Source organism: Asticcacaulis sp. P4_H10 (genome assembly GCF_056400965.1).
The window spans coordinates 162,331-217,314 of the sequence record NZ_JBFUKH010000006.1 but is presented as its reverse complement, the minus strand read 5'-3'; the positions used below and the strand labels follow the sequence as shown (position 1 = coordinate 217,314).

The window sequence follows — 54,984 nt, the reverse complement described above, 5'->3', positions numbered from 1 at the left end:
CGGCGCCCAGGGCCGGACATCGACCTCCGGTCCTCAGTCCTTGAATCTCGGCCGCACAGCCTGAAAGCTGCCCAGCGTCACTGGCCCTTGACGCGCGCGTCCTTGGGATTGGAATACGCGCCCTTCGACGGCGGATTACGATCAAACTTGTCCTTGCCAACGGTGTTCACTCGGTTCCAGTAGTCGGCATTGCCCGCTGAACGCTTGTAATCGTCATAAGCTTCCTTCTTGGCGACGATCGGGCCGTAATGTGCCCGGCCGGCCGGATCGCCGGTGCCCAGCCCCTGCATCTGCACCAGTTGCTTCATGTTGCACCCGGCCGGAATCGGCTTGCCCGCCTGTTGCAGGGCGACACAGGATTCGTGGTTGATAAGCGCCTGGCTGACACCGCTGCGCCCGCCCTTCAGGCCGCCACCGGCCACGGCCCCGCCAGCCGGCGGCGCACCACCGCCCGCCGACCGTCCAGGCGTATCGGCCGCCAGGCCCGACGGCGCGATATTGGCGATCGAAGGTGCCGGTGTCTCATGCAGGTTGAGATCACTGGCGCCCCTCGCGGCCAGCGTCTCCTGGCGCAGAGCTTCGACGCGCCCATCCTCATCCTTCTTCTTTATCTTCGCGTTGGCCAGTGGATTGGTCTCCGGCTCCGCAACCGACGGCGCGGATGTGTCGGCGCGCACAGCCTGATCATTCAGCCGCTTTGCCTCCAGCTTCCGCACCGGATCAAAGTCATCGCGCGGCCGGTTCACGGCCTGCGGCAGGGACTTATAGGTTTCCTGCGCCACCTGCGGCGCGGGTTGTGGCTGCGGCACGGGAACCGGTTCCGGCTTGGGCTGGGATTGGGGCTCAGGCTGGACCTGCCGCTCGACGGGCTGTTCGACGACTTCGCGGGGGCGCACGACCGGCACCGGTTCGACCTGCTCTTCCGGCGGCACGAACTCATAAAGCTCGGTGTCGATGGCGGGCTCTGCGTCCAGTTCGCGGTACGGCATGGCCTTGGGGTTAGCGATGATCAACAGCCATAATACAAGTGCGTGCAGGGCAAGAACCGTCGCCGCCGATGCAGCCATCCGCGATCGTGGCGTGCCGGACCCGCCAAGCCACGCCAAAGAGGCTTCGACCTCGTTCGCCGCCCGTTTCAGAACGGCGTGTGTCTGCTGATAGATGTGCATCCCGAGCTCGCACCCTGCCGGCTGATTCCGGCCTTACTGTGTCATGTAATGTGTCGCGCGCAATAGATGTGCTGACAGATACGGGCAAAACCACGGCATATTGTAAAGAATGCCGGCCTCGCGAAAATGTTGCCGAAATGTTCTTGTCACTGCTGGCAAATCTTGGCAAAGGACCTATATACACGGCCTTGTTTGTACCGAGGATATCACGCGTCATGGCGAACCCGCATCACGATCAGGACTTCATCAAGGTGCGCGGTGCGCGCGAGCATAACCTGAAGGGTGTGGACGTCGATATTCCGCGCGGCCAGCTGGTCGTGCTGACCGGCCTGTCGGGCTCGGGGAAGTCGTCGCTGGCGTTCGATACCATCTATGCCGAAGGTCAGCGCCGCTACGTCGAATCGCTGTCGGCCTATGCGCGTCAGTTTCTGGAGCTGATGTCGAAACCCGATGTCGACCTGATCGAAGGCCTGTCGCCGGCCATCTCGATCGAGCAGAAGACGACGTCGAAGAACCCGCGCTCGACAGTCGGCACCGTCACCGAGATCCACGATTATATGCGCCTTCTGTGGGCGCGCGTCGGTATCCCCTATTCCCCCGCGACCGGCCTGCCGATCGAAAGCCAGACCATCTCGCAGATGGTCGACAAGATTGTATCGTTGCCCGAAGGCACGCGCCTGCTGCTGCTGGCGCCTTATGTGCGCGGCCGCAAGGGCGAATACCGCAAGGAAATCGCCGAGTTGCAGAAGCAGGGCTTTCAGCGCCTGAAGATCGATGGCGAATACTACGCTATCGAGGACGCGCCCAAGCTGGAGAAGAACTTCAAGCACGATATCGATGTTGTCGTCGATCGTGTTGTTATCAAAGACGGAATCATGGGCCGTCTCGCCGATTCGCTTGAAACGGCCCTGCGCCTGGCCGACGGCCTGGCGGTCGCCGAGTTCGCTGACATCCCGGAAGGCGAGACAGAGCCGAAGCGCATCCTGTTTTCGGAAAAGTTCGCCTGTCCGGTCTCGGGCTTCACGATCGCGGAGATCGAACCGCGCCTGTTTTCGTTCAATAATCCGTTCGGCGCCTGTCCGACCTGTGACGGGCTTGGGGTCAAGCTGGCCTTTGACCGCGACCTGATCCTTGATCCTAAGAAGTCGCTGAACGACGGCGCCATCGTGCCGTGGTCGAAAGGCCCCTCGCCGCTCTACGCCCAGACCCTGCAGTCGCTGGGAATCCACTATGGATTCAAGATGGACGGACCGTGGGAAAAGCTGCCAGAAAAGATTCGCGACGTCATCCTCAATGGCTCCGGCGCCGAGAAGATCAAGTTCACTTATGAGGACGGATCGCGGCGCTACGATGTTACCAAACCGTTCGAAGGCGTCATTCCGAACATGGACCGGCGCTGGCGCGAAACCGATTCGTCGTGGGTGCGCGAAGACCTGGCGCGTTTCCAGTCCGAGACGCCGTGCGATGCCTGTAAAGGCGCGCGTCTGAAGCCCGAAGCCCTGGCCGTCAAGATTGACGCCCGCACCATAGCCGAAATCTCGACCTTGTCGATCAGGCAAGCGCACCTCTGGTTCAGCGAGATCGAAGACAAGCTGAGCGAAAAGCAGCTCGACATCGCGCGCAGAATTCTCAAGGAAATCAAGGACCGCCTGCGTTTTCTTAACGATGTGGGTCTGGACTATCTCAACATGTCGCGCAATTCCGGCACGCTGTCAGGCGGCGAAAGCCAGCGCATTCGACTGGCATCGCAGATCGGCTCTGGCCTGACCGGTGTGCTCTATGTGCTGGATGAGCCGTCGATCGGCCTGCATCAGCGCGACAATGACCGCCTGCTCGTCTCCCTCAAGGGGCTGCGCGACCTCGGCAATTCGGTGCTGGTCGTTGAGCACGACGAAGACGCCATCATGCAGGCGGACTATGTCATCGACATGGGCCCGGCCGCCGGCGTCCATGGCGGCCAGATCATCGCCCAGGGCACACCCGAACAGGTGCGCAAGAACAAGGACTCGATCACCGGTCAATACTTGACGGGTGTCCGCGAGATCCCCCTCTTCTACGGTGAAGGCCATAATGAACAGCGCCGGCCAATCAACAAGAAGAAGATGCTGAAGGTCATCGGCGCGCGCGGCAACAACCTGAAAAACGTCACCGGCGAAATCCCGGTCGGCGTCATGACCTGCATTACCGGCGTGTCAGGCGGCGGCAAATCAACATTTACGCTTGAGACCCTGTACAAGGCGGCGGCAAGGCGGTTGAACAATGCCTCGGCCCACCCGGCGGCCCACGACAAGATCGAGGGTCTTGAGCACTTCGACAAGATCGTCGAGATCGACCAGTCGCCGATCGGTCGTACGCCGCGGTCGAACCCCGCCACCTATACCGGCGCCTTTGGTCCAATCCGCGACTGGTACTGCGGTCTGCCGGAATCCAAGGCGCGCGGCTATGGCCCCGGCCGCTTCAGCTTCAACGTCAAGGGCGGCCGCTGCGAGGCCTGCCAGGGCGATGGCGTCATTAAGATCGAGATGCACTTCCTGCCCGACGTCTATGTCACCTGCGACGTTTGCAAGGGCAAGCGCTATAACCGTGAAACGCTCGACATCGTCTTCAAGGGCCATTCGATCGCCGACGTGCTGGATATGACCGTTGAAGAAGGCGCCGAGCTATTCAAAGCCGTGCCGTCGATCCGCGACAAGATGAAGACGCTGGAGCGCGTCGGCCTCGGCTATATCAAGATCGGCCAGCAGGCGACGACGCTTTCGGGCGGCGAGGCCCAGAGAGTCAAGCTATCGAAGGAACTGTCCAAGCGCGCCACCGGCAAGACGCTTTACATTCTGGATGAACCAACGACGGGCCTGCATTTCGAGGATACCCGCAAGCTTCTTGAAGTGCTGCATGAACTGACCGACCACGGCAATACGGTCGTCGTCATCGAGCACAATCTCGATGTCATCAAGACGGCCGACTGGCTGCTCGACTTCGGACCCGAAGGCGGCGATGGCGGCGGCGAGATCGTGGCAATCGGCACACCGGAACAGGTGGCGGACAATGCGAAATCGTGGACTGGCAAGTATCTCAAGCAGATGCTGGCCAAGCACCGTGAGCGGTATCTGGAGCCGGCGCAGTGACGCGCAATCCAAAAAGTGGCCACCGGTTTTTGGAGAAATTGCGCGTCTAATGCATGGTTAACGGGCTTTAAAGAGCCTTAACCATTTCGCGCGAAGGTGGCGGCATGAGACTCACATCGTCCTCCCGCCTCGTCCTGTGTCTGGCCGCCGGTATGCTGGCCCTGTCCGGCTGTTCGTCAAAGGAAAAGGCGCACGGGGATAGTCACGGCGGTGAACACGGCGAAGCCGTTCCCGCCACGCTGCACCACTGGAGCTATGGCGGCAAGGACGGCCCGGATCACTGGTCCGAGCTGGGCGGCGACAATGCCATCTGCAGGGGCGGGCATCGCCAGTCGCCGATCGATATCGCCGGCATTACCAAGCAACGCTCGGCGCGAGTCGTCTTTGATTACCAGCCGTCAGCGGCGACGATCCAGAACAATGGCCACACGATCCAGATCGCCCTGACCGACGCCGGCGGCATCAGCGTCGATGGCGTCCGCTACAAGCTGAAGCAGTTCCATTTCCACTCGCCGAGCGAACACGCCATCAATGGCCACCGTGCGGTGCTTGAGACGCATTTCGTCCACGAGAATGACAAGGGCGAACTGCTGGTGATCGGCGTGCTGTCGGATATCGGGGCGGCCGATCCGATGCTGGGTTCGCTGTGGACCTATCTGCCGACCGAGGCCGGCAAGCCGGTGCCTTTGTCCGACCTCCTGATCAATCCGCAGGACCTGATGCCGGGGACCGAGGACTTCTACGTCTATTCGGGCTCGCTGACGACGCCACCGTGCAAGGAGGGCGTCACCTGGATGGTCTATTCGTCACCGCTCAGCGTCAGCGCGGAACAGGCCGACGCCTTTGAACGCCTGGTCGGGCCGAACTCACGCCCCATCCAGGTGCGCAACGAGCGCGACTTCCTGCACGTCACCGGCAACTGATCAGGCTTTAGCGGCAGAGAGTTCGCGATAGGCGGCGATGGGCGCACCATGGACGATAGCTGTCGTCTGCGGCCAGGCAAAACCCAACCATAGCACCAGAATGACGACGCGGGGCGGCGTCAGGAAAGCGGTCAGGCTGGTCAGGTTTAGCGTTACGTTGGCCTGCTGTTGGCCGAAAGCCAGCAAGGTCACGCCATCAGTCGCCGCTTCACACAGGTAGCTGACGATCATCGACAGGCCAAAGGCGAGCAGATAGCCGCCCATCAGGGCGATCGACCGGCCGCGCGTCAGCTGGAAGCTGCCCAAAATGTCGATGCGGCCGGTAGCGAAGCTCTGCACGGCGTTGAGCGACAGCCGCAGGCGCAGCCAGGCCACGGCCACGAAAGCGATGAATAACCCGATGGGCGTCAATTGGACCGGCAGGCCCAGGATAGACCATGCTATCGCCACCGCCCAGAACAAGGCCATCGACAGACCAAATGTGGCCGCCTGAACGATCAGAACGCGCAGCTCCCGCAGCCCAAAACTCAGAAAACCCAGCCGGTCGTCCCCACCCTCAAGACTAGCGCGGCAAAGTGCACATATTAATATGGTCGAGGTAATCAGGTATACCGGTGTGCACGCCGCCAGGGCAGTGAAAATCTTGCCAGCGATCAGCATGGCCAGCGCGACATCATCCTGCTTTGTGTTGAAGGCCAGAATATCGGCGTGATGCGGGCCGACGATGGCCACCAGCAAAAGCGTGCAAATCCCGTAACCAAATAGGCAGATCAGTCCCCAGAACAGCAACAGCTTGGGTCGCTCCCTGAGGATACGAAAGCCTTCCAGGGCAAAACTCAGGCGCAATTCCATGTCCGGCTTAGAACACGTTTTCGGCGCTGACGCCACCGTTGGCGAGACGCTTATAGGCCGCGGCCGGGGCGCCGAAACTGATGGCCATGAGCAGGGGCGCGACGACACCATTGCTGACGAACAGATAGGCGACCGTGACGGGATTGCCGAGCCCCTGAATCCCCTGGCGCGCAGAATCGAGCATACGGGTATAGGCGTGAGTATCACCGCCCGAAGCCGCGATCGCCAGGGCGGCGAAGATGCCCAGGCACAGGACAAATACGATCGTCGCCGTAGCCAGGGCCAGGAAATAGCCCAGCATCATTGTGCCGGCATGGCCTTTGGTGAGCGCCCAGGAGCCGAACAGGTTGATCCGCTTCTGGTCGAAGCTCTGGACGAAGCACAGCGACAGACGCGAACCGATATAGAAGATGGCCAGAAGCGTCGGGATCAGTCCCAGGAACACGCCCACCATGCCCGCCGGTGTCGACGGTCCCCCGAGGATGGCCGAAAAGCTGGCACCGATGATGATGCCCGGCAAAACCGCCGCCAGATAGATCAGAAAGAAGATGATACAGAACAGGATGGTGACGCCGATTTGCCGGACTTCATCCATGCCCAGGCGCAGGCCGCCCAACGACAGCGGCGCATCATGCAGCACCACACGAAAGATGGCGCAGGCAATGACGACCTGGATCAGCATGTTGATCGGAAAGGCCAGCGCATAGGCCGGGCCGATCTTGGCGTATGCGGCAAGCAATGCCGCCTGGTCGTTACCTGTGGCCGCCTGTTCCAGTTCGCCCATGGCCGACCCGGCCAGGGTCCACATGATCAGCGCGCTGGCCGTAAAGCCGAGAAGCGTCAGCAGGCCCCAGGGCAGGAGGCGCGACGGCTTTTCACGGATAATGCGAAACCCTTCGAACGCGAAGTCGAACGGCAGTTTCATGTCAGTCCTCAACTCATACAGCGTGTGGCGCTTATTTAGTGCGTGATGCCACAATCTGCCCGTAAGCCGAAGACAAAAATCCGATCATGACCGGTATCAGCAGAAAAACCGTCACGGCCTGAAGCACGTAGTGCGCAATAAGTGGGGCCGACAGACCGGGGCCGACATCTTCACTTACAACGCCGATACGAACACCGCTGCCTCCGGCGAAAAGATGGCCGAGATCGGCGCCTGCGGTGATGACGATCGCTATAATAACAAAAGGCACGAACAGAACCATCAGGCCAATAAAAAGCTTGCCGACATTGCCCGAGCTCAGGCCCAGCGCATTCAGCGTCACCAGGCGCCGCTCGGCGACATTGGCCGCGCCCATCAATACGAACTTCAGGCTGACGAAGATGAGGAATATCCAAGCGGCGAACAGGTAGCCGATAAACACCCAGTCCTTGCCTTCGTGGCGCACCGCCATGGCCTTGAGTGCTTCAATCGTATCGGCGTGGCCTTCCAACATGCCTGCCGTGTTGAAGGCGATGAAAAAGACGACGATGATAGCTACCAAAATGAGCACAACGAACAGGCCGACGATCAGTTCTGACAGGAAGAGACGCAGTTCTGGCCATCCCAATTGAAGGCCGCCAAGGCCAAGACCTTCCTTACCAGCAGCCCGGCCGAACAGGGCGATGCGGTAAAGCGCGCCATAAGTGGCATATTGGGCGACCAATCCTAGTACGCCCGCGAGGGCGAGTAGTGCGCCCGGCAGGTCCAGCTGCGGCAGGAAAGCCCCGAGAGCGAACCACAGGATGAGAACTGCCCAGGCGCCGCCCCACATCGCCGGCAGCTGCGCAAACGCCGCCGACAGAGCGCGTCCAAGCGAAAACGACGGCCTCGAACTCATTGGGAACCCCACCCCTTTTCCAATCGCAGGACCCTTACAGCATAGAGCCTTAAGCGACAATCGGGTCATTTACCATTTAGAAACAAATCCATTCGCGTGAGAAGGATATTTTTCGTTGCATCGCAAGAATAACAGCATGTTTGGTAATCCGGACACACATGTGAAGGCCGTGGCCCTTTTCACACCCGCGCGCATGCGATAGAGCCGCGTCATGACAACGCAAAACATCAAACCCATCCATGTTATCGGTGGCGGTCTGGCCGGCTCGGAAGCTTGCTGGCAGATCGTCAGCCAGGGCATTCCCGTCGTCCTGCACGAAATGCGCGGCGCCCCGGACGGCGACGGCAAGACCATTACCACCGACGCGCACCACACCGACGACTTCGCCGAACTGGTGTGCTCGAATTCGTTTCGCTCGGACGACTGGCAGTTCAACGCCGTGGGCCTGCTGCACGAGGAAATGCGCCGCTGTGGCAGCCTGATCCTCAAATGCGCCGATGCTCACCAGGTGCCGGCCGGCGGGGCCCTGGCTGTCGACCGTGAAGGCTTTGCTGCCGCTGTGACCGCGTCGCTGGCGGCCCACCCTTTGGTGACCGTTGTGCGCGAAGAAGTCTCAGGCCTCATGGAGACCGATTGGGACAATATCGTCTGCGCCACCGGCCCCCTCACCTCTCAGTCTCTGTCCAACGTGATTCTGGAACTGTCCGGCGAAGGCCATCTGTCCTTCTTCGACGCCATCGCGCCGATCATCCACGCCGACAGTATCGACATGACCAAGGCCTGGCGCCAGTCGCGCTACGACAAGGAAGGCCCGGGCGGCGACGCAGCGGCCTATATCAACTGCCCGATGGACAAGGCACAGTATGAGGCCTTTATCGACGCCTTGCTCGACGGCCCAAAGGCCGAGTTCAAGGAATGGGAGAACGTCCCGTATTTCGATGGTTGCCTTCCGATCGAGGTCATGGCCGAGCGCGGCCGTGAAACCCTGCGTTATGGGCCGATGAAGCCTGTCGGGCTGACCAATCCGCACAATCCGACCGTCAAGGCGCACGCCATCATTCAGTTGCGCCAGGACAATGCGCTTGGCACGCTCTACAACATGGTCGGTTTCCAGACCAAGCTGAAGCATGGCGCTCAGGCGGACGTCTTCCGCATGATTCCGGGCCTGGAAAACGCCCAGTTCGCGCGGCTGGGCGGCCTGCATCGCAACACCTTCATCCAGTCGCCGAAGATCCTCGACCGCCAACTGCGTATGAAGGCGGTTTATCCCGGCAAATCCATCCGTTTCGCCGGACAGATCACCGGTGTCGAAGGCTATGTCGAAAGCGCCGCTATCGGCCTTCTCGCCGGGCGATTCGCCGCTGCTCAGGCGCGCGGCCAGATCCATGAAATCCCGCCTGAAACGACGGCGCTCGGTGCCCTGATCAACCACATCACGGTCGGCCACCTCGAAGGCGGGTCTTTCCAGCCCATGAACGTCAACTACGGCCTGCTGCCCCCCATGGAAGCGCCCAAGGCCGATGAAAACGGCCAGAAGATACCGCTCAAGGAACGCGGCCGCGCCAAGAAGCGTTTGATGAGCATCCGGGCTTTAAATGACCTCAATTCGTGGCTAAATACCGCCTCGGAACCAGCAGTGGCTTGATTTGAGTGAGATGACTATGAAGGGATTGCAGCGGGGGGCCGCGATTCTGGCAGGGTGTGCAACCCTGCTGCTTGGCGCGTGCGCCGAAACGACGACGACGGTCTACATGCCGGTGGCGCCGACCATCAAGCCCAGTTCGCTGACGCCCCAGCCGGTTATCCTGTTCAACAAGATGAAGAACGGCCGCAAGCTGTTCACGCTCAACGAAGAATTTCCCTACTGCGACGCGGCGACCGGCCGGATTATCGTCGTGCCCAAATGGTATGTGACGGATTTCGCCTCGGTGCCGTGGTTCGGCCAGGGCGTGATCGATCCGCAAGGCCCGACGGCGCGCGCCGCCATTATCCACGACTGGCTCTATGCCATCGGCCAGCCCGGCAAGCGCGAGGAGGCCGACGACATCTTCTATCGCGCCATGATCAGCTTTGGCGTCGGTGAAATGCAGGCGCGGACCGCCTATACCGCCGTCCGCACTGGCGGCGAAAAAGGCTATGGCTTGAAAGGCGACTGGACCTTTATCGATCCGACGCGCCCGGATATCTTGCAATCGGCGCCTTTCGCCAAGCCGGGCACGGGCACGGTGCGCGTCCTGTCGAAATGCGCAGGGTTCCACGACCTGGTGATGAGCGGATGGAAGGCCTATCCGGAAAAGGTTATCCTGCCGGCGACACCACCGCCGGTGACGGTCAAGAAGACGCCCTATGATGGCCTGGTCGACGGCATTTTCAAAAAGAAGCCCAAGACTTAAAACTAGATTTTTCCGGTCACAAATGCCCAGAACAGCTTGAGGCGCTTGGCCAGCGGCCCAGACGGGCGGGCGGTCCATATGCCCTCTGCGAGGGCCGCCGGTAGGGCCAGCGGCATCAGCGACGCCGGCAGTTTGCTGGCCCCTTTGACGGCATCGCGGCGCAGATGCGCGCCTTCGGCCTCACCCGCGTCCTTGAGTCGCCGGCTGTGCTGCAACAGCGCCAGACCGTAGAAGCGTGCGGTCGCAGCCAGCAAGCTCGCGTCTCCCTCAGCGTCGAGAATTTTCGCGCTCAGGCCAGCGATAATGCCCTCGCCCGAATCAACGACCTTCAATCCTGTCTTGAGATCGAACGGTGGCTGATCGAGCAGCGGCATCTGGCCTTCGACGCAATCGAGCAGGTCCTGCACGGCCAGGCCGTATTGCGGGATCATGCGCTGCAAGGCTTCGGTCAGGGGGTGATAACGCGGTGTCTTGCCGTCTCTGATCTCTTCCAGCGCCTCATACCACCAGCGCAGGCGAATCTCGCCCATCAAGGGTTCGCTTATCCGCTCGGGTATCTCGCGCAGGCTCTCAAGAAAGGCGTGCAGCGTCAGCACGTCCGCCCGCTTGGCGGGATCGGCAATGAAGGACGCTGCGAGCCGGATATCTTCCGACTTCGGCTCGCATTCCGACGCCGTCACGGCAGGGTTTTCTGCTTCTTGCTGCCTTTGAAGCCGCCCATGTCGACGACTTCGGCGTCCTCGTCATTACGATTGACGCCCCAGACCAGGATGATCGGCAGCGCGACATAGATCGACGAATAGGTGCCGATGACGATACCGAAGACCATGGTCAGGACCAGCGGCTTGAGCGCCGGACCACCCAGGAACAGCATGCCGGCCAGCGCCAGGATGGCGGTCGAACCGGTAATGATGGTCCGCGACAGACGTTCGTTTTCCGACAGGTTGATGATGTCGGCCAAAGGCGTCTTCTTGAATTTGCGCAGGTTTTCGCGCAACCGGTCGAAGGTGATGACCTTTTCGTTCATCGAATAGCCGATGACGGTCAAAAGCGCGGCGATCGTCGTCATGGTGAATTCGATCTGCATCACCGCCAGAAGGCCGGTCGTCAGCACGATGTCGTGCAAGACGGCGACAACGGCGCCGGCGCCGAATTGCAGGCCCGACGGAAAGCGGAACCAGATGTAGATCATCATCAGCAGCAGCGCTGCGCCGAGCGCGAAGATACCCGCGCGCATCAGCTCACCCGAAACCTTGGGGCCGACGACTTCGGTCCGTTTGAAGCTCATGTCGGGGAAGGTCTTGGCCAGTTCCTGCTTGACGGTCTCGACGCGGGCATTGTCGCCGGCTTCGGAGCCTTCTTCCTCGAAGCGGAACTTGACGACGACGTCGCGCGGACTGCCGAACTCATAAACGCTAGCTTCGGTGTGCAACTCACCCATGCGCTGGCGGATCTGCGCCAGGGGGGCTGCGGCCTTGGTTTCGATTTCCAGGACGTTGCCGCCGGCAAAGTCGGTGCCGAAGTTAAGGCCCATGGTGAACAGGGAGACGATCGTGCCCAGGATAGCAATGCCTGAGATGATCGCCGCGACCGGCGCGTACTTGGTGAAACGGAAGTAGAATTCCGTCGGAAGATTGCGGATTAATGGCCATTTCATGGGACGCGACCTTAAATCGGGAGAGTTTTGGGCTTGGTGGCGCGGAACCACCAGCCAAGCAGGACCTGGCTGACCAGGATGGCCGAGAAGACCGAGGTGAACACGCCGATGGCGAGCGTCCAGGCGAAGCCCTTGACCGGGCCTGCGCCGAAGGCGAACATGATCAAGGCGGCGATCAGCGACGTGATATTGGCGTCAAGAATCGACACCAGTGCGCGGGCAAAGCCGACATCCATGGCCGCCAGGGGTTTGTGCCCCGAACGCTCTTCGTCGCGGATACGTTCATAGATCAGAACGTTGGCGTCGACGGCCACGGCAAGCGTCAGGATCAAACCCGCCACCCCCGGAAGCGTCAGCGTGGCCTGGAAGACCGTCATGGCGGCGATGATCAGGATGATATTGATCAGCAGGGCGATGATCGACACGCCGCCGAAGATGAAGCCATAGGCCAGGAACATGAAGGCGACGATGACCAGGAAACCGATCACGGTCGACACCATGCCGGCGTCAACAGCGTCCTTGCCGAGTTCGGCGCCGACGGTGCGTTGCTGGATGACGTTCAGTTCGGCCGGCAGTGCGCCGCCGTTCAGGACATTGACCAGTTCCGAAGCGCTCTGGATGGTGAAGTTGCCGGTGATCTGACCGCTGCCGCCGGTGATGGCGCCCTGGATCGTCGGGGCTGACACGACCTTGCCGTCGAGGATGATGGCGAAACGCTTGCCGATGTTCTGGGCCGTCGCCACGCCGAAGGACTTGGAGCCCTGGCCGTCGAAGCGGAAATCGATAGATGGCTTCTGATACTGGTCGGAACCGACTGTGGCCTTGGTCAGGTTGTTGCCCGACACCAGGATGCGCTTGCGGACCACGATGCTGCCGCCGCCCTCTTCGTAAGGCAGCAGTTCGGCGCCCGGCGGAATGCGGCCGGCCATGATGTCCTGCTGCGAGACGCTTTCGTCGACCATCTGGAAGGTCAGGTGGGCGGTACGGCCGATAACACGCTTGAGCTGCTCGGGGTCACTTTCACCCGGCGCTTCGACGACGATGCGGTTCGTGCCCTGGCGGACGATCGACGGTTCGCGCGTGCCCAGTTCGTCGACGCGGCGGCGGACGACTTCGATCGAGGTATCGACCGCACTGGCCGAGGTCGAGCGAATGCCTTCCTGGGTCAGGCCAAGCGTAATGACCTGGTCGGCGCCACGCTGGACCGAGATGTCAAGGACGCCGGGATTGTTCGCCAGTGGCGTCGCCAGTCCTGACAGCGTCTTATAGGCCTTGTCGATGTCGGCGGCATTGTTGATACGCACCGAAACGGTCGTCTCCTTGGCGCCCAGGCCGCTGAACAGGACGTTCTCGTCACGCAAACGCGCACGGACGTCTTCGACCAGCGACTCGGTCTTATCGTGCATGAGCTTGGTCGTGTTGACTTCCAGCAGCAGGTAGGACCCGCCCTGGAGGTCGAGGCCAAGATTGAGGACCTGCGTTGGCAGGAAGCTCTTCACACTGTCGCGCTGGGCGGGCGTAAGGGCGTTCGGCAGGGAATAGAGAAGACCGAGGAGGGTCGCAATCAGAACCAGTCCGACCTTCCACCGTGACAAGTTTAGCATCGTGGTAAACCCGAATACAGAAAGGGCTCCGGACGGAATCCGGAGCCGTAAATAGCGAAATTACGCCGCTTTGGAATCGTTGGCAGGCGCCGGTTCGCCTTTCGAGCGGACCTCGGTGATCAGCGCCTTGACGACGCGGACGTTCACGCCCGTGGCGATTTCAAGCATGACTTCGGCGTCTTCGATGCGCGTCACCTTGCCGATCAGGCCCGACGACAGGACGACGGTGTCATTGCGCTTGAGGCCGCCCAGCATCGCCTTGTGCTGCTTGGCGCGCTGCGCCTGAGGACGGATCATGAAGAAGTACATGATGGCGACGAAGCCGATAAGCATCGGCAGCATGGACAGAAGATCTCCACCGGGAGCCGGTGCGGCACCAGCGGCCTGGGCGAAAGCGGGCGTAGCGAACAAGAGCGTTCTCCTCAGAACTTTTAGGTCAGGCCAGGCGGTCGCGCGCGATCAAGCGCCCCCCGGCCCTGAAGTGTGAGCCATACATAAGAGCAAGCTCGAAAAGGTCAATGGAATTATCCACGCCCTGCCCGGCGCAAATGTGCCGGGCGCGCTCTTAGCAATGATAAGCTATGGCAGCACCAGGGTTGGATCGACCGGACGGGCAATGTCGGTCGATGGCGTAAAGCGGATTTCAAAGTGCAGTTGTGGACGGTCGATGACGCCGCTTTGGCCCACCTTGCCGATAACCTGGCCCTTGGCGACCTTTTCATTGTTCTTCACGCCCATGGCCTGCAGGTGCGAATAGCCGGTGTACCAGCCGTTCGGATGCTTGATATAGACTGTGTTGCCAAGCTCTTTAACCTGGTCGCCCTGATAGACGACCACGCCATCGGAAGCTGACCGGACTTCGGTCCCGGCTTCGGCGGCGATATTGATGCCGTCGTTGCGAACATTGGGCGCCAACTGGCCGAACGGCACGATGATGCGGCCCTTGACTGGCCAGGCAAACAGCCCCTTGCCCATCTGCGTCAGTTGCGCATTACTGGGGAAGCCACCCGATGTCGCGGGCCTGGCCGGCGTCGTGGGGGCAGTGGTTGCCGTCGTAGTCGTCGTTGTCGTTGCAGGCTTGGTACCCGGAGGCGCCACGGTGGGCTTGGTCGTCGTTGTCGTGGTGGTCGTGGTCATCGCAGGAGGGGTAACCGCAGGCTTGGTCGCTGGTTTTGCGGACGTTGCCGGAGCGGCGGGCGCAGGCGTTGCCGGCTTGGTGGCCAGCGCCTGGTCGAGGCGAACCATGCCTGGGCCGTTGGCGTGCTCTTCCTTGCCCTTGTCGACGGCATTGGCCGGCAGCAAAATCTTCTGGCCGATCCGCAGGGACGCGCTCGGCGCCAGGCCATTCATGTCATACAGCACCTTCACCGGCACGCCGAAACGGCGCGACACGCCATAGAGCGTGTCCTTGGGTTGCAGCACATAGACATAGGCCGCGCGCGTGTCCTTGACCGGCGCGGTTTCGCCACGCACCGGCTCGTCGCGGGTCGCGGGGGGCGGCGGAGGCGGCGGAGGTGGCGGCGCCAGTTCGATCGTCTTGATACCGCCCGAATTGCCCTGGGGCGTCACGGCGGGCTGCGGATCCTGAGGAACGGGCGTATCATCGCCGGCCTGGGCCACGGTCTGGGTAGCCTCGGCGGGTTTGTCCTGCATATAGACCGGATAGCGGGGCTGCGGCATGGTGCCAGTACATGCCTGAAGCATGAGCATGACGGCGCCGATCGCGCCGATGGGCCAGAGTTTACCGTATAGGTGGCGGTCGTTGGGCGTCATATTTCTGGCTCCCCTGCTTCGGTTTTGCGGCACGTAAAGACCGCCGTTCCATGCGGCGACTATGGCTAACGATTCGTTAGTAATGTTCTAAACAAAGCGTGAAAATTGGGCAAAACCGCGTTTGCGCCAAAAATTATCCGCCAAAATTGCCAGACGCTAAAATTTTTTACATCCGCCACATCCAAACGCCGGGCCTGCGGACATTCAGTATCGAAAGCGGTTCATGAGGGCGGCCACGGCAGCCTGGCAGAGATAGAGGAGATACAAATATGGACGCAACCCAATTCATAGCTAACTACTGGTGGCTGGCCTTCCCGATCGGCTTTATGACCATCGGCGTTGTCCGCCTAGTCGTGCGCGGCGATATCGAACGCAAGCGGCTCGACGTAATCAAGTCCTATGTCGACCGGGGCATGGACGTTCCTGACGCGCTGAAGCGCCAGACCTTTTGAGACGAGACCTTTTGAGAGTATAGAACATGGAAGATCTTTTTCGCAGCTATTGGTGGCTCCTGTTCCCCATCTTCTGGATGGTCATGGGGATATTCGGCAGCTTCGGCCAATACCGTCAGCGCAGCGACACGCTAAAGCTGCTCAAGACCTACGCCGACCAGGGCAAGGAGCCGCCCCAGGCCCTGCTCGACATGCTCAAGAGCGATGAGCAGCGCGCCCACGAATACGCCGCCGGCTACACCGGCTATTACAAGGGCCGGCGCGGACGCCATCACGGCTGGTGGCCTCAGGCCGTCGTCTTTACGGCCCTGGCGATCGGCTTTGGCTATTACGGCTATTACGGCGGTGGCCACCAGGTTTTCACGGCCCTCGCCCTCGGCTTTGGCGTTGCCGCCATCTGCCTGACCGTTATCGCCGGCATCCGCATGCTGTTTGGCCCCAAGCGTCAGGATAGCTATCCGGACAAAGACCTGGAATAGGCTTAGGCGTACTGCGGACAGACATCGATCATGGACACCGCTTCCTTACTCCAGCGCGCCCGCCAGGGCTCCGACCAGGCGTTTTCGCGCCTGGTCGCTGAGCACCAGCAGGCGGTGCGGGCCTTTGCCCGCCGGCTGGCAGCGGTGCCGGCCGATGCCGACGACCTGGCGCAGGAAGCCTTTGTCACGGCCTGGTCACGGCTGGATCGTTTGCGGCCCGACGTGTCATTCCGAACCTTCGTTTGCGGCATCGTCTACCGTAAGGCGCTGAACGACCGGCGCGGCGCCAACCGTTCAGCCGCGCGCGACGCGGAATGGCACGACCTGCAACCGCAGAGCGCCTCATCGACGGTGGATACCCGGCTGTCGGTCCAGGCAGCCCTTCAGCAATTACCGATCGATGTCCGCGCGGCCGTCTCCTTATGCGTCGCCGCCGATTACAGCCATAGCGAGGCCGCCGAGATTTTAGGACTTCCTCTCGGCACGGTAAAATCGCATATTCAAAAAGGAAGGGACAGGCTCAACGCCCTTCTGGGAGTGCAGTCATGAGCGATCCGCTAAGAGATTTACTGGCCAACGATGACGCCACCTTCGTGCCGGCGCGCGACTACAGCTTCGAGCTTGAAGTCATGTCCAAGGTCGAACGCCGCCGCTTTCAGGAGCAGGTGCTGGTCTTGAGCGTCATCGGCGTGGCGGCGATCGTCATGCTGGCCATCATCATGCCGCATGTTACCCCGGCCCTGATCGGCCTCGGCCAAGATATCCTGCCCGCAGCCTTCGCGATGACTGCCGGCGCGGTTTTGGTGTTTGGCTTTCAGCAGATGCGCCCCGGCATGCGCGCCATGGGATTGCCGGTCTAAGCGCTCTTAGGAGTCTTTCGCGACGCCGGCGATCAGCGGCACGAACCGCACCTCGCCCAGGTCCTCGATATCGTAATCGCCGTCGGCCGACTTGGTATAGCGCAGCAGGCGCTGGGTCGAGCCCTTGCCCTGCGGTCCGACCATGATCCCCTTGGGTTTCAACTGCCCCAGCAGTTCGGCCGGCGCTTCCGGCAGGGCGGCCGTGACCAGGATGCGATCGAACGGCGCCTGCTCCGGCCAGCCATTCCAGCCATCGCCGAAACGATAGATGATATTTTCCAGCATCAGCCGCTTGTGGCGGATTTCGGCCTCAAGCATCAAAGAACGATAGCGCTCGATCGTGTAAACATAGCGCGCCAGCCGCGCCAGGATTGCCGTCTGATAGCCGCTGCCGGTGCCGATTTCGAGCACGCGATGGCGGCCTTCGATCTTCAACGCCTGGGTCATCAGCCCGACGATATAGGGCTGCGAAATCGTCTGTCCACAGTTGATCGGGATAGCGGAATCTTCCCACGAGCGGTCGAGGAACAGCTCAGGGACAAACAGGTCACGCGGCGTATATTCCAGCGCGTGCAGCAGTTTCTTGTCCTCGATGCCCTGCGCTTTCAGCCCGCGCAACAGACGTTGCAGCCGGCTTTCTTCCTTCGGTTCACTCATTGCGCCGCCTCGACGTCGATCTGCTTGGGGACAGTGCCACCGATGACCTTGCGCATCTTGTGCAGGGTTTCATTGTGCGTCAGGTCGAGATGCAGCGGCGTGATGGAGATCTTGTTGTCGGCCACCGCCCTGAGGTCCGTGCCTTCGACCAGGGTCTGTTGCAGGTTGTGGAAGTCCATCCAGTAATAGGTCCGGCCGCGCGGATCGACGCGCTTGACGGCATGCATCTCGTGCATGTCGCGAAAGCCCTGACGGGTAATCTCGACGCCCGCCACATCGTCGGCGCTGCAATCCGGGAAGTTGACATTCATCACGACGTCATCCGGCCAGCCCTGTTTTAGCAAGGCATTGACGATCGGTGCGCCATGGCGGCACGCTGCCTGCCACTGCGCTTCGATGTCGATATCGAAGTCCAGACATTGCGAGAGGGCGATCGAGGGGATACCCAGCGTCATGCCTTGCAAGGCGCCGGCAACCGTCCCCGACAGGGTTACGTCCTGCGCCAGGTTGAATCCACGGTTGATTCCAGACAGCAGCAAATCGGGCGGTTCCGGCAGGATGTCATTGATGGCGATCTGCACACAGTCGGTGGGCGTGCCCGAGACGGCAAAGCGCTTCTCGTCCAGCCGTTTGACGCGCAACGGGTCGTGCAGGGTCACGCCCCGGCCCTTGCCCGACTGTTCGACAACTGGCGCGCACACCCAGACGTCATCGGTCAGGGTCCGGGCGATGTCATAGAGCACCGCCAGGCCGTAAGCCTCTATGCCGTCATCATTGGTGAGCAGAATACGCATGAGAACCTTCGGTGAACACGCCTGTGTTTTACGATCATTCGCGCGGCAGGATCAAGCGTCCCGGCATAAATATTTGGCCTCCGGCGGGCAGGGTCGCAGACCCTGCACCCGGAAGTCAGACAATATGCGTCAGGCCGCCCATATAGGGCTGCAGCACCGCCGGCACCGCGATCCGGCCGCCTTCGTCCTGATAGTTTTCCATGATCGCCACCAGGGTCCGACCAACCGCCAGGCCTGAGCCGTTCAGGGTATGGACAAAGCGCGTGCCCTTTTCGCCGGCCTTGCGCGTGCGGGCGTCCATACGGCGCGCCTGAAAATCCCCGCAGTTCGAGCACGACGAAATCTCACGATAGGTGTTCTGCGACGGCAGCCAGACTTCGAGATCGTAGGTCTTGCGCGCGCCAAAGCCCATATCGCCCGTGCACAGCAGCATGGTGCGGAAGGAGAGATCGAGCTTTTTCAGGATCGCCTCGGCGCACCCGGTCATGCGGTCGTGCTCGTCGGCCGACTGTTCCGGCGTGGTGATCGAGACCAGCTCGACCTTCTGGAACTGGTGCTGGCGGATCATGCCCTTGGTGTCACGGCCGGCCGATCCGGCTTCGGCGCGGAAGCAGTTGGTCAGGGCCGTCAGGCGCAGCGGCAGCTCTTCCTCGGCCGTGATCGCTTCCCGGACAAGGTTGGTCAGGGTGACTTCGGCGGTCGGGATCAGGTAACGATCGTCCGTCGTCTTGAAAAGGTCCTCTTCAAACTTCGGCAACTGGCCGGTGCCGTACAATGCATCGCCGCGGACCAGAACCGGCGGATTGACTTCACTGTAACCATGCTCAGTCGTCTGCGTATCGAGCATCCACTGCCCGATGGCACGTTCAAGCCGCGCCAGTTGGCCTTTCAGCACGACAAAGCGCGAGCCAGACATTTTCGCCGCAGCTTCAAAGTCCATAAGCCCCAGAGCTTCGCCCAAGTCAGCGTGGTCCTTGGCCGCAAAGGTCAGGATGTTCGGCGCGCCATGCTTGCGGATTTCGACATTGCCGTGTTCGTCAGCGCCTTGCGGCACATCTTCGAACGGCACGTTCGGCAGGGCCGCCAGCGCGTCACGCAGTTCAATATCTTTGTCGCGCTCCTGCTCTTGCGCAGTCGCAATCGCGCCTTTCAGCGCCTCGACCTCAGCCATCAGTTCGGAGGCCCTGGCCTCGTCCTTCTGCGCCTTGGCCTTGCCGATTTCGCCCGACAGCTTCTTCAGTTGCGCCTGATTGGTCTCGAACGCCGTCTTGGCGGCGCGCAGATCCTTGTCGAGGGCAATCAGTCCGTCGACATCCGATTGCGCAGTGTCCCGGCCACGCGACGACCAGCCGCGCACATAGGCTTCAGGATTTTCGCGCAATGCCTTGATATCGTGCATGGTTCTGCCCTCGATTTGCATAAACATGACTCACCGGCAAAAGCGGTGAGCCTGAGGCAGAGGGCATAAGCGCCGTCGCGTTACGGGTCAAGGGTGCTAAGCACCCTTGCCTTACTAAGCCGTCTTTGGTTTTAAGCCGTCTTGGGACGCCGGAACTCGATGACGCGCACGCACAGGATCGATATTTCGTAGAGCAGCCAGATAGGCAGCGACAGCATGATCTGCGAAATCGGATCGGGCGGCGTCACCACGGCGGCGACGACGACGATGGCCAGGATAGCGTAGCGGCGCAGTTGCCCCAGTTGCTTGGCGGTGACGATGCCCGCCAGGCCCAGCAGGGTGATAATGATCGGCAACTGGAAGCAGCAGCCAAAGGCCAGCATCAGGGTCGTGATCAGCGACAGATAGTCCGACACCTTGAACATGGCCGTGACATTGACGCCCGGCGCCGTGATCTGCTGGCTCAGCGAGAACCACAGCACCATCGGCAGGATGAGGAAATAGACCAGGGCCATGCCGATAATGAACAGCACGGGGGCGGCGAACAGGAACGGCAGGAAGGCGTTGCGTTCCTTGCGGTACAGGCCCGGCGCGACGAAACGGTAAAGCTGGAAGGCCAGGACCGGGAAGCTGACGATGATACCGCCGAACATGGCCATCTTCAGCTTGGTGAAGAAGAACTCCAGCGGCGCCGTGAAGATCAGCGACACGTCCTTGGTGATCACGACTTCCTTGAAGCCGAGCAGGACGTACACCAGGTCAAACGGATTGCCGTGATGACCGGAAATCTTCTGCTCTTCCAGCAGCGCATTGGCGATCTTGAAGGGATGCAGCAGGAATTCGTAGATCGGCTCGGCGTAGACGTAGCAGCCGATACAGGCGGCGACGAAGGCGAGGACCATGATCATCAGCCGCCCGCGCAGCTCAACCAGGTGCTCCATCAAAGGCGCGCGCGACGACTCGATCTCGGCCTGGTCCTGCTCTTCCTTGGTAACAAGGGCACGCTTCGACTTGTCTTCGATGACTTGCGGCAACTCGCTCATGACGCCTTGCTCTTACGGGTGCGTTTCGGCGCCGCGGCGGCTTCAGCAACAGCCGCTTTCGCGGTGCGCGGCGGTTTCGCAGCGATCTTGGGCGCTGGCTTTGTCACAGTCTTTGCCTGGGCAGGCGCTTTGGTGCGTGGCTTTTTCAGGCTCACCGCGGGTGCATCTTCGACCGGTACGGTCACAGGCACTGGCGGTTCGGAGCTGTTGAAATCCTCGGCATCCGGCGACGCAACGTCCTCGGAACCCGAATAGAAGTGCGTTGTCGGCGTCAGGCTTTCGTTGACCTCGTACTGCACCTTGTCGATTTCGGTGCGGACGTCATCGAGCACGGGCACGCGATTGGTGCGCAGCGCTTCGACCTCCTTGCGCAAGTCATCGAGCTCGCTCTGGCGAGCCATATCTTCAAATGAGGAGCGGAAATCGTCGGCCATGCCGCGCATCTTGCCGACAAAGCGGCCGATCTGGCGCAACAGTTTGGGCAGGTCCTTGGGACCTACCACCAGCAGAGCGATGACAGCTATGACGACAATTTCGCTGCCGCCGACACCGGGCAACATCCGATTCAGGCTTTCTTCAACGGTTTCAAAAGGTCAGGCCGGACTGTTCATCCGGCCGCGCGGGATCAAGCCTTGGGCTCTTCGCTCTTGACCGTCTCGGTCTTCTTGTCGGCTTCAGGCTCGTCCTTCAGGCCGTCCTTGAACGCCTTGATGCCCTTGGCGGCGTCACCCATCAGGCCCGACAGCTTGCCCGTTCCGAACAGCAGCAGAACGATGATAAGCACAAAGCCGATGTGCCAGATACTGATTGCACCCATTGGCGGTCTCCTCAAAAGGCTCGCCCATTCCTGATACGGCGCGCCTGGTACTTAAAAACAGGCCAAACCCTTGGCCATTACGCTCATATAGTCGCAGTTCAAGGCGACTTCAAAGCGCTTTTTACGCAATTTTACGTCACTGACGAAGGGACGTGGTTAAAAGTCAATCTTTCTCCTCGAAGAAATCCTGGGCGAATTCAATCTCGTCCATGTCGTCGAGCGAAGCGGCGTCTTCAGCGGCCTGCGGCGCGCTGGGGTCGGGCACCATGAAGTCGGCCGGCACGTTGATATCCAGCAGACCGGCGGCGCGCATTTCCGCTACGCCCGGCAGGTCGGTCAGGCTCGGCAGCGAGAACTGTTCCAGGAAGGTGTCGGTCGTACCATAGGCAACGGGTCGCCCCGGCGTCTTGCGGCGGCCGCGCAGCTTGATCAGGTTCATCTCGTGCAGCACGTCCAGCGTCCCCCGCGACAGGCCGACGCCGCGGATCATTTCAATCTCGGCACGCGTCACCGGCTGATGATAGGCGATGATGGCCAGGGTCTCCAGAGCCGCCTTGGACAGCTTGCGCGGCTCCTCGCGCTCTTCGACCATCAGGAAGGCCAGGTCGGGCGCGGTCCGGAACTGCCAGCGGTCATTGATGACTTCCAGCGACACCCCTCGCCCGGCATAGCGGGCCTTGAGGCCCGCCAGTGCCTTGCCGATTTCGGCGCCTTCCGGCAGGCGGTAGGCCAGTTCCGCGGCCGACAAGGGCCCGGCGGCAGCAAACAGAAGCGCTTCGATGGCGCGTTCGACATCTTCAAGGGTCACGATGCGCCTCCGATCAGTGGCGGCCGACGGCGCATATACAGCGTCTCGAACGTCGCCAGTTGCTGGAGCTGAAGCTGGCCTTCTTTCGCCAGTTCCAGCGAGGCCGACAGGGTCGAGGCCATGTAAGACACCCGGCGCGGCGCGTGTTCAGCGATCTCAAAATCTTCGGGGCGGGGCGCGACATCGTCCAGAGCCGTCCAGCCGGTCAGGCGCGGCAACTGGGCGCGCAGATTGTCGCGCGCATCTTCCAGCGAATAGGCTTCGATGCGCCGTGTCGGGTCGTAGTGGCGCTCGGCCTCACGGCGGCGCTGGGTGACATAGGCGCTCATCAGGTCGAAGACATTGGCGTCGATATTGGCCGACGGGATGATCAGCCGCGCCTCGGGGTCGCCGCGCGCAAACACGTCGCGCTTCAGTTGGGGCCGTGAGGTCAGCGCGTCGACCGCCTTGCGCATGGTCTCAAGCTTCTTCAGGCGGAAGGCCAGCGCCAGGGCCATCTCTTCCGGCGCCATTTCGTCGGTCTGCTTGCGCTCGGTCTTGGGCAGCAGCAGGCGCGACTTCAGATAGGCCAGCCACGACGCCATGACGAGATAGTCGGCCGCCAGCGAGAACCGCAGGCGGCGCGCCTCCTGGATAAAGGCCAGGTATTGCTCGGCCAGTTTGGTGATCGAGATCTTGAGCAGGTCGACCTTCTGCGAGCGCGCCAGGGCCAACAGAACGTGCAGCGGGCCTTCGAAGCCATCGAGATCGAGAAGCAGCGTCTCTTCGGGGGCAATGTCCTCCGGCGTTTCCGTGGGCGCGGCGCCGGCAAAGTCCAGCTTGTGCTGCTGGACATCGTGCTCAAGCCCGGAAATGACCTTTGGCGTCTCGACCACGTGTCTATGCCGTTACCTGAAACTCGGTCGGATCGGCGCGCACTTCGCCCGAGGCTACGCGCGCGAGCACGCTGTCGAAACGGGCGCGCGCTTCGGTCACGTCGAGCGGCTCGGGGTGCGTTAGGATGCGCGTCAGAGCGGCTTCGGTGCGGCGGCGGGCCGCGCCTTTCAGCTTCGGCGTCTCCTTCATGACCTCGACCATCTGCTCCATCTGGCCATTGCAATGCAGCAGGACGTCGCAGCCGGCCTTGAGGCTGGCGTGGGCACGGGCATTCAGGTCACCGCTGAGCGCGCCCATCGACAGGTCGTCGCACATGATCAGGCCGTCATAGCCGATGCCTTCGCGAATCAGGCGGATGCATTTCTTCGAGGTCGTCGCCGGATGCTTGGGGTCGACCGCCGAATAAAGAACGTGCGCCGTCATCGCCAGGGGCATGTCGGCATTGACCTGGAACGGATAGAAGTCCGTCGCCAGCAATTCTTCCAGCGACGTATCGACCACCGGCAGCGAAGCGTGGCTGTCGGCCCCTGCCCGGCCATGTCCCGGGATATGCTTGATAACCGGCAGGACACCACCGGCCAGCAGACCTTCGCAGGCGGCGCGGCCCATGACGGCGACATCCTTTGCCGTCAGGCCATAGGCGCGGTCACCGATGATGTCGTGGGCGCCGGGTTGCGGCACGTCGAGGACCGGCGCGCAGTCGACATTGATACCCAGCGCGAACAGGTCGGCGGCCATCAGGCGCGCGCCCAGACGCGCCATGTCGCGCGCTTCGTAAGGGTCGTTACAGACCTCGGCAAAGCGCGACGCGGGCGGATAGTCCGGCCAGTGCGGCGGACGCAGGCGGCGGACCCGGCCGCCTTCCTGGTCGATCAGGATCAGCGCCTCGTGCTCGACGCAGGTCTTCAGGTCGTCGACCAGCGCCTTGACCTGTTCCGGTGTCTCGACATTGCGGCGAAACAGGATGAAGCCAAGCGGCTGGCTGTTGCGGAAGAACTTGCGCTCCGCCGGGGTGACCTCTGTGCCACTCAGGCCCAGGATACATGCGTGCGTCGCCATCTCAGTCTTACTTTACGATACAGTCGCGGCCGGCGGCCTTGAGCGCCGAACAGAAGGAACGGGCCTTCTCAGCCGAAGCAAAGCCGGCAAACGAGGTGCGATAGAAGGTGCCCTTGGGTGTCTCGACCTTTTCGACGCGCTTGGACGTGCCGCCGACGAACAGGCCGTAGGACGAGGCGACGCTGGCATATTCGCGATTGGCCGTTTCCTGGCTGTCGAAGGCGCCGATCTGCACCACGGCTGCGCCCGAGGCGGCAGGCTTGGCAACAGCCGACGCCGAAGCAGGCTTCACCGCCGCCGGCGCAGGTGTTGCGGCGGGCGTCGCCTGCGGTGTCACCGCCGCGACCGGCGGCTTGAGCTGTCCGCCGGTGATAGCCGCATTGTCGGCCTGCGACGGCAGCGGGCCCTGGATGGGCGCGGCCGGTGGCGGCGCTTCGTTGGCGGTCATCGAGGCGGCGTCGCGCGCCGGCGCTTCTGCGGATTGCGCGAAGGTGGCGGCACCGGTATCCGCGCCGGCATCGAACTCCTGCTCGCTCAGCGGCTTGGCGTCCTCGACGCGTTCCTTGGTGTCGCCGACCGGATCACCGACTTCCGGAGCATTGCCGGCGCCCTTGTTCAGGCCCGAATTGTAGAAGATCAGAACGACGATCAAGAGCACGACGAGGAAGATGCCGCTGATGATCAGCGTAATCGGCGCCTGATCGCGCTGGGCAGGCCGGCGCGCTTCATAGGACAGGTTATCCTCGGTCGGCGGCGAATAGGTGCCGCGGTCCTTATCGGTCATGACGGTTTCCCTGAGGGTTGACGCGAAAAATGCGAAAAAGCGCCTGATTCCCATTCAGGCGCCCGTACTTTACAGACTAGCAGGGAATTTTGACACCCCTGTGGCCAAAAAGTTGCGCCACAGCGACCGTTTGGGCCTTAAGTCATTTTCCTATCGCATTTTTATTTCTCATAGCGCCGCGTCAGCGATTGCCGCGCTGCATAGAGAATACCATCCGACAGCTGACGATCATTGACAGCACGCGCCAGCACCATGGCTCCGACCAGCGTCGACAATACCGAGACCGCATTGTGCGGCAGGCCGTCCTTGGGCCGATCCTTGTCGGTCAGGTCGCCCATCGCATTGAGATAGTCGCTTAAGCCCTCGCTGAAGACGGTGCGCACCGCCTCGCCCTGGCGCGACACGTCGGCCGCCAGCGATGGAAACAGGCACGCGTTTTCGGGCGTGTCGCGGCTGGCCTGGGACAGATAGCGCTCGAAATAAGCGATGAGTTCGGCTCCAGAGTCCTTATCCTTCATGCTCTTGACGCGCTCGGATTGGCGTTTCAGCGAGGCGTCGCAGGCGCTGGCGACCAGGTCGTCCTTGGACTTGAAATAGTTGTAGAAACCGCCGTGGGTCAGGCCGACCTCCTGCATCAGCTCAGCGACCTTGACGCCCTCGAAACCCTTGCGGCGAAAGCCCTTGGACGCGGCGTCCAGCAGGTTTTCGCGGTTCTTTTCGACGTGGGCACGCGAGGTTTTCAAGGGAACTCCATTTGGCAGGATCGTTACGAGATTTGGCATTGCTTATACATGATCACTATCATAAATACAAACATGATCACCATCATGTTTAAGTGAGGATCGCATGATCTCCAGCGCCATTGCCCGCCAGCTCAGCCGCCATAATGTCCACTATGGCTGGGTGATGCTGGCCGTGACCTTCCTCACCATGCTGACGACGGCGTGCGCCATGGGCGCGCCAGGCGTGCTGATGCCGCCCCTGCAAAAGGAATTTGGCTGGACGGCCGCGCAAATCTCCGGCGCGCTGGCGGTACGGCTGATCCTGCTGGGCCTGATCGCGCCGTTTGCCGCCGCCATGATGATCCGCTTTGGCCTCAAGCGCGTCGTGTCGCTGGCGCTGGGCCTGATTATCGCCGGGCTGGGCCTGTCGCTGCTGATGACGGAAATCTGGCAACTCTTCCTGTTCTGGGGCCTGTTCGTTGGCGTCGGCACGGGCATGACCGCCATTGTGCTCGGGGCCACGGTCGCCAACCGCTGGTTCAGCCAGAGACGCGGCCTGGTCATCGGCATTCTGACGGCCTCAAGCGCCACTGGCCAACTGGCCTTCCTGCCGCTCATCGCCCGCCTGTCGGAAGATTACGGCTGGCAGACCGCCCTCCTCCTCGTCTGCGCATTGCTCGTGACGGCGCTTGTGCTGGTCCTGCTCCTGCTGCGCGATCGCCCGGTTGACGTCGGCCTCAATCCCTATGGCGAAACGCAGGCCCTGGCGCCAGTCGCCGCCCCTGCCGTCAAGTTCTCTGCCTTTGCCATGCTCAAGGAAGCAGCGCAGACACGCACCTTCTGGATCCTGTTCGGCACCTTCTTTATCTGCGGCGCCTCGACCAATGGCCTGGTGCAGACACACTTTGTCTCGCTGTGCGGCGACTTCGGCATGGTGGCGGTCGCCGCCGCCTCAGTGCTGGCGCTGATGGGGTTGTTCGACTTTATCGGCACCATAGGATCGGGCTGGCTGTCGGACCGCTTCGATTCGCGCTGGCTTCTGTTCTGGTACTACGCCCTGCGTGGCCTGAGCCTGCTCTACCTGCCCAATGCCGAATTCACCATCATGGGCCTGTCGCCGTTTGCCGTCTTCTATGGCCTCGACTGGATCGCGACCGTGCCGCCGACGCTTAAGCTGGCGGCAGAAAAGTTCGGCCCGGAAAAGACCCCGGTCGTGTTTGGCTGGGTATTCTGCGGGCACCAGTTGGGCGCAGCCGCCATAGCCTTCATAGCCGGCACCATCCGTACGGGCTCGGGCAGCTATCTTCCGGCCTTCCTGCTGGCAGGCTCGCTGTGCCTGATCGCGGCATTGGCGGCCCTGTTCATCATCCGGCCAAAGGCAGCGGTGCTGCAAGCAGCCGGTTGAAAACAAAAATCGCGACTTTAAATTTTAGATCGCGCGTGTTAGGCACGCCGCCTGCCTTGGGGGCCTGTAGCTCAATGGTTAGAGCCGACCGCTCATAACGGTCTGGTTGGGGGTTCGAGTCCCTCCGGGCCTACCACTTTCCCCAATAAACAGTATCCCAGCATATCCGTTCAGCCGCCGTTCAGGCGCCAGGCTGTCTTATGGCGGTCGTAATTACGGTCTGTACTCCCGACACGGATCGCATTGCCGCCACAACACACCAAAGAAAGACAACAGATGTCCTCCTCCCGCGCGCTTTTCAAATCGATCGCCCTGACCGTCGCCGCCGCCGGCCTGCTGATTGCCCCCATGGCGTCCGCCCAGACCGCGCCTGCCCCCGTCGTCATGGCCATGCCTACCACGCTCAGCCTGTCCGTCACCGGCGAAGTCAGCGTCGCGCCTGACATGGCGACCGTGAACTTCGGCGTCGTCAGCCAGGGCAAGACTGCCGCCGAAGCCATGAAGGCCGGCAATGTCCGCATGAACGCCGTCATGAGCGCGCTCAAGGCCGCCGGCATCGCCGCCAAGGACATCCAGACCTCGAACCTGCAGCTCAATCCACAGTACAACTATGCCAACAACCAGGCGCCGAAACTGACCGGCTATGAGGCGCGCAACCAGGTCACGGTCCGCGTCAATGACCTCGACAAGACCGGCCCGGTCATCGACGCCGTCATCGGCGCCGGCGTCAACCAGATCGACCAGATCGGCTTTGGCCTGAAGGACAATGGCGCCGTACTCGACCAGGCACGCCAAAAGGCCGTTGCGACCCTGAACCAGCGTGCGGCGCTTTACGCCTCGGCGACCGGCCTCAAGCTGAAGAAGCTGCTTAGCATCGAGGAAGGTTCGGCCCCCAGCTACCATCCGCCCATGCCAATGCTTCAGGCGAGAATGAAGGCTGAGGACGCCTCGACACCGGTATCGGCTGGTGAGCTGCAACAGAGCATCACCATCACCGGCACTTTTGAATTAGAGAAGTAAGACTGGTGAACTGAAAAAGTAAGAACACAGTTCGATCTGACCGCCGCGCCCCCGTGACAAGGGGCGCGGAACCTGTTAACCCTTTTCGCATGGGCTGTCGGCGCGCGTATCTGCGCCTTTGACTTGGTGCGGGAGGGCTGACCAGGTGCCGAATAATCGTAATCGTTTCAATCTTGCCATGGGTGCGGCAGCGCTCGTGGCCCTGGCGACTGCCGGCGCCGTCGCGTTCGGCAGCCAGGCCCAGGATACGACAACACAGGATGCCACGGCGGCCAAGCCTGAGGTGCAGAGCGCCAGGCTTACGATGGCGAGCGCCACGCGCATCAGCCAGGCGAAAGCCACCGATACCAATATCGCCGCCACACCGGCTGCCGTTACTGCCGCGCCCGTGGCTGCACAGCGCCCGACAGCCGCAACGTCGGTCGCCGCGCGGCCTGTTGCACCCATGCTGCTGCGCCGCCCCATGGCGCCAGCCAAGGTGCAATGGTCGTCGGCTATGGCGCGTTCCAGCCAGATGAAGACGGCGCGCAGGCCCAGCAACCTGGCGGCCCGCCTGCCGCGTCAGGCGCTCGACAAGACCCGCCTGCCCGTCCTCTTGCCACGCGAAGGCGTGATCGATACCGCCAAGGCCAGGATGGTCAGCTTCGGCGACGCCTACGCGCTCAACATGCCGCAAAACAAGGGCATCCAGGTCACCATGTACGGCAACCGCACCTTCGTCGCCGGCGACAAGGGCGCGGTTTCGGCCCGCCCGATCCAGAAGCTGGCCGGCGTGACCGAAGACATCCGCATCTCGCAGATGGAAGACGGCTGGACGGCGACCTTTACGCGCTTCGGCGTGGTCTACAGCCTCGACGTCACCTGTGATGACGTCAAGGCCGCCGACTGCGTCACCGACGCCTATATCCGCAAGGCCATCGCCGAGTTCGATGACGTGACCTTGGGCGCCCAGGCGCAGGCCGAGGCTGACCAGGAAACCAAGCCGACCAGCTGGCTGGACAACGTCTCCAAGTCGATCAGCAACCTCACCAAGGGAGGCCAGTAATGCGATCTTTCCTCCCTCTCCTCGTCGTAGGCGCTGTCCTGGCTCTGACCGGATGCGACGACATCCCCGGCATGAACACCGGTGGCAGCAGCTCATCGTCGTCCGAGGCCGTCAGCGAAACGGCCAGTGAAGCCGCTTCGGAAATGGCGTCGGAATCGGCGTCGGAATCCGCCTCCTCGTCTTCATCGATCGCCATGGTCGACTTCCCTTACAATCCGGCAACGCAACTCGTTTCCGGATCGGGCCAGGGCTATACGGACACGTCGAACTGGGCGCCCGGCATCTGCTTCCCGATCGCCGGCCTCGCCTATGCCAACAGCCAGGTCTATCGCCCGGGCGGCAGCAACTATCCGACCGCGTCGGCGACCAATCACGGCTCGCAATGCGATGCGTCGAACTATGCCTATCCGTGGTCCGACAACTTCTGTGAAAGCCGGTCGTGGTCGAACGTCATGTGCAAGAGCGGCCAGGGCCACCAGGGCCAGGATATCCGCCCGGCGACCTGTAAGTCGAACCTGCACTGGGCCATCGCGGCCGAAGACGGCGTCGTCACCCAGGTCGGCTCCTATACCGTCGCCATCACCGGCAGCGGCAGCCCCCACCGCATCTATCGCTATCTGCACCTGCAATCGAGCTCGCTGAAAGTGGCGGTCGGCGATGAGGTCAAGCGTGGTCAGAAGATCGGCCTGGTGTCGAACAATCTCGGCACCTCCAACGGCGTGCCGCAGTACACGACTATCCACCTGCATTTCGAAGTCCGTATCGCCCAGTCGGAAACCCTGTCGAACGGCACGGTTTTGACGGCCAACACCTTCGTGCCGCCGTACAACGCCCTGGTCGATGCCTATTCGCGCAGCCTGGCGGGCGATTGCCCGATCGTGGAATAGCCGGCGTTTACAGCGTCAGGTCGTAATGTTAGCGTCCCCCTTGGGCAGCCGAGGGGGATTTGCTTTTGCCGGACGCCAAGCCTTCGTTCCGATTTTGGAATTTCTTCCTTTCGCCGAATGGGCGCGTCAGCCGAAAGCCGATCTGGTATTTCGTCGCTCCGATACAGGCGACCTTTTACGCGATATCATGGATCGTCGCGCAAAACGTTCAGGCCGCAATCGATGGCGGCGACTTCCGAAACAGCCCATGGCTATTTGGTGATCTGGTCCTGGCCTTGTTCACCCTGACCATGCTTTGGCCAATGTTCGCTCTCGTTGGCAAGCGCCTGCATGACGTAGGCTGGACCGCAGGCCTTGGCGTAGCTCCATTTGTCGTTCTTGTGCTCGCCATCGTGCAGAGCGTATCCACGCTGAATGGATTGGGGAATATTCCGACCGCGCTTTACATGCTGATACCTTTGCTCACCTATTACAATCTTGCCCTCATAGCCCTTTTGGCAGTTCTACCGGGCACGAAAGGCGCAAACCGCTTTGGTTTGCCAGTTGGAAGTTTCCCGCCAGAGCCAGCAGAGCACTTCTAGGCTTGCCTCACGCGGCGGATTGCGCCACATCACCCTTATGAGCAAAAGCGCACCCGGCCAGATCACCCCTTTGTTCGTCACGGAAATCTACCGCGCCGACATGACCGCGCGCGCCGGTTTCGACGCCTTCATCGAAGAACTGGACGACACCTGCCGCGCCATCGCCGATGAGGATGAAGCCGGACAGACCTGGTCGCAGCAAAAGGCCTATCTTGGCTATACTTCCTATGCGTCACTCAACGACCTGCCTGAACGCGCACCGATCTTTGCCGATCTCAAGACCTGGCTCGACGGTCACGTCGCGGCCTTTGCTGAACAGCTCGAATACGACCTGCACGGCCGCAAGCTGAAGCTCGACAGCATGTGGATCAATGTGCTGGAGCACCTTGGCACCCATTCCGGCCATATCCATCCGCACAGTGTCATCTCCGGCACCTTCTATGTCACCATTCCGGACGGCGCCAGCTCGCTGCGCTTCGAAGATCCGCGCCTGGCCATGATGATGAACGCCCCTTTGCGCAAACCGTCGGCACGCCAGGACCACCAGGCCTTCCAGTCGATTGCGCCTCAGCCCGGCACGGTCCTGCTATGGGAAAGCTGGCTGCGCCACGAAGTGCCGATCAACCTCAGCGAAGATGTCCGCATTTCGGTGAGCTTCAACTATGCCTGATCCGGTGAAAACGGCGCTGGTCGGCTACGGCTATGCTGGCAAGACCATCCACGCGCCGCTGATCCGCGCCGCGCAAGGGTTGGACCTCACGACCATCGTCTCCAGCCGTCCAAACGACGTTCTGAATGATATGGCTGGCATGCATATCACGCCGACCCTGGACGCGGCGCTGAACGATCTTGATGTCGAACTGGTCGTCATCGCAACGCCGAACGACCTGCACGCCCCTCAGGCCCACGCGGCACTCGACGCCGGCAAGCACGTCGTCGTCGACAAGCCGTTCGCGCTCAACGACATCCAGGCCCGAGACCTGATCGAACACGCGCAGAGGGCCGGCAAGACCCTGTCGGTCTTCCACTGTCGGCGCTGGGACAGCAATCACCTGACCTTCCAGGCGGTGCGTGACCGGCTGGGCGACATCTACCAGTTCATCCTGCGCTACGACCGCTGGCGGCCAGTGGTGCGCGACCGATGGCGTGAACGCGCCGGGCCGGGCTCCGGCATCTGGTACGATCTCGGCTCGCATCTGCTCGATCAATCGCTCGACCTGTTCGGCTGGCCGGACTGGATCAGCGCCGATATAGCCGGCCAGCGCCCGGGCGCCAGCACCGACGACTATTTCCACGTCGTGCTGGGCTATGGGCGCTTACGGGTCGTGCTGCATTCATCGATGATGACGGCCGCGGCCGGCCCGGTCATGGAAGCGCAAGGCGCTGGCGGCAGCTTCGTCAAGTACGGCATGGACGGTCAGGAAGACATGCTGAAAGCCGGCCGGACGCCGGGCGACAAGGGTTGGGGCGTCGATCCAGTGCAGGCCCGGCTCATTCCGGTGACGGGTGACGCGCCCGGCGTGCCGGAGCAGATCGACGCCGTGACCGGCAACTACCTGGCCTATTACGAAGGCATTGCGCGCACCATCCGCGATGGCGCGCCCAATCCGGTCCCGGCCGAAGACGCCCGCAAGGTCATGCGCCTGCTCGACCTCGGCTTCCTGAGCGCCAAGGAAGGCAGACGCCTTCCCTGCCGGGTTTAGCGCCTTATAACGGCAAGATACGGCGCTTACGAGAGACGTTCATATAGCCGACACTGGCGCCGAGGCGGAAGCCGACACCGGCGCGGATCGGCGTCAGCACGACCCCTTCGGCGCGTTGATAGGTCACGCCAAGGCCGCCGATAAAATAGGCCGAACCTTCGACGCCCGGATAGCGGCGGTAGACGAAGTTGGGATCATCGAGATTATAGACCAGCGTAAAAACGCGCGACGCATTGGCGCCGGTGTCGAAACCGATCGACGGCCCCTGCCAGTAGATGTGGGTCGGCTGGGCCTGGCTCTTCATGAACAGGTTGCCCTTGCCGTATCGGACGCCGACGCCGATGGCGCCCGAGGCTTCCTCGCCGGCGACATAGGCCGTGGGATGGTCGCCATAGTCGGCGAAAACCTTTTCAACCGCACCGCCCAGTGCCTCGACCGTCACGCCCAGGAAATCCGAACCGGCCTGGAGGATTTCGTCGCGGTTATAGTGCGGTGTGTCGTGGTATTGCTGTGGCTGGGCCGGCGTCGAACCCTGGCTCGTCGTCTGGTTCGCATCCTGCGCGAAGGCGAGACCGGGAATGGACGACGCAGCGGCGGCCGCGAGGCTGGTTTGCAAAAAGATCCGGCGTTCCATGCGCAACTCCTATACATCTGGAATTCAACAGCTTGTAGGAGCTTCGAGGTTAATAGGACCTGAACGAACCGTTAAACCATCACTCCCCCAGGACACGAAAGTGCCCGCGGGATGTGGCGCGAATAGGGCTGCAATTGCGGCCGGCCCGCCTTATTGGTAAACTCTTCGCTAAGACGTCTCTCGCAGGCCCCATCATGATTGCAGCCTCGTCATCACCAAGACCTCCACTGCCCGTTCTGTTGGCGATACTGGCAGCCTACGGCGCGCTGGTCGTCCAGATGGCGCTTAGCGACTACATATTTGGCGTAGGCCTTGGTTGCGGGCCTGACACACCCGTCGTTGTCCTGCCTAGACTTGCCGCCATCGTCATAAACCTGGGCTTGGTCACCTATGTGGCGGTTTACGGGCGATGGAAGGTTGTGTGGCTGACGCCGCAACTGCTCTTGCTCGCTTACACGCTTATTGTGACCGTGTTTTGGAAGTTCACCGGCCTCCCCTATATGGACACGGTGGATGGAAGAGTTTGTTTCACATCGGTATTTTAAATCTGCCCCTCGCGCGCCTTGAGCAGCCGCTTTGGCGCCTGGACACGCCAGACGCGCTTCAGGTTCTCGCGCACCCAGCCGATGTCGACGCGATCCGGCCGCGCCAGCACGCAGGGCCAGTTGCGGTGGTGGTCTGTCGTGAAGAAGGTCTCCGGATCGGCTTCGATAAGAAAATCACGCTCATCGAAACCGACCTTGAACACCGGACAGCCATGGTCGCTGTTCCAGTAGAATAGCGATTTTTTGCCAACCTTATAGGTCGGCGCTCCGAAGGCCGTCCCGACCTCGATGCCCGGCAGTTCCAGCGCCATCTGGCTCAAGGCATTGAAAGTCAGCGTCATTTGTCAATCTCCCGTTACCGCCTCACCCGCGCGTTCGGCGTGCGCCTTCATTGCCGCCACCAGCCAATTGCAAAACCCGGAGGCCAGACTGTCGAACCGCGCAATGAAGTCGGGGTGACCGGCATACATATCTGCAAGAATGACATAGGCGCCCGGCGGACACGGACTGTTCCACATGTGCGCTACCCACGCGCGGTGCGCCACGAGCAGCGGTTCAATCGTCTCGCTATCGGCACTCAATCCGCGCTGAAAGGCGTCGACCAGGTCCGTTTCGATGACTTTCAGCCGGTCCATCGTGGCTTGTCTGTCGGCGTCGCTGAAGCCGTCCATTCGCTTGCGGCTGTTGGCGATCCAGTCGTGCGCCTGGGGCCCGTAACGTTCCGCCAGCCAAGCCTCGTACTCCGCCTGCTTGGTCGGCGACTGCCAGTTGTAAAGCTTGTTGTCCTGCATGGTCTCATCTCCATCAAGCCGCGCCAGGGTATCGTCTATGACCCGGAGCAGTGTCTGTTGGTGCTGCAGACGCTCGATCAACCGTTCCCGATGCTGGCGCAGGCTTGAGGCTACGTCGAAATCGGCTGCGTCGATAAGATCGCTGATCTCATCGAGCGGCAGGCCGAATTCGCGGTACATCAGTATCTGCTGCAAGCGGTAAAGCTGCGGCTGTTCGTAGTATCTGTAGCCGTTGGTCCCGAGATAGGCCGGCTTCAACAGACCGATATCGTCATAGTGATGCAGGGTCCGGACCGAGATCCGGGCCAGATCGGCAAGCTGCTTGACGGTATAGCGTGTCACCTGTCTATCTCCGCGCCGTGAGGGGAATATTGCGCAAGACAAGGCAATAGTCTCTCACGCCGCGTGAGGGTCAACAGGTTTTGTTGCGTCACTTCCGGTCGGCGGCGCTGGTATCGCGCACCGCCTTGAATTCCGATGTGGCGCGCCATTGCGGCCACTGGCGCGAATTGGCCAGCGCCGAGCCGAGGCGGTAATAGAGGGTCGCGTCCTCCAGCAGCCCAGACGTGTCCCAGTTCGGCGACCACTCGTCGGCCGGCTGGTGATAGCGCTTTTCGTTAAATTCCTTTGACAGCGCCTTACCGCGTTCCGTGCCGCCGTTGACAAGGTCATCGCCGGCCTTGGCGTCCAGCATCGGCACGCCGCGCTTGACCAGCGGGAAGTGATCCGAGCGGAAGAAGCCGCCGGCTTCCGGCCGGCCTTCGGGTTCCAGCACACGCCCCTGCTCCGCCGCATAAACCTTGAGCAGGTCTTCGAGATTCGACTGTCCGGCGCCCGTGACGTCGATATTGCGCGTACGGCCAAAGGTGCTGAGCATATCGATATTGATGCCGGCGACGGTCTTGGACAGCGGATAGAGGGGATTGGAGGCGTAGTATTCGGAACCCAGCAAGCCGCTTTCCTCGGCGGTGAAGCCGATGAAGACCACGCTGCGCTGCGGCTTGGTTTTGCCAAACGCCCGCGCGATTTCCATGATCGTCGCCACCCCGGTGCCATTGTCGGCGGCGCCGTTGCAGATCTTGTCCTTGGCATCGGGCGCGCAGATGCCCAGGTGATCCCAGTGGCCGGTATAGAGGATGGTTTCGTCGGGATACTTCGTGCCCTTGAGGCGGCCGACGATATTGTACGTCACGATCTCGGACGCGGCGACCTTGTAGCCACCGCTGAGCGTCACATTCATCGCCACCGGCTGGAAGTCCTTCGACCGTGCCTTGACGCGAAGTTCCGCCAGGTCGAGCCCTGCCGCCTTGAACAGCTTGTCGGCCGTGGCGCCAGTCATCCAGCCTTCGAGCTTTGGACTGGCGACAGACGGGTCGGGGCGAACGATGTCGTACTGGTCGCCGGTCCACGAATTGCGCACCGTATCCCAGCCGTAGGAAGCCGCGTCCGTATCATGGATGATCAGCACACCGGCCGCGCCTTTGCGCGCTGCCTGCTCGTACTTGTAGGTCCAGCGGCCGTAATAGGTCATGGCCTTACCGCCGAAAGTGTTCAGTTCCGGCTGGGCAAAATCCGGATCATTGACCAGCACCACCAGGATCTTGCCCTTGACGTCCATGTCCTTGAAGTCGTTCCAGCCGCGTTCGGGCGCTTCGACGCCGTAGCCGGCAAAAACCAGTTGCGCCTTGTCGAAGCTGACATCACCGAGCACGCCGCGCGTCGAAGCGACGATGTCCTCACCCTGCTTGAGCGGGATAGCTCCCGACGCCGTGTTGAAATTGAGACTTGGATCGCTCAGCGTGAACTTGCGCAAGGCGACCGCCTGGGTCCAGCCGCCGTTCTCGCCTCCGGGTTCCAGGCCAGCCGCCTTGAAGCCTTTCGAGACGAAGTCGATGACCTTGGCCTCTGCGGGCGTCGCTATGCCCCGCCCCTCAAAAGAGTCGTCCGACAAGATCTTCACGTCTTTCGAAATCCGCGCGGCGCTCAATTGCGGCGGCGCGGCCACGGCGGACGATGCGATCGCAAGGACGGCAACAGAGGTCAGGGCAAGGCGCTTAAACATGGACGACTCCGGGAAAAGTATCAGCGGAGACTAGAGCGGTGCGCCTTTGTGTCAAGTCACCGCTTGCAGCGTATCGATTCAATACCCAAATGTACATTTATGTACATAAGCAATTTATAGCATATATTTCGACGAAATCATGTCACATTTGCGCAAAATTTTTTCCAAATCGTGGTTAAACTAAGTCAAAAGTTTTTACATCTCAATATCTTGAAACGTCAAATACACTTACTATATCACAATTACAGTAGCCGCTTCGCCCTCTCATCTGGCGGCTTCTGACCAATGGCTCCAAAGCTCATCGGTTGACTTCGCCCCGGATGCATCTAGCCCATAGCGTCCGGGGTCCTTTTTTGTCTGTCCGTAACTTGCAAATCCTGCGGCATCGGCCTACCCTCCCTTCAAGATAGCGCTACCATAAGGCGCCGGGAGGATCGATGTTCAGCCAATTCCTGCGTGCCGGGTGTATCGCCCTGGCCTTGACTGCCACCACCGCCGCGCCCGTCCTGGCCAAACCCAAACAAACCTGGACAGCCGCCTGGGCCTCGTCTCAGTTGGTGCCGGACGAAAAAAGCACCCTGCCCGCCGCCGACCTGACCGACGCCACCCTGCGCCAGGTTATCCGCGTCACGGCGCCCGGCAACCGCATCCGCATCCGCCTGTCCAATGCCTTCGGCACCACGCCGCTGCGCCTCGGCGCCGTCGAGGTCGCGAAATCGGCCGCCAATGACAGCGCCCGTATCCAGCCCGAGACGCGCCGTGTTGTGACCTTTGCCGGTCAGGCCTCGGTGACGCTTCCTGCCGGTGCTGACTATGTCTCCGATCCGATCGACCTGGCCGTCGACGGCATGACAGACCTGACCGTATCGACCTGGCAGGCCGAACCACCAGAGCGCCAGACCAGTCACCCTGGTGCTCGCGCCCACTCTTATCTCGCCAAGGGTAACCGCGTCGCCGAGACCGACCTGGCTGACGCTCAGAAAATCACCCGCTGGTATTACGTGGCGGGCGTCGAGGTCGAGGGCAAGACCAGGGGCGCGATCGTAACCTTTGGGGACTCGATCACCGACGGCTATGGCGTCCAGCCCAATACCAATGCGCGCTGGCCCGACACGCTCATACGCCGGCTCAATGAAGCAAAGATCCCGCTGGCCGTGCTCAATCAGGGTATCGGCGGCAACCGCCTGCTGCTCGATGGCAATGGCCCCAATGCCATGGCGCGCCTCGAACGCGACGTTCTGGCGCAACCGGGCGTCAAATACCTGATCCTGCTCGAAGGGGTGAACGATCTCGGCACCTCGACGCGCGAGGCGCCGATTACGCCTGAGGAACACACCGCCCTGGTCAACCGCCTGATCGCCAGCTATCGCCAGATCATCGATCGTGCCCATGCCCACGGTATCACAGTCTACGGCGCCACCATCCTTCCCTATGGCGGCAATGGCTACTATCACCCGGACGCAGCCAATGAAGCCGACCGCCAGGCGCTTAATGCCTGGATCAGGACGCCAGGCCATTTCGACGGCGTCATCGATTTCGACGCCCTGACGCGCGATCCGGCTAACCCCAGCGTCATGAAGGCCGAATTCGATTCCGGCGACCACCTGCACCCGTCAATTGCCGGCTACAAGGCGATGGGCGAATATATCGACCTGAAACTGTTCAGGAAATAGCGTTTAGAACATCGATTTCTGACAATCGGCAGGCAGTTTCGCATCTCAAAGCGAGACTGCCTTTTCTATGCTCCGTTGACTGAAATGTGTGCGGAGAGATCAGATGTCAAAACTGCCTCGTCTTGTTCTGCCTGTTATCGCCCTGGCCCTGACCGGATGCGCTTCTGAGCCCCAGGCCAATGCCAAGGATGCCGGCGTTGCCGTCTCAACCCGGTTCTGGTCGCCCAAGGGCACCGTCGCCGATACCCTGGCAGCCGACCAGTCGCGCCGGGCCTTTGACGGTGCAGCCAAGGCCGCCGGGCTCTATCCAACATTGGCGGGCCCAGGGCCAGTGACTGTCTTCGCGCCAGATGACAAGGCGTTCGCTGCGACGAAGGTCGAAGCCTCGCACGTCGCTGCCTGCCATGTCATTCCGTCGGAACTGACGCCAAAGGTCCTGTCCGGCATGATCAAGCAGAACGGAGGCAGCTATCCCGTCATCACCACCGGAGGCTGCGTCCTGACCGCGACGCAGGTGAAAAACGTTGTCACCCTGACTGACCAGAACGGCAATGCCGCGACGCTGAAGGCAGGCCCTCAACGTCGCGGCAATGGCATGGTCTATAAGATCGACAAGGTGTTCAGCCCCGCCGGATCGCTGGCCGCAAAGTAAGCTTACTTGCTGTTTGCCAGCTTATTGGCCGCTTGCGTCAGCTGCATATAGGTCGGCCCCATCGGGATGACGTACTCATTCTGGCCCCAGAAGAAGGGCCAGTCCTCGCGGTTTTCCGGCAGATCCGGCTTGATAACCAGCACACCCGGCACAATGCCGCCAGCGATAAAGCTGAAATCCGCCCGGTTGTTGCCATAGGCAACTTCCTTGGACTGTGCACCGACACCCGACACGAAGGACAGGTTGTGCCCCGGATGCGTGCCGTGCAGGTAGTCGAGCCCGCGATAGAGTGCGTCGGTGCCGATGACATCCGGGAAAAGCTCACTCAGCACGGCGGCATTAAGCGCATAACGCATGACGGCGCCATTGCCGGCCCATCCGCCTTCAGTGATTGGCACACCAAACGGGTTCTTCGTCGCTTCTATATCGGCCTCGGCCTTGTAGGCAACCACCGCCACCCTCACTTTCGTTTTGAAAGCTTTCGGCATGTACGGGATGCCGCGAGCAATCCATTGGACATTATTGCCGAACACCTTTTCGACCTCCGGCCACATGGCCTCGATACGTGCGGCATATTGCGGGTCTTTGGTTGTGATAAGCAATTCGACCGCCGCCGACAGCTCTTCGGTAAGAAGGTCGCCGCCCGTGACATTGCCGTGCTTGAAGGTAAAGGGCGGACGGCCGTGTTCCTCGGCCCAGACGCGTTTTGCGATGGCAAGCGACTCCGCCGCCAGCTTGTCATTATGGCCCTTCAGCACGCGCGAGGCGCCGGCGAGGGCCGCAATGGTACCGTATTCCAGTGACGATGAGCGGTTGGTGAAGGCCCAACGATCGTCCTTGCGGCCGGATCGTCCGTCCTTGATCTCATCCGGCCCCAGGCTGGGATCGTAGATCAGCCCGTCGGTCTTGGTGACGCCGTCACCGAGGTGCGGATACTGCGTCAGGTCGGGCTCGACGACACCGTTGATGGCGTGGCCGACAGCTGTGTATTGCGACACGAGGTACAGCGCGCCGTGTTCGACCTGCTGGACGATATCGGCCTTGCCGTCCGGCACGTGTATCTCGACGTGGCGACGCGTCTGATCGATCGCGGTGACGTCGCGCAGCGGCTTGTAGCGGTCCCAGACATCGACCAGGTCCTGCACCACGCCATACTGGCTCTGGGTGCGGATATCGAAGTCGCCGGCGTCGTACCAGCCGCCGACATTCAGCCCCGGAATGTGCTCGAACGGCTTGAACCTGGTGTCTGTCGTGCCTGCGGAACCGTAGAGGTCGAGGTGCTCGTGGTTCAGCGGCGCCTGCAGCGCGTCGTCCTTGTGGCTGTCGCCGTGCCAGACGCGATAGGCTTCCTGGACGTACATATGGTCCATATTGACGGCCATATAGACGTCGCTGGTCGGGTGCCAGGCGTCGGCATAGACATCGGCGGCAATGCGGAAGGTCGCCGTCTTCTGACCGTTGTACTCAAGCTGATAAAGGCCGGGCTTGCTGACGCTCGAGAAATCAAACGTCAGGTAGTCGTAGCGCAGATACTTGCCCCAAGGTTTGGCCACGCCGCTGAAAGCTTCGCGCGTCGTGCCGTCGGCCAGCACTTCCAGCAGTTTTGCCGAGGCCGCGGGTGTGTCGTTGGGATCAAGCTCGACGACCGCCACCTTCTTTTGCGCCGGCGCGTAACCGAGCTGCGAATGGGCGATCATGGCCGGGCGCACCCAGTCGGAGACGCTGTTGGCCGTCAATTGCCACTGCACGACGGTACCCGTTTTGCCGGCTGGCAGGTTCGAACGCAGCACGAACCAGCCGTTCTGCGCCTGGTTGCGGCCATCATAGAGGCTGATCTCGCCGTCAGACGCCGTCACCGTGACGCGGCGGGTCGCGTCTTCGGGGGCGAGCGTAATGGTTTTGGCGGTCGCGAGCGGCAGCGGCGTGGTCTGCGGCCCGGTCTGCGGCGCGAACTTCTGCTCGGGTTCCAGCTTCATCGGCGACGACGGATAGAGCGGGAATCCACCGGCCTTGCCGTCGGCCAGATAGCTTTTGTGGAAGTACGCGGCGGGGATGAATTCGAGATTGAACCCAGCACGACCGGCCAGCGCTTCGGGCAGCGGCTTGTCGAGGATCACACTAACGGTCACGCCGTCGCCTTTGGCTTCGGTGCGGACCTTGTAGGTGAAGTCGAACTCGGCATATTTCAGCGTCGTTTCGATCACCCCATTGGCCGCATCGATCTTGCGATCAACCATCAGGCCGATCAAGTCCCATTGGCCCGGTGTTGGGCTCATGCGGACATCGCCATTGGTGGCGGTGCGAATGCCGTGGTGGACCAGCTCGACGCCGGAAATCTTGCCGTCGCTGAACAGCCCGTCGTACCAATTGCTGAAATTCAGCACATTGACGCCGCGCGTTTCAAAATAGCCCTTGTCGTTGATTTTCAAGGGTTCCGCGTGGACGCTTGTGGCAAAGCCACAGGCCAGCAGCACCCCGGTGAGGGTCTTCATACGCATCACACAATCTCCCTGATCAGATTTTATATGATAGCGCTACCACGGCGTTATTGGTCTGACCAGAAGGAATTTAATGGACCTCTAGGTTCGCAATGGGATGCCTGAAACCTGAATGACTTGCATCGGGTTAGGTATTTTTTCAGCTTCTAGAACCCTTGAAAGAGCATGGAGTATGGTGAACTGATCCTCCGAGGGCCCAATAATTATTCGATGTATAAGATTAGGAATATCTGCACCGAACAATCCACTTTCTGGTTCATCTTTCAGTGGTATCTTGTTCACGATCTGCGGAACAGAGCCGACAATCTCAATTTCCTCAAATATAGCAGGTGATTTGTCTACTGTTGGGGAATAGATAATTCGCCACTCGCGTTCTTCTTGAAAGCCAGGATGCTTTGTACAAAGCACCGTGTTTTTTAGTACCGAAAAAAACTGCCCGATAATGTCCTCTTGACTCATGGCATTTAGAATATCGATTTCCAGCGCAAGATCTGCGAGAATTTTAGAAAACCTCGCAACAAAATCTGCGGGATATATATAGCTCACTGGAGACGAATATGCCTTTAGAAGATCAGTATCCGCCTGCAACGGCTCTGTATTTATAATTATCGCTACGCCATTCCTCGCACCATAAGCTCGCCACATTGAAAGACGGCCATGTTCATCTTCTTCCGGAAGATGTTCTGAAAGACAAGTTATATAGGTGTCAGACTGAAAGTGTGGTAACCAACTGCTGAAGCGCTTCATTAGTTCATTGAAGGTGCCTTCACCTGCGGTATCAACAATTTCCCTGAATTTATTGCTCGCCTCGGAATCTCCCAGCAGGCTTTTTACGCAATCTATTCCATAATTTATCTCAGAAAAATCATTCATTGTGTATGCATTACGCATCCACATTTGCTTGTTCTGAATTATACGGACCGCCACTTCGGCGCTGGTATAGTGCACTAATTTGCCATTTCGTCCTAGGAAGCTGGTAAGGCGACCAAGCTCATAGGGCATAAAAATTGTTGCCAACTTTAATTGCTCTGGCGTCATATTCATTCTTAGCTCTCCCTAGCGACCATTCATTTCTTATTTTGATTCCGCCATTTCGAAACAAATAGCTGCCCCTTCCTTCACCTCCCCGTTCATGCTATCGCCCGGCGCATGAGCACTGACCTGTCCCTTATTCGTAACTTCTCCATCGTCGCCCACATCGACCACGGCAAATCCACGCTGTCCGACCGGCTGATCCAGTTCACTGGCGGGCTGACCGCGCGCGAGATGAAGGAGCAGGTCCTCGACAATATGGATATCGAGCGCGAGCGCGGTATCACCATCAAGGCCCAGACCGTTCGCCTCAACTACAAGGCCAAGGACGGCAAGACCTATATCCTGAACCTGATGGACACACCGGGCCACGTCGATTTCGCCTACGAAGTGTCGCGGTCGCTGGCTGCCTGCGAAGGCTCGATCCTGGTCGTGGACGCCTCGCAGGGCGTCGAAGCCCAGACCCTGGCCAATGTCTACCAGGCCATCGACAACAATCACGAGATCGTCCCGGTCCTCAACAAGATCGACCTGCCGGCGGCCGAACCCGACCGCGTGCGCGCCCAGATCGAGGACGTCATCGGCATCGATGCCTCGGACGCCGTGCTGGCTTCAGCCAAGTCGGGCATCGGCATCGAAGACGTGCTGGAAGCCGTCGTCGCCCGCCTGCCCGCTCCCAAGGGCGACATCACCGCGCCGCTGAAGGCGCTGCTGGTCGACGCCTGGTACGACCCCTATCTGGGCGTCGTCGTTCTGGTCCGCATCTTCGACGGCGTGATGAAGCCCGGCCAGCAGGTCAAGCTGATGAATGCCGGCGCAAGCTACAAGATCGACAAGCTCGGCGTCTTCCAGCCCAAGGCGACCGATGTCCAGGCGCTTGGGCCCGGCGAGATCGGCTTCTTCACCGCCCAGATCAAGGAAGTCGGCGACGCCGCCGTTGGTGACACCATCACCGACGAGCGCAAGCCCACGGCCGCCGCCATGACGGGCTTCAAGGAAGTTCAGCCGGTCGTCTTCTGCGGTATCTTCCCGGTCGACGCCGCCGATTTCGAAGACCTGCGCGCCGCTATGAGCCGCCTGCGCCTCAACGATGCCAGCTTCTCATACGAGATGGAAACCTCGGCGGCTCTGGGCTTCGGCTTCCGCTGTGGCTTCCTGGGCCTGCTGCACCTGGAAATCATTCAGGAGCGCCTGTCGCGCGAGTTCAATCTCGACCTGATCGCCACGGCGCCAAGCGTTGTGTACAAGATCCACCTCAACAAGGGCGAAGTGGTCGAGCTGCATAACCCTGCCGACATGCCCGATCCGGTCTATATCGAGCATATCGAGGAGCCGTGGATCAAGGCGACGATCTTCTGCCCGGACGACTATCTCGGCGCCATCATCAAGCTCTGCCAGGACCGACGCGGTGCGCAGGTCGACCTGTCCTATGTCGGCAACCGTGCCATGGTCGTCTACAACCTGCCGCTCAACGAAGTCGTCTTCGACTTCTATGATCGCCTGAAGTCGGTGTCTAAGGGCTATGCCAGCTTCGACTACACGATCGAGGATTACCGCCAGGGCGACCTGGTCAAGATGTCGATCCTGGTCAATGCCGAACCCGTCGATGCGCTGTCGATGCTGGTCCACCGCGACCGGGCCGAAGCGCGCGGCCGTGGCATGTGCGAAAAGATGAAGGACCTGATCCCTCAGCACATGTTCGTCATTCCGATCCAGGCGGCCATCGGCGGGCGGATCATCGCGCGCGAAACCGTCCGGGCACTGCGCAAGGACGTGACGGCCAAGTGCTATGGCGGCGACGCCACGCGGAAGAAGAAGCTGCTGGAAAAGCAGAAGGAAGGCAAGAAGCGCATGCGGCAGTTCGGCAAGGTCGAAATTCCGCAGGAAGCCTTTATCGCTGCCCTCAAGATGGACAACGACTGATCCGTCAAACACTGAAAATAAAAAGGCCCGGAGCATTCTCCGGGCCTTTTATTTTACCAGTTATTGCTGCTTCCGCTCTTGCGGGCATCATCCAGCGACACAGACTTGACCGACGCAATATTGCAATTCAGATCGACATTGCCGAGGTGCACACGAATGGTCGCATCGTTTGCGTGACAAATACGCGAGGCTCCGCCCGCATATTCGACGGCAATGCTTGCGGAGCGGTCTTTCAGACACGTACCCGACAGTTTAAGCTCGGCTGCGCTGCCTGATTGATCAACCACGAGCAGGGTGCTGTCATTGACCACATGCACACGCGACAGCGGCGCTGAAACGCAGCGGTCATTAGAAACCCTTGTCACCGATTCCGCCTGTACCTGGCTTGTCATGACGAGGGCGAGCAGGGAGGCGCTTCCGAGCATGACCGCGCCCGCGGCCACAAAGTATTGCTTAGCGATTCGCATCTTGGTCTCTCCGGATTGCAGGAGGATAGGCGAATCCCCCTTTGCTTAAGGTTTTACGCTACCAAGTCTTTTTCTTGCTACTACCATGACGATACTCCTGCGACCTCTCCTTGTCGAGCATCTCGATCGACTTGACGAAACAGGGTATGGCGACCGTATTGATCTGTCCCTTGATGTCGGCGTCGGCCGGATGGCAAATTTGGGTCGAGCCGCGATATGTAAAGCCGACCGGGTCGAAGCCAGTGCCCAGGCACGAAGCGTTCATGTGGATTAGCGCTGCCGTCCCGCTCCGGTCTTCGACGTAAAGCGTCTTGCCGTCAAGGACGCGCGTCGTATCGAGTGGCGCCGACAAACAGCGTTTCGGCGACGGCCGCGCGGCATCGGCGCTATCGCCTGGCACCGTGCTGCAGGCCGCAACAATCAAACCAGCGGCAGCGCACGCCAGTCCAACAGCAATGACTCGGCCGCGCACGACCGTCTTTGCATTTGGTTTCCCCATTTTAAGCCTCCTGACAGGCAAGAGCGATATGCCGAAATGCCAAGAAACATTTCCGGGGTTTTCAGCTAGATATCGCGACAAAACAAAAGCTTAGCGATATGGCCTGAAAGTGTCAGTGGTTCCGGCCAATATCGCGACAAAATAAACCTTACCGGCGTTTCGGGAAAAACGCCGGCGACACTTTAATCTTTTTCCAGCAGCGCATCAGCCTCGTCGCCGCTGATAGGTTTGATGCCGTTGATCAGGCATTTGACCGGCGCTTCACCCGAGTGCGAGTACAGAATCTTCGCGTCGTGGGCGCGGCAGATGTCGCTCGACCCATAGAGTTCGAAGCCGAAGTTCGACATATCGGTCATGCTGCGGCATGGGCCACCTATGTCGAGCAGGTAACCGTTACCGAAGCCGTCACGGACCAGCAGCGTTTTTTCGTCGACAACATGGAATCCGCCGGCATTGCGGACGTCCAGGCATTTCGGCGGTGTACGCTTGTTTTCGGTGACCTGGCTCTGCTCTACACCGCCCCAGTTATTGGCTTGGTTGTCCTGGGCATTAGCGGTGACGGCGACGGACGCGGCGGTAATGATCACACCGCCGGTAATGACGCTGGCCGCCACGACGGCGGCCTTCTTGATGAGATGCTGCAAAGGCATTTTGGGACCTCTCCTTGTTACCAGTTCTTGGAAGACGACGCAGGCGCGGCCCCCGCCTCCTTCTTCTTGTTTTCCCGGATAGGTTTGCGGATATATTCCGCGGCCTCTTCGCCCTGGAGATGGCGAACGTTCGACACACTGCAGACGTCACGGCGCCCGAAGTTTTCGTACACGACATCGGCGTCGAAGGGACCGCAGATGTCACCGCCGTGACGGGTCTTCAGACCGATAAACATGCTGTCTTCAAGGCCGATACAGGCCGGCACAGTCAGCTCGTAGGCTTCGTTATTATTAGCTAGGATGACGACCTTGCCGTTACCGGGCGTCTGGAAGCCCCGGATAAAGTCGGGATCAAAACAGGCATTGCGATCACGCCCTGGATCAACATTGCTGTCCGGGCGGTTCGACGCCGCCCATGCCATGCCAATGCCGCCAAGACCCGCGGCGACGATGAGACCGGAAGCCAGGAGTGCTGATAGTTTCATGGTGATGTCTCTCCGCTATCATGGCTACGCCCACCAAGCTGAACGGCGGATGAACGATTAGTCAGTATAGGCGCGCCGCAGTCGGCCGGACGCCAGACGTCGCCCGGCCGCAACCAACAGGCACGACGGAGCGCCCGCGATGCGCGCCACGATATCGCGCGCCAGCAGAGGCGCCAGACAGAATCCGCGCGCCCCCAGCCCCGTCAGAGCATGGATGCCCTCATCAATCTGGCCCACCATCGGCAGGTGATCCCGTGTCGTCACCCGGATCGAAGCCCGCGAAACCATCGCCTGGCCTTCCATGGCGTCCGCGACCTGTGGCAGACAGGTCCGCAGCGCTTCCAGATTGCGCGCGCGGTCGGCCTCACGCGGCGTGGCCCCGCGATCGTCACGGTCGTGGGTGGCGCCAAAGACAAGGCCATCCGGCGATGGCGCCAGATAGCCGCCCCAACTGATCCCCCGGACGGGCCGGACCTCGCTGGACACAGCTTCGATCTGCCCGCGCACCGGACGCAAGGCGTAGTCAGCCGCCAGGCTGCCGAGATCGAAGACGCCGTCGCCGCAGGCGATGACGACCGCATCATAGGCGTTTTGCGCGCCCGACGCCGTTCGCACGGACACGCCGTTGCCCTGCAGCGATACTTCGCTGACAGCATCGGCGATCACCTTCGTGCCTGACAGCATGCCCGTCAGGATGACGGCCGGATTGACCGTCAATGCATCGCGCATCATCAGCCCGGCGGCCTCGGGGACGTCCTGCACATCGCCTTTGACGAAACGCGTCAGCGCCCCTTCGGCGAAAACCGGCTGATCGGCCAGTCGGTCGAAGCGCGTGGCATCGCGTGGCTGGCTTTCGCAATGACAAACGGATGTCGCGATAATGCTCCTTGGCCATTCGCGACCGTAAAGCCCGGTCGCATAGGCATAGGCGTCGGCGAACAGGCCGGCGATAATCGTGTCGCCCGCATCCAGCCTGGGCGTGACGAGTGCAGCGGGGTTGCCCGACGCTCCTGCGCCGATGCCTGCCGCGTCAAACACGTCGGCCCTAATCCCCAGCCGCGCCGCCTGCCAGGCCACGCTGGCGCCGGCTATCCCAGCGCCGATCACAGCGATGCGTTTTGCTGATGTCTGCGGTCTGACCTCCCCTGCAAAGATCGCTTCCAGCCGTTCACGCTTACGGCCGAACCCCGGCCGCTTAGCGACAGCAAAGCCGGCGGCTTGCAACCCACGCCGGACAAAACCCGCTACGGTAAAGGTCCCCAGACGTGCACCCGGCAAGGCATGGGCGGCGATCAGGTGGAAGACATCTTCCGACCACATGTCGGGATTGAGCGCCGGTGAAAAGCCGTCGAGGAATATGGCGTCGGCCGCCCCGCCCCAGGCGTTAAGTGCCTCACGCACATCCATCAGCGCGATCGTAACGCTGACGCCCCACTGCGGGAAGTCCATATGATGAAAGCCGTGGCGCGCCTTCGGCCACTGGGCCAGCAAGGCCTCGCGGAAGGCATCCAGTTCCGGCCAGTTGGCCAGAGCCGCCCCGGCCGCATCGGCGGTCATCAGGAAGCCCTCGATCGAGAATATATGGAGATGGCCATGTGCCGGCCGGCGAGCCAGCCAGAGCTGCATGACAGCGGCAATATTCAGCCCCGTGCCGAAACCCAGTTCGAGCACGCTGAACTGTCCGCCCGCGCTCCAGGCGTCCGGCAGTCCGCATCCGTCAAGAAAGACCGCCCGCGACTCACTCAGGCCGTCCTGCGGCGAATAGTAGATATCGCCGAAACGCGCCGAACGCGGCGTGCCGTCTTCGGCGAAATAGAGCTGTGGATCCTGGGTCATTATAACAAAAGGGCTGCGCGACAAATCGCGCAGCCCTTCGTCAAACCATTGCCCATTCGGGCGAATGATTAGTGAGCAGCGGCCGGAGCTTCGGCAGCAGCCGGCGAAGCCGAGGTGTCGGCAGCCGGAGCGGCTTCCGAAGCCGAAGCGTCAACCGGAGCCATTTCGGTCGGAGCAGCTTCCGAAGCCGCAGCTTCTTCAGCAGCAGGCTTCGGCTGGCAGGCGGCGACCGACAGAGCGGCAACGGCGGCGGCGGCGATCAGGGCCGAGCGAACGATTTTGGAGGTCATGATCCAGATCCCTTGTTTCTAACGTTAGGTAAGCAAAGCGTGACGCATGGCCACGGCGAAGACTCATACCCCAAACCGGCGCTTTCACAAAGTCCTTGATGTCGGCCTTTGTGTGCACAAAATTACACAAGGTTTTTTAGTGCGCCGGCGCATGGTTTTCAGCGGGTGCAGGCGCGGCCGCAGGCGATGCCGCCACAGCCGGTGATGCTGCCGCGGACGACGCGCCGGCCGGTGCTTCAAGCGCTGTCGGCGATGCCGCCATGGCGGCAGCGATTGCCGCCTCGGCGTCCTGACTAGCCGTGGTATCGACGGCCGGCAGATCGCCGTGCGCCTCTTCGGCGACAGGCTCGTCGTGCGCCTCCTCCTTTGAACAGGCGGTGGCGGCCAGCAGGCAGGCCAGGACAGTGGCGGCGATTCGGATGGTTTTCATAAGCTCGGCATTTAGCACAAACAAAAGGGCTGCGCGATGATCGCGCAGCCCTTCGTCAAATCAATGCCCGTTTGGGCGAATGATTAGTGAGCAGCAGCCGGAGCAGCAGCTTCAGCAGCGGCCGGCGAAGCCGAAGCGTCAGCAGCCGGGGCAGCTTCCGAAGCCGAAGCGTCGACCGGAGCGGCTTCAGCAGGAGCGGCTTCCGACGTGGCGGCTTCTTCAGCGGCCTTCGGCTGGCAAGCGGCAACCGACAGAGCGGCGACGGCGGCGGCGGCGATCAGGGCCGAGCGAACGATTTTGGAGGTCATGGATCCAGATCCTTTGTTTCTAACGTTAGAGGGCAAGGAGCTGTAAACCCGGCCCACATGAAGACTCATACTCAAAACAGATGAGTCTCGCAAGAGGCTATTTCACATTTATGTGATCACCGATTGCTACAATCAGGAGATATTTCGTCAAATAAGGTGAAAATGCGCGCAAAACCTGCGCGACTAGCGGCCTATGCGGGGAAAATTGCCGCAAACTACACCGCATGTGCGAAACGCCGCAGTCTTGATCACGCAAATTCGCGGACGGACGGGCTTCTTGCAAAGACGATATTTGCAGCAAGCGGTTAACAAAGCCTGTACCCGCTCAGCTGGATCAGCCCTCGGCCGGAATATTGTTCAGCGCCTCTTCCATTTCAGCGAAGGACGGCTGCGAGACGGATGGGATGCTGCCGCGGCCGATTTCAACGGAGATCTGGGCAGCATTGCCATGCAGGTGAGCAACCAGGACGGACTGGATGATCTTGTAAAACGCGCCTTCTTCTTCGAGCACACCTGACATGCGCGTCGCGAACGGCCCGGCCAGCCCGTAGGCCAGAAGAACGCCCAGGAAGGTACCGACGAGCGCGCCGCCGATCATGCCGCCCAGGATTTCCGGCGGTTCAGTGATCGAGCCCATGGTTTTGACGACGCCCATAACGGCAACGACGATGCCCAGCGCCGGGAAGGCGTCGGCCAGGCTCTGCATGGCATGGGCGGGATGCAGGGCTTCGTGGTGATGCTTTTCGAGCTGCTTTTCCATGGCGTCTTCGACCTGGTGCGGGTCTTCGAGGTTCATGGTCATCATCCGCAGGGTGTCGCAGATGAAGTCGATAGCGAAGTGATCTTTCATGATCTTCGGAAAACGCGTGAAGATCGTCGAATCGTGTGGCTTTTCGATATGGCTTTCCAGGGCAATGACGCCCTTGGACTTCATGGTCTTGGTCAGCAGGAACAAAAGCGACAGCAGGTCACGGTAATCAGACGCCTTCCATTTGGCGCCGCCGAAGACCTTGCCCATGCCAGAGCCCATGCCCTTCAGGGTCGTGAGGTCATTGGCGATCAAGGCCGCCCCGGCAGCCGCGCCGCCGATACCCATCAGTTCGAACGGCAGGGAGTGCAGAATGGGCGCCATGCTGCCGCCCGACAACAGATAGCTGCCGAACACCATGGCAAACAGAACGACGATACCAATGATCTGGAACATTCAGACACACACCCAAGCCTATTATTCCGGCGCACTATGGGCGTTAATCATTAAGAGGCGGTTTCCCGCGCGCGCAGGTTAATCCACTTTTTTAACAAGATGGCGGTGTATATATCGCTCACGGCTAACTCGCTTTGCTCGTGCCTCCGCGAGGGCGCCGAAACGTCGCCGACGCCCGGTCGCTGTTATGTTGTGAGCTTTTGCCGCTAAGACCTCTAGCTCGGACGCACCGCAGGAGTCCCGCCCTGCATGACAACGAAACGATTGGCCAGATCAAAGCTGAGATAGCCGTCTGCCGGCTCGCTGTTCGCCTTTTGCCATTCGCGAATCGCCTGGCGCGTGCCCGCACCGATGACGCCATCGACCGCACCGGGATTGAAGCCCGCAGCCTTCAGCGCTTCCTGCGTCTTGATTCGCTGATCGAGGCTGAGCGGCGCCTCGACCGGCCAGGGCGTGACCGTGGACTCCTTGCCGCAGATACCGTCGGCGATCAGGCCGACCGCCAGGGCGTACGAGGTCGAGTTATTGTACTTGCGGATGACGTAGTGGTTCGGCAGCGCCATGAAGGCCGGACCATTGGCGCCCGACGGCAGGAGGATGATGCCGTTTTCGTTCAGTTCCTCCGGGCGGAAATAGCCCCCGTCGGCGCGCTTGACACCCAGGGCCTGCCAGTCCGCCGGCTTTTTATTCTTCTCCGTCTCGGACAGGTAATAGTCAAAACCCGGCGGCAGGATGACTTCGACCGCCCATTCCTGCCCGGCCTTCCATCCGGCCTTGGCCAGCAGGTTGGCGCTTGAGGCCAGGGCATCCGAATCAGACGCCCAGATATCAACGACGCCATCGCCATCACCATCGGCCCCCAGGCGCAGATAGCTGTCGGGCATGAACTGGGTCTGGCCCATGGCGCCGGCCCACGACCCCTTAAGACGTTCGCGCGGAATCTTATGGTCGCGCAATATGGTCAGGGCGGCGATCAACTGGTCCTCGGCCCAGACGCGGCGGCGGCCATCAAAGGCAAGGGTCGCAAGCGCGGCAAGCACGTCCGTACTGCCCTGAACGCGACCGAGATCGCTTTCCATCGACCAGATGCCGCCCAGCAGGCACTTTGGCACGCCATACTGCGCCACGATGGCCGGGACGTTCGTGTTGGCGTCGATTCGTGTGCGCGCCGATGCCGCCCGCGCCGGCGACACCGCCTGGCGCATATAGCTCGACGCCGGCTTGGAAAACTCGGGCTGCTGATTGTCGGCCGCCTTGACGCTCTGCAGCGGCTGTACGCCGTCAAGCGCCGCAGTAACAAAGCCGGCGTCAAAGCCACGCATGGAGGCCTTCTTGATAAAGTCCTGCTTCCAGCCGTCGAAGTCGGCATAGGCCGTAATCGGTACCGGATTGACCGCGGGCACAGCCGGCGTGGCGGCGGGCGCATTGGTCGTCGGTGCGCTGGTATCAGGGTGCTGTTGCGGTACCGGCGTGCTGGCGGTGGGCGCGGTCGACGGCGCAGGCGTTTGCGGGCCGGTGCTGGCGCAGGCGGTCAGGACAGCAAACAGGCTCAGGGCGCGAAACCGCATCTCATTCTCCTCCCGGCATTATCGAACCGGCTTGACGTTCATCTTAAGCCGACATCCATGTAAGTTCCAACCGTGAAAGCTTAATGATCGCGAGAAATCTGGCACGGGTAAGGCAAAATCCGTTGACAAGGGACGCGCCCTCCCATAGATACCGCGCCTCTATTGGCGGGCGACAGCGCAACCGGATGGTTAGCGATGCGCGCACGCCGCAAACGTTCAACGCCTAATAAAAGACCAGGTGAAAACCAATGAAAGTCCGTAGCTCGCTCAAGTCGCTGAAAACCCGCCACCGCGACTGCAAGATCGTGCGCCGCAAGGGCATCGTCTATGTGATCAACAAGACGGACCCGCGCTTCAAGGCGAAGCAGGGCTAATTCAGGTTTGATAGACGTCCAGAAACGTTTTTGGCGTCTTGATCCTGTCATCGAATAACGCTTAAAGCGACCGCGCTTTAAGCGTTTTTTCGTGTCTGAATGTCGGAGCCAGTCATGCCAGAAGTCAAAGCCGTCCTGTTCGATATCGGCAATGTCATGATCACCTGGCAGCCGGAAAACCTGTTCCGCAAGATCATTATCGACGCCGAACGCCGCCAGTATTTTCTGACGAACGTCGTGCCGATGAGCTGGCATGACCGCCACGATGCCGGCGTTACCTTCGCCGACAACCGTATCCGGCCTCTGGCGGACTTTCCTGAGTTCGCCGACGAAATTCACGCCTTCGACACCCGTTTCGACGAGATGCTGGGCGAGCCGATTCCCGAGACCATGGCAATCGTCGCGGAACTGGCAGCCCAGGGCGTCCCACAATATGCCCTGACCAACATGCCGCAAGAAAAGGCGGAGATGGTGTTCTCGAAAATCCCGGTCTTCCATCATATGCGCGACGTCATCATTTCCGGCGTCGAAAAGATCGTGAAGCCTGACCCGCGTATTTATGACATTGCTCTGAAGCGCATGGGTTTGCCGGCGGAGGCCGTCTTCTTTACCGACGACAACCGCGCTAATATCGACGCCGCTAGGGCCATGGGCTTTGCCACCCACCTGTTCGACCGGCCGGAAACCCTGCGCCCGGCCCTTGTTTCCGCAGGCATTCTATAATCATCCACAGGCAATCACGACATTTTCGTTGCTCGTGAGTTGAGGGGAGCGAATCACTTGGCTATGGTTAAACCCAAGTGCATTTTTTCTCCTCTCAGGATAGCCCGCCATGGCCGATGACGCCCCCTCTTTCCAATCCGACGATGTCATCGCCGGCGCGGCCCAAGGCCGTCTCAAGTCGTTTATCGAACGTATTGAACGTCTTGAAGAAGACAAGGCTGCGGTCAGCGAAGACTTAAAGGAAGTTTATTCCGAAGCCAAGGGCGAAGGTTTCGACGTCAAGATCCTGCGCAAGGTCGTCCGCATTCGCAAGCAGGACAAGGCCAAGCTGTCCGAAGAAGAGGCGCTGATCGAACTCTATATGTCGGCCATCGAAGGCTGATCAAAGCCTGCTTGACAGTTTCAAGCCTGCTTTCCATCCTTAAAGGATGGAAAGCAGGCTTTTTCGTATCCGGATCACTGCCTATGGCTTTTAAATCCAAGACGCCATCGAAAGGGATGTCGCGATCGAAGCCGCTGCAAGCCAAGGCGCCGATGAAGATCAGCCAGGGCTTCAAGGCCAAACCGGTTGCCAAGGCGCCACCTCCCCCGCCTTCCCCCGCCGAGCAACGGAAAGCCCAGCAGCAGGCGCTACAAAAATCAACATTGAAATTGCTCCAGCGCGCTCGCAAGGAAGCCGCCGAGAAAGGCATTACCCTGTCCGAATGGGAGGGGGAATTTCTTGACAGCGTTTCGGACCGCGTCCGCACCTATGGCCGCGCCTTCGCCGATCCCGACAAAGGCGCGATGAACGGTACACTGTCCGTTCGCCAGGGCGTCAAACTACGGGAAATCCGCAAGAAGGCGCGAGACGCGAAGCCGGATGAAGGTGGCGACGAGGAAAAATAAGACCGCTTCCAATTTTATGGGAGCGCTTCCAATATATGACAGCGCTTTCCAAAACGTCGCTACCCGTGCTAGCCTTGGCAAAATAATAGAAAAATGGTTGGGACGATGAGCAAGGATGGAAGCGCGGCGAATAAGCCGAAACTGTTTGAACGCTTAAGCTACGGCGCAGGCGACTTCGGTTTTAACCTGTACTGGACGACGATATCGGCGTTCCTGCTGATATTTTACACCGACAGTTTCGGCCTCGATCCACGTGTCGCCGGCACCATGCTGCTGACGACAAAACTGCTCGATGCCTTCGTCGATCCCCTGATGGGCGCCATTTCCGACCGAACCAAGACCAAGTGGGGCCGCTATCGTCCCTGGCTTCTGTGGGCAGCCATCCCGATGGCAGCCTCAGCCGTCCTGACCTTCACGACGCCCGATCTCGATTCCGCCGCCAAGCTGATCTACGCCTACGTCACCTTCGCGCTGATGATGGCTGTCTATTCGGTCGTCAGTATACCCTATGGCGCCCTGTCTGGCGTGCTGACCAACGATCCGCAGTCGCGTACCCAGATCAACAGCTTCCGCTTCGTCTTCGCCTTCGCCGGCAGCACCTTCGTCACCTATTGTACGCCGCTTCTGGTCAAGTGGTTCGCGACGCAGTTCGGTGCGGGCAATGATACCGTCGGCTGGCAGTTGACCATGGCGCTGTACGGCATCCTGGCTTGCCTGTTCTTCTTCAACGTCTTTGCGACGACGC

The 54,984-nt window shown here is 60.9% G+C and carries 61 protein-coding genes and 1 tRNA gene (2 of these 62 cut by a window edge); 26 read left to right on the top strand and 36 right to left on the bottom strand.

Going from position 1 to position 54,984, the window contains the following annotated elements; translation table 11 throughout:
- On the top strand, positions 1-64 hold the 3' end of the coding sequence (locus AC1DON_RS12845; RefSeq protein WP_476935195.1) for a flagellar basal-body protein FlbY. It extends 374 nt beyond the left edge of the window; 64 of the gene's 438 nt are visible here — the last part of the coding sequence; its start codon lies off the left edge, out of view; the stop codon is at positions 62-64.
- A gap of 13 nt (positions 65-77) precedes the next feature.
- Here AC1DON_RS12845 and AC1DON_RS12840 read toward each other — a convergent pair whose 3' ends face one another.
- Positions 78-1,169, bottom strand: coding sequence for a hypothetical protein (locus tag AC1DON_RS12840; protein ID WP_476935194.1), 1,092 nt, complete (start codon positions 1,167-1,169; stop codon positions 78-80).
- Between the two features lie 215 nt (positions 1,170-1,384).
- Here AC1DON_RS12840 and uvrA point away from each other — a divergent pair, with 215 nt between their 5' ends.
- Together uvrA and AC1DON_RS12830 are read left to right on the top strand one after the other, a co-directional pair.
- Entirely contained in the window at positions 1,385-4,294 is a 2,910-nt protein-coding gene (uvrA, locus tag AC1DON_RS12835; RefSeq protein WP_476935193.1) for an excinuclease ABC subunit UvrA, read from the top strand.
- A 104-nt stretch (positions 4,295-4,398) separates the two neighbouring features.
- The gene (locus AC1DON_RS12830) at positions 4,399-5,217 is read left to right on the top strand and encodes a carbonic anhydrase (RefSeq protein ID WP_476935192.1); all 819 of its coding nucleotides are present in this window, start codon (positions 4,399-4,401) and stop codon (positions 5,215-5,217) included.
- Here the strand turns inward: AC1DON_RS12830 and AC1DON_RS12825 are convergent, their stop codons facing one another.
- The 3 genes from AC1DON_RS12825 to AC1DON_RS12815 are packed head-to-tail and all read right to left on the bottom strand — an operon-like array spanning position 5,218 to position 7,889.
- Entirely contained in the window at positions 5,218-6,069 is an 852-nt protein-coding gene (locus AC1DON_RS12825; protein ID WP_476935191.1) for a hypothetical protein, read from the bottom strand.
- 7 nt (positions 6,070-6,076) lie between these two features.
- The gene (locus AC1DON_RS12820) at positions 6,077-6,994 is read right to left on the bottom strand and encodes a hypothetical protein (protein ID WP_476935190.1); all 918 of its coding nucleotides are present in this window, start codon (positions 6,992-6,994) and stop codon (positions 6,077-6,079) included.
- Between the two features lie 31 nt (positions 6,995-7,025).
- The gene (locus tag AC1DON_RS12815; protein WP_476935189.1) at positions 7,026-7,889 is read right to left on the bottom strand and encodes a hypothetical protein; all 864 of its coding nucleotides are present in this window, start codon (positions 7,887-7,889) and stop codon (positions 7,026-7,028) included.
- 211 nt (positions 7,890-8,100) lie between these two features.
- Between AC1DON_RS12815 and trmFO the strand changes: the two genes are divergently transcribed.
- On the top strand, positions 8,101-9,534 hold the full coding sequence (gene trmFO / locus AC1DON_RS12810; RefSeq protein WP_476935188.1) for a methylenetetrahydrofolate--tRNA-(uracil(54)-C(5))-methyltransferase (FADH(2)-oxidizing) TrmFO: 1,434 nt from the start codon (positions 8,101-8,103) through the stop codon (positions 9,532-9,534).
- A 16-nt stretch (positions 9,535-9,550) separates the two neighbouring features.
- Positions 9,551-10,282, top strand: a complete 732-nt coding sequence (locus tag AC1DON_RS12805; protein ID WP_476935187.1) for a DUF1353 domain-containing protein — start codon at positions 9,551-9,553, stop codon at positions 10,280-10,282.
- Positions 10,283-10,284: 2 nt separating this feature from the next.
- On the opposite strand, the gene AC1DON_RS12800 is transcribed toward AC1DON_RS12805, so the two are convergent.
- The 5 genes from AC1DON_RS12800 to AC1DON_RS12780 all read right to left on the bottom strand — a co-directional run bounded on the left by AC1DON_RS12800 (position 10,285) and on the right by AC1DON_RS12780 (position 15,316).
- Positions 10,285-10,962 carry a squalene/phytoene synthase family protein gene (locus tag AC1DON_RS12800; RefSeq protein WP_476935186.1) on the bottom strand — a complete coding sequence of 226 codons (678 nt, stop codon included), beginning with the start codon at positions 10,960-10,962 and terminating at the stop codon, positions 10,285-10,287.
- On the bottom strand, positions 10,959-11,939 hold the full coding sequence (gene secF / locus AC1DON_RS12795) for a protein translocase subunit SecF (protein ID WP_476935185.1): 981 nt from the start codon (positions 11,937-11,939) through the stop codon (positions 10,959-10,961). Before secF ends, AC1DON_RS12800 begins: the two co-directional genes overlap by 4 nt.
- 11 nt (positions 11,940-11,950) lie before the next feature.
- Entirely contained in the window at positions 11,951-13,543 is a 1,593-nt protein-coding gene (secD, locus tag AC1DON_RS12790) for a protein translocase subunit SecD (RefSeq protein ID WP_476935184.1), read from the bottom strand.
- 60 nt (positions 13,544-13,603) lie between these two features.
- A complete protein-coding gene (yajC, locus tag AC1DON_RS12785; protein ID WP_209717733.1) occupies positions 13,604-13,954 on the bottom strand; it encodes a preprotein translocase subunit YajC in 351 nt (116 codons plus the stop codon).
- Positions 13,955-14,122: 168 nt separating this feature from the next.
- Entirely contained in the window at positions 14,123-15,316 is a 1,194-nt protein-coding gene (locus AC1DON_RS12780) for a peptidoglycan DD-metalloendopeptidase family protein (RefSeq protein ID WP_476935183.1), read from the bottom strand.
- A gap of 269 nt (positions 15,317-15,585) precedes the next feature.
- On the opposite strand from AC1DON_RS12780, the gene AC1DON_RS12775 reads away from it, so the two are divergent.
- Genes AC1DON_RS12775 through AC1DON_RS12760 form a run of 4 tightly spaced genes read left to right on the top strand, consistent with a single transcriptional unit; the run spans position 15,586 to position 17,107 of the window.
- The gene (locus tag AC1DON_RS12775; RefSeq protein WP_476935182.1) at positions 15,586-15,768 is read left to right on the top strand and encodes a hypothetical protein; all 183 of its coding nucleotides are present in this window, start codon (positions 15,586-15,588) and stop codon (positions 15,766-15,768) included.
- A gap of 26 nt (positions 15,769-15,794) precedes the next feature.
- Positions 15,795-16,247 carry a hypothetical protein gene (locus tag AC1DON_RS12770; protein WP_476935181.1) on the top strand — a complete coding sequence of 151 codons (453 nt, stop codon included), beginning with the start codon at positions 15,795-15,797 and terminating at the stop codon, positions 16,245-16,247.
- A 30-nt stretch (positions 16,248-16,277) separates the two neighbouring features.
- The gene (locus AC1DON_RS12765) at positions 16,278-16,796 is read left to right on the top strand and encodes an RNA polymerase sigma factor (protein ID WP_476935180.1); all 519 of its coding nucleotides are present in this window, start codon (positions 16,278-16,280) and stop codon (positions 16,794-16,796) included.
- A complete protein-coding gene (locus AC1DON_RS12760) occupies positions 16,793-17,107 on the top strand; it encodes a hypothetical protein (protein WP_476935179.1) in 315 nt (104 codons plus the stop codon). The genes AC1DON_RS12765 and AC1DON_RS12760 overlap by 4 nt, the downstream gene beginning before the upstream one ends.
- Positions 17,108-17,113: 6 nt before the next feature.
- On the opposite strand, the gene AC1DON_RS12755 is transcribed toward AC1DON_RS12760, so the two are convergent.
- The 11 genes from AC1DON_RS12755 to AC1DON_RS12705 form a co-directional block, all read right to left on the bottom strand.
- Positions 17,114-17,764: a protein-L-isoaspartate(D-aspartate) O-methyltransferase gene (locus AC1DON_RS12755; RefSeq protein WP_476935178.1), complete on the bottom strand. Its 651-nt coding sequence runs from the start codon at positions 17,762-17,764 to the stop codon at positions 17,114-17,116.
- Positions 17,761-18,558, bottom strand: a complete 798-nt coding sequence (gene surE, locus AC1DON_RS12750; protein ID WP_476935177.1) for a 5'/3'-nucleotidase SurE — start codon at positions 18,556-18,558, stop codon at positions 17,761-17,763. Before surE ends, AC1DON_RS12755 begins: the two co-directional genes overlap by 4 nt.
- 115 nt (positions 18,559-18,673) lie before the next feature.
- On the bottom strand, positions 18,674-19,957 hold the full coding sequence (gene serS / locus AC1DON_RS12745; RefSeq protein ID WP_476935176.1) for a serine--tRNA ligase: 1,284 nt from the start codon (positions 19,955-19,957) through the stop codon (positions 18,674-18,676).
- 131 nt (positions 19,958-20,088) lie between these two features.
- Entirely contained in the window at positions 20,089-21,000 is a 912-nt protein-coding gene (tatC, locus tag AC1DON_RS12740; RefSeq protein ID WP_476935175.1) for a twin-arginine translocase subunit TatC, read from the bottom strand.
- Positions 20,997-21,560 (bottom strand): Sec-independent protein translocase protein TatB, encoded by a 564-nt coding sequence (tatB, locus tag AC1DON_RS12735; protein WP_476935174.1) that lies wholly within the window; start codon positions 21,558-21,560, stop codon positions 20,997-20,999. The genes tatC and tatB overlap by 4 nt, the downstream gene beginning before the upstream one ends.
- 65 nt (positions 21,561-21,625) lie before the next feature.
- Entirely contained in the window at positions 21,626-21,817 is a 192-nt protein-coding gene (gene tatA, locus AC1DON_RS12730) for a twin-arginine translocase TatA/TatE family subunit (RefSeq protein WP_476935173.1), read from the bottom strand.
- Between the two features lie 163 nt (positions 21,818-21,980).
- Positions 21,981-22,625, bottom strand: coding sequence for an SMC-Scp complex subunit ScpB (scpB, locus tag AC1DON_RS12725; protein ID WP_476935172.1), 645 nt, complete (start codon positions 22,623-22,625; stop codon positions 21,981-21,983).
- Positions 22,622-23,500, bottom strand: coding sequence for a segregation and condensation protein A (locus AC1DON_RS12720; protein ID WP_476935171.1), 879 nt, complete (start codon positions 23,498-23,500; stop codon positions 22,622-22,624). The genes scpB and AC1DON_RS12720 overlap by 4 nt, the downstream gene beginning before the upstream one ends.
- A gap of 4 nt (positions 23,501-23,504) precedes the next feature.
- Positions 23,505-24,560: a beta-N-acetylhexosaminidase gene (gene nagZ / locus AC1DON_RS12715; RefSeq protein ID WP_476935170.1), complete on the bottom strand. Its 1,056-nt coding sequence runs from the start codon at positions 24,558-24,560 to the stop codon at positions 23,505-23,507.
- A gap of 7 nt (positions 24,561-24,567) precedes the next feature.
- Positions 24,568-25,344, bottom strand: coding sequence for an SPOR domain-containing protein (locus AC1DON_RS12710; protein WP_476935169.1), 777 nt, complete (start codon positions 25,342-25,344; stop codon positions 24,568-24,570).
- A gap of 161 nt (positions 25,345-25,505) precedes the next feature.
- A complete protein-coding gene (locus AC1DON_RS12705; RefSeq protein WP_476935168.1) occupies positions 25,506-26,087 on the bottom strand; it encodes a TetR/AcrR family transcriptional regulator in 582 nt (193 codons plus the stop codon).
- Positions 26,088-26,190: 103 nt separating this feature from the next.
- Between AC1DON_RS12705 and AC1DON_RS12700 the strand changes: the two genes are divergently transcribed.
- From AC1DON_RS12700 to AC1DON_RS12665, 8 genes are all read left to right on the top strand, one after another.
- The gene (locus AC1DON_RS12700; RefSeq protein ID WP_476935167.1) at positions 26,191-27,471 is read left to right on the top strand and encodes an MFS transporter; all 1,281 of its coding nucleotides are present in this window, start codon (positions 26,191-26,193) and stop codon (positions 27,469-27,471) included.
- Positions 27,472-27,531: 60 nt separating this feature from the next.
- Positions 27,532-27,607, top strand: a tRNA-Ile gene (locus tag AC1DON_RS12695).
- A 140-nt stretch (positions 27,608-27,747) separates the two neighbouring features.
- Positions 27,748-28,491 (top strand): SIMPL domain-containing protein, encoded by a 744-nt coding sequence (locus tag AC1DON_RS12690; protein WP_476935166.1) that lies wholly within the window; start codon positions 27,748-27,750, stop codon positions 28,489-28,491.
- A gap of 145 nt (positions 28,492-28,636) precedes the next feature.
- A complete protein-coding gene (locus AC1DON_RS12685) occupies positions 28,637-29,536 on the top strand; it encodes a hypothetical protein (protein WP_476935165.1) in 900 nt (299 codons plus the stop codon).
- A complete protein-coding gene (locus AC1DON_RS12680) occupies positions 29,536-30,423 on the top strand; it encodes a M23 family metallopeptidase (protein WP_476935164.1) in 888 nt (295 codons plus the stop codon). Before AC1DON_RS12685 ends, AC1DON_RS12680 begins: the two co-directional genes overlap by 1 nt.
- Positions 30,424-30,488: 65 nt before the next feature.
- Positions 30,489-31,004, top strand: a complete 516-nt coding sequence (locus tag AC1DON_RS12675) for a DUF805 domain-containing protein (protein WP_476935163.1) — start codon at positions 30,489-30,491, stop codon at positions 31,002-31,004.
- A 37-nt stretch (positions 31,005-31,041) separates the two neighbouring features.
- Positions 31,042-31,674 (top strand): TIGR02466 family protein, encoded by a 633-nt coding sequence (locus AC1DON_RS12670; RefSeq protein WP_476935162.1) that lies wholly within the window; start codon positions 31,042-31,044, stop codon positions 31,672-31,674.
- On the top strand, positions 31,667-32,707 hold the full coding sequence (locus tag AC1DON_RS12665) for an oxidoreductase (RefSeq protein ID WP_476935161.1): 1,041 nt from the start codon (positions 31,667-31,669) through the stop codon (positions 32,705-32,707). Before AC1DON_RS12670 ends, AC1DON_RS12665 begins: the two co-directional genes overlap by 8 nt.
- A 4-nt stretch (positions 32,708-32,711) precedes the next feature.
- Here the strand turns inward: AC1DON_RS12665 and AC1DON_RS12660 are convergent, their stop codons facing one another.
- A complete protein-coding gene (locus tag AC1DON_RS12660) occupies positions 32,712-33,341 on the bottom strand; it encodes a DUF1134 domain-containing protein (RefSeq protein ID WP_476935160.1) in 630 nt (209 codons plus the stop codon).
- Positions 33,342-33,535: 194 nt separating this feature from the next.
- On the opposite strand from AC1DON_RS12660, the gene AC1DON_RS12655 reads away from it, so the two are divergent.
- Positions 33,536-33,886 (top strand): hypothetical protein, encoded by a 351-nt coding sequence (locus tag AC1DON_RS12655; RefSeq protein ID WP_476935159.1) that lies wholly within the window; start codon positions 33,536-33,538, stop codon positions 33,884-33,886.
- On the opposite strand, the gene AC1DON_RS12650 is transcribed toward AC1DON_RS12655, so the two are convergent.
- The 3 genes from AC1DON_RS12650 to AC1DON_RS12640 form a co-directional block, all read right to left on the bottom strand.
- On the bottom strand, positions 33,883-34,227 hold the full coding sequence (locus tag AC1DON_RS12650) for an MmcQ/YjbR family DNA-binding protein (RefSeq protein WP_476935158.1): 345 nt from the start codon (positions 34,225-34,227) through the stop codon (positions 33,883-33,885). The genes AC1DON_RS12655 and AC1DON_RS12650 overlap by 4 nt on opposite strands.
- A gap of 3 nt (positions 34,228-34,230) precedes the next feature.
- Positions 34,231-35,019, bottom strand: coding sequence for a MerR family transcriptional regulator (locus tag AC1DON_RS12645; RefSeq protein WP_476935157.1), 789 nt, complete (start codon positions 35,017-35,019; stop codon positions 34,231-34,233).
- A gap of 88 nt (positions 35,020-35,107) precedes the next feature.
- Entirely contained in the window at positions 35,108-36,739 is a 1,632-nt protein-coding gene (locus AC1DON_RS12640; RefSeq protein WP_476935156.1) for a M28 family metallopeptidase, read from the bottom strand.
- Positions 36,740-37,176: 437 nt separating this feature from the next.
- Between AC1DON_RS12640 and AC1DON_RS12635 the strand changes: the two genes are divergently transcribed.
- Positions 37,177-38,412, top strand: coding sequence for an SGNH/GDSL hydrolase family protein (locus AC1DON_RS12635; protein WP_476935155.1), 1,236 nt, complete (start codon positions 37,177-37,179; stop codon positions 38,410-38,412).
- A gap of 103 nt (positions 38,413-38,515) precedes the next feature.
- On the top strand, positions 38,516-39,064 hold the full coding sequence (locus tag AC1DON_RS12630) for a fasciclin domain-containing protein (protein ID WP_476935154.1): 549 nt from the start codon (positions 38,516-38,518) through the stop codon (positions 39,062-39,064).
- 2 nt (positions 39,065-39,066) lie between these two features.
- Here the strand turns inward: AC1DON_RS12630 and AC1DON_RS12625 are convergent, their stop codons facing one another.
- Both AC1DON_RS12625 and AC1DON_RS12620 read right to left on the bottom strand, forming a co-directional pair.
- Entirely contained in the window at positions 39,067-41,562 is a 2,496-nt protein-coding gene (locus AC1DON_RS12625; protein WP_476935153.1) for a glycoside hydrolase family 9 protein, read from the bottom strand.
- An 81-nt stretch (positions 41,563-41,643) separates the two neighbouring features.
- Positions 41,644-42,606, bottom strand: a complete 963-nt coding sequence (locus AC1DON_RS12620; protein WP_476935152.1) for a DUF2971 domain-containing protein — start codon at positions 42,604-42,606, stop codon at positions 41,644-41,646.
- Positions 42,607-42,711: 105 nt separating this feature from the next.
- Here AC1DON_RS12620 and lepA point away from each other — a divergent pair, with 105 nt between their 5' ends.
- A complete protein-coding gene (lepA, locus tag AC1DON_RS12615; protein WP_476935151.1) occupies positions 42,712-44,517 on the top strand; it encodes a translation elongation factor 4 in 1,806 nt (601 codons plus the stop codon).
- 53 nt (positions 44,518-44,570) lie between these two features.
- On the opposite strand, the gene AC1DON_RS12610 is transcribed toward lepA, so the two are convergent.
- The 10 genes from AC1DON_RS12610 to AC1DON_RS12565 all read right to left on the bottom strand — a co-directional run bounded on the left by AC1DON_RS12610 (position 44,571) and on the right by AC1DON_RS12565 (position 52,254).
- On the bottom strand, positions 44,571-44,984 hold the full coding sequence (locus AC1DON_RS12610) for a hypothetical protein (protein WP_476935150.1): 414 nt from the start codon (positions 44,982-44,984) through the stop codon (positions 44,571-44,573).
- Between the two features lie 58 nt (positions 44,985-45,042).
- The gene (locus AC1DON_RS12605; RefSeq protein WP_476935149.1) at positions 45,043-45,483 is read right to left on the bottom strand and encodes a hypothetical protein; all 441 of its coding nucleotides are present in this window, start codon (positions 45,481-45,483) and stop codon (positions 45,043-45,045) included.
- Between the two features lie 182 nt (positions 45,484-45,665).
- Positions 45,666-46,133 (bottom strand): DUF6491 family protein, encoded by a 468-nt coding sequence (locus AC1DON_RS12600; RefSeq protein WP_476935148.1) that lies wholly within the window; start codon positions 46,131-46,133, stop codon positions 45,666-45,668.
- A 17-nt stretch (positions 46,134-46,150) separates the two neighbouring features.
- Positions 46,151-46,618: a DUF6491 family protein gene (locus AC1DON_RS12595; protein WP_476935147.1), complete on the bottom strand. Its 468-nt coding sequence runs from the start codon at positions 46,616-46,618 to the stop codon at positions 46,151-46,153.
- A 57-nt stretch (positions 46,619-46,675) separates the two neighbouring features.
- Positions 46,676-48,454 carry a tRNA (5-methylaminomethyl-2-thiouridine)(34)-methyltransferase MnmC2 gene (mnmC2, locus tag AC1DON_RS12590; RefSeq protein ID WP_476935146.1) on the bottom strand — a complete coding sequence of 593 codons (1,779 nt, stop codon included), beginning with the start codon at positions 48,452-48,454 and terminating at the stop codon, positions 46,676-46,678.
- A 68-nt stretch (positions 48,455-48,522) separates the two neighbouring features.
- Complete coding sequence (locus AC1DON_RS12585; protein WP_476935145.1) at positions 48,523-48,744, bottom strand: hypothetical protein; 222 nt, start codon at positions 48,742-48,744, stop codon at positions 48,523-48,525.
- A gap of 136 nt (positions 48,745-48,880) precedes the next feature.
- Positions 48,881-49,174 (bottom strand): hypothetical protein, encoded by a 294-nt coding sequence (locus tag AC1DON_RS12580; protein WP_476935144.1) that lies wholly within the window; start codon positions 49,172-49,174, stop codon positions 48,881-48,883.
- 83 nt (positions 49,175-49,257) lie between these two features.
- Positions 49,258-49,482: a hypothetical protein gene (locus tag AC1DON_RS12575; protein ID WP_476935143.1), complete on the bottom strand. Its 225-nt coding sequence runs from the start codon at positions 49,480-49,482 to the stop codon at positions 49,258-49,260.
- A gap of 334 nt (positions 49,483-49,816) precedes the next feature.
- Positions 49,817-50,686 (bottom strand): flagellar motor stator protein MotA, encoded by an 870-nt coding sequence (motA, locus tag AC1DON_RS12570; protein WP_476935142.1) that lies wholly within the window; start codon positions 50,684-50,686, stop codon positions 49,817-49,819.
- A gap of 215 nt (positions 50,687-50,901) precedes the next feature.
- Positions 50,902-52,254 (bottom strand): lytic murein transglycosylase, encoded by a 1,353-nt coding sequence (locus AC1DON_RS12565; RefSeq protein WP_476935141.1) that lies wholly within the window; start codon positions 52,252-52,254, stop codon positions 50,902-50,904.
- A 248-nt stretch (positions 52,255-52,502) separates the two neighbouring features.
- Here AC1DON_RS12565 and ykgO point away from each other — a divergent pair, with 248 nt between their 5' ends.
- The 5 genes from ykgO to AC1DON_RS12540 all read left to right on the top strand — a co-directional run.
- Positions 52,503-52,628, top strand: coding sequence for a type B 50S ribosomal protein L36 (ykgO, locus tag AC1DON_RS12560; protein WP_476935140.1), 126 nt, complete (start codon positions 52,503-52,505; stop codon positions 52,626-52,628).
- A gap of 114 nt (positions 52,629-52,742) precedes the next feature.
- On the top strand, positions 52,743-53,351 hold the full coding sequence (locus AC1DON_RS12555; protein ID WP_476935139.1) for an HAD family hydrolase: 609 nt from the start codon (positions 52,743-52,745) through the stop codon (positions 53,349-53,351).
- Positions 53,352-53,460: 109 nt separating this feature from the next.
- Positions 53,461-53,733, top strand: a complete 273-nt coding sequence (gene gapR / locus AC1DON_RS12550) for a nucleoid-associated protein GapR (protein WP_476935138.1) — start codon at positions 53,461-53,463, stop codon at positions 53,731-53,733.
- An 11-nt stretch (positions 53,734-53,744) separates the two neighbouring features.
- On the top strand, positions 53,745-54,239 hold the full coding sequence (locus AC1DON_RS12545) for a hypothetical protein (RefSeq protein ID WP_476935137.1): 495 nt from the start codon (positions 53,745-53,747) through the stop codon (positions 54,237-54,239).
- A 105-nt stretch (positions 54,240-54,344) separates the two neighbouring features.
- A protein-coding gene (locus AC1DON_RS12540) for an MFS transporter (protein ID WP_476935136.1) crosses the window boundary here: on the top strand, positions 54,345-54,984 show its beginning. Its footprint extends 740 nt past the window's final position; the window shows 640 of its 1,380 coding nt (coding positions 1-640); the start codon lies at positions 54,345-54,347; its stop codon lies off the right edge, out of view.

Coding starts and splice junctions, on each gene's coding strand:
- AC1DON_RS12770 (WP_476935181.1), top strand. CDS start 15,795: ATGGAAGATCTTTTTCGCAGCTATTGGTGGCTCCTGTTCCCCATCTTC.
- AC1DON_RS12620 (WP_476935152.1), bottom strand. CDS start 42,606: ATGAATATGACGCCAGAGCAATTAAAGTTGGCAACAATTTTTATGCCC.
- tatC (WP_476935175.1), bottom strand. CDS start 21,000: ATGAGCGAGTTGCCGCAAGTCATCGAAGACAAGTCGAAGCGTGCCCTT.
- tatA (WP_476935173.1), bottom strand. CDS start 21,817: ATGGGTGCAATCAGTATCTGGCACATCGGCTTTGTGCTTATCATCGTT.
- secF (WP_476935185.1), bottom strand. CDS start 11,939: ATGAAATGGCCATTAATCCGCAATCTTCCGACGGAATTCTACTTCCGT.
- serS (WP_476935176.1), bottom strand. CDS start 19,957: ATGCACGATATCAAGGCATTGCGCGAAAATCCTGAAGCCTATGTGCGC.
- AC1DON_RS12595 (WP_476935147.1), bottom strand. CDS start 46,618: ATGAAACTATCAGCACTCCTGGCTTCCGGTCTCATCGTCGCCGCGGGT.
- AC1DON_RS12775 (WP_476935182.1), top strand. CDS start 15,586: ATGGACGCAACCCAATTCATAGCTAACTACTGGTGGCTGGCCTTCCCG.
- AC1DON_RS12605 (WP_476935149.1), bottom strand. CDS start 45,483: ATGGGGAAACCAAATGCAAAGACGGTCGTGCGCGGCCGAGTCATTGCT.
- AC1DON_RS12765 (WP_476935180.1), top strand. CDS start 16,278: ATGGACACCGCTTCCTTACTCCAGCGCGCCCGCCAGGGCTCCGACCAG.
- AC1DON_RS12665 (WP_476935161.1), top strand. CDS start 31,667: ATGCCTGATCCGGTGAAAACGGCGCTGGTCGGCTACGGCTATGCTGGC.
- gapR (WP_476935138.1), top strand. CDS start 53,461: ATGGCCGATGACGCCCCCTCTTTCCAATCCGACGATGTCATCGCCGGC.
- motA (WP_476935142.1), bottom strand. CDS start 50,686: ATGTTCCAGATCATTGGTATCGTCGTTCTGTTTGCCATGGTGTTCGGC.
- AC1DON_RS12660 (WP_476935160.1), bottom strand. CDS start 33,341: ATGGAACGCCGGATCTTTTTGCAAACCAGCCTCGCGGCCGCCGCTGCG.
- ykgO (WP_476935140.1), top strand. CDS start 52,503: ATGAAAGTCCGTAGCTCGCTCAAGTCGCTGAAAACCCGCCACCGCGAC.
- AC1DON_RS12755 (WP_476935178.1), bottom strand. CDS start 17,764: ATGAGTGAACCGAAGGAAGAAAGCCGGCTGCAACGTCTGTTGCGCGGG.
- AC1DON_RS12640 (WP_476935156.1), bottom strand. CDS start 36,739: ATGTTTAAGCGCCTTGCCCTGACCTCTGTTGCCGTCCTTGCGATCGCA.
- AC1DON_RS12805 (WP_476935187.1), top strand. CDS start 9,551: ATGAAGGGATTGCAGCGGGGGGCCGCGATTCTGGCAGGGTGTGCAACC.
- AC1DON_RS12625 (WP_476935153.1), bottom strand. CDS start 41,562: ATGCGTATGAAGACCCTCACCGGGGTGCTGCTGGCCTGTGGCTTTGCC.
- mnmC2 (WP_476935146.1), bottom strand. CDS start 48,454: ATGACCCAGGATCCACAGCTCTATTTCGCCGAAGACGGCACGCCGCGT.
- AC1DON_RS12690 (WP_476935166.1), top strand. CDS start 27,748: ATGTCCTCCTCCCGCGCGCTTTTCAAATCGATCGCCCTGACCGTCGCC.
- AC1DON_RS12635 (WP_476935155.1), top strand. CDS start 37,177: ATGTTCAGCCAATTCCTGCGTGCCGGGTGTATCGCCCTGGCCTTGACT.
- AC1DON_RS12710 (WP_476935169.1), bottom strand. CDS start 25,344: ATGACCGATAAGGACCGCGGCACCTATTCGCCGCCGACCGAGGATAAC.
- AC1DON_RS12825 (WP_476935191.1), bottom strand. CDS start 6,069: ATGGAATTGCGCCTGAGTTTTGCCCTGGAAGGCTTTCGTATCCTCAGG.
- AC1DON_RS12680 (WP_476935164.1), top strand. CDS start 29,536: ATGCGATCTTTCCTCCCTCTCCTCGTCGTAGGCGCTGTCCTGGCTCTG.
- tatB (WP_476935174.1), bottom strand. CDS start 21,560: ATGTTGCCCGGTGTCGGCGGCAGCGAAATTGTCGTCATAGCTGTCATC.
- AC1DON_RS12575 (WP_476935143.1), bottom strand. CDS start 49,482: ATGACCTCCAAAATCGTTCGCTCGGCCCTGATCGCCGCCGCCGCCGTC.
- nagZ (WP_476935170.1), bottom strand. CDS start 24,560: ATGGCGACGCACGCATGTATCCTGGGCCTGAGTGGCACAGAGGTCACC.
- surE (WP_476935177.1), bottom strand. CDS start 18,558: ATGCGTATTCTGCTCACCAATGATGACGGCATAGAGGCTTACGGCCTG.
- AC1DON_RS12670 (WP_476935162.1), top strand. CDS start 31,042: ATGAGCAAAAGCGCACCCGGCCAGATCACCCCTTTGTTCGTCACGGAA.
- AC1DON_RS12600 (WP_476935148.1), bottom strand. CDS start 46,133: ATGCCTTTGCAGCATCTCATCAAGAAGGCCGCCGTCGTGGCGGCCAGC.
- AC1DON_RS12760 (WP_476935179.1), top strand. CDS start 16,793: ATGAGCGATCCGCTAAGAGATTTACTGGCCAACGATGACGCCACCTTC.
- uvrA (WP_476935193.1), top strand. CDS start 1,385: ATGGCGAACCCGCATCACGATCAGGACTTCATCAAGGTGCGCGGTGCG.
- AC1DON_RS12840 (WP_476935194.1), bottom strand. CDS start 1,169: ATGCACATCTATCAGCAGACACACGCCGTTCTGAAACGGGCGGCGAAC.
- AC1DON_RS12830 (WP_476935192.1), top strand. CDS start 4,399: ATGAGACTCACATCGTCCTCCCGCCTCGTCCTGTGTCTGGCCGCCGGT.
- AC1DON_RS12580 (WP_476935144.1), bottom strand. CDS start 49,174: ATGAAAACCATCCGAATCGCCGCCACTGTCCTGGCCTGCCTGCTGGCC.
- lepA (WP_476935151.1), top strand. CDS start 42,712: ATGAGCACTGACCTGTCCCTTATTCGTAACTTCTCCATCGTCGCCCAC.
- AC1DON_RS12655 (WP_476935159.1), top strand. CDS start 33,536: ATGATTGCAGCCTCGTCATCACCAAGACCTCCACTGCCCGTTCTGTTG.
- AC1DON_RS12555 (WP_476935139.1), top strand. CDS start 52,743: ATGCCAGAAGTCAAAGCCGTCCTGTTCGATATCGGCAATGTCATGATC.
- AC1DON_RS12820 (WP_476935190.1), bottom strand. CDS start 6,994: ATGAAACTGCCGTTCGACTTCGCGTTCGAAGGGTTTCGCATTATCCGT.
- AC1DON_RS12780 (WP_476935183.1), bottom strand. CDS start 15,316: ATGACGCCCAACGACCGCCACCTATACGGTAAACTCTGGCCCATCGGC.
- AC1DON_RS12565 (WP_476935141.1), bottom strand. CDS start 52,254: ATGCGGTTTCGCGCCCTGAGCCTGTTTGCTGTCCTGACCGCCTGCGCC.
- AC1DON_RS12585 (WP_476935145.1), bottom strand. CDS start 48,744: ATGACCTCCAAAATCGTTCGCTCGGCCCTGATCGCCGCCGCCGCCGTT.
- AC1DON_RS12700 (WP_476935167.1), top strand. CDS start 26,191: ATGATCTCCAGCGCCATTGCCCGCCAGCTCAGCCGCCATAATGTCCAC.
- secD (WP_476935184.1), bottom strand. CDS start 13,543: ATGCTAAACTTGTCACGGTGGAAGGTCGGACTGGTTCTGATTGCGACC.
- AC1DON_RS12815 (WP_476935189.1), bottom strand. CDS start 7,889: ATGAGTTCGAGGCCGTCGTTTTCGCTTGGACGCGCTCTGTCGGCGGCG.
- AC1DON_RS12650 (WP_476935158.1), bottom strand. CDS start 34,227: ATGACGCTGACTTTCAATGCCTTGAGCCAGATGGCGCTGGAACTGCCG.
- trmFO (WP_476935188.1), top strand. CDS start 8,101: ATGACAACGCAAAACATCAAACCCATCCATGTTATCGGTGGCGGTCTG.
- AC1DON_RS12610 (WP_476935150.1), bottom strand. CDS start 44,984: ATGCGAATCGCTAAGCAATACTTTGTGGCCGCGGGCGCGGTCATGCTC.
- AC1DON_RS12630 (WP_476935154.1), top strand. CDS start 38,516: ATGTCAAAACTGCCTCGTCTTGTTCTGCCTGTTATCGCCCTGGCCCTG.